This is a genomic window from Flavobacterium sp. 316 (assembly GCF_000967805.1).
Taxonomy (GTDB): domain Bacteria; phylum Bacteroidota; class Bacteroidia; order Flavobacteriales; family Flavobacteriaceae; genus Flavobacterium; species Flavobacterium sediminilitoris.
This window is the reverse complement of the sequence record NZ_JYGZ01000007.1, coordinates 19,875-77,545: the sequence shown is the minus strand read 5'-3', so window position 1 is coordinate 77,545 and position 57,671 is coordinate 19,875. Positions and strand designations below refer to the sequence as shown.

Here is a 57,671-nt window from a genome sequence, read left to right as displayed (position 1 = left end):
CTGCCTTAATCACATCAATGGTTGAAAATTCTAATATTGATGCATCAACTTTAGAACCTATAAGTATCACTATATATGGTTGTAATGATATAAATAATGTTCCTGTTCATACATCATTAAGTCCAAATACTGCTGATCCAACATGGATAGAGTTGGGTTATATCTCCTATAAACCCGAATCAATTTGGCAAGAGGTAACTATCAATTTCAACTCTACCATTGATATAAATACTATTATGATTGGATCTCCTGAATTACTACCTCCTGGGTATGTATATGCACCTAACTATATTCCTTATTTTATTTTTGACGATATATTACTTAATAAAACAAATGAATATGATGTAATTATAAATCAATCTGGTCATCTTTGTTCTAATGATTTATTATTAACAGCAAATATTACTACTCCAACAAATGGAAACGTAGTGTACCAATGGTATTACAATGGAGACCTTATCCTTAATGCTACCACCTCTACATATAATGTCTCATTTAGTTCAACAGGAACTGGATATTATCATGTAAGAGTTGCAGATGATACTAATTGCTATATAAGTCCAAAATCACGCGTTTCCAATCTTTTACCAATTCCTAAAGTTATATTTACCTCTCCTTTTTGTTTTACTACTACTGGGTCGATTTTAGTACTAGATAACGCAGATGAGTATAGTATAGATAACGGAACAACATGGAGTTCTAATCCTTTTTTTAATTTACTAACTCCTGGATACTACAATGTAAGAACAAAAGTTTATAATTGTATTTCACCAATAAAGCCTGTTTATATTAATCCGCATATAAACAACTTACCTAATCCTGATGTTATAATTAATCAACCAAACTCCTGCGTTGATTTAGGAAGTATTACTATTTCCACATCTTCCAACGAGTATAGTTTTGATAATGGAAATACATGGACTACGAATAATTATCTCCATAATATTAGTCCTGGAGATTATTATATACTTATAAAAGATGATTCAGGCTGTACTTCTTTACCCTTTCTAATAACATTAAATAGTTACACTGATAATCATAATCCTCCTACTGGAGACCGTCATCAATACTTTTGTAATACTCAAAATGCAACTCTTAATGATATTGTTTTACACGGTTCAAACATAACCTGGTATCCTACTATAACTAGTACATCGGTTCTTCCATCTTCAACATTATTAATGAACAATACGTCTTATTTTGCCACACAAACAGTAAATGGTTGTGTAAACCCCACTAGATTTGAAGTCTTAGTAGAACTAACAGATACTTTACCTGCAAATAGTTACTCAAAATCATTTTGTGATGACTTGAATACTGGAAGTAAAATTATTAATCTTTCAGCATACAATTCGTACTTAACGAATTCAATTGGAAATACTTTTCAATACTATCATTCCTTAAATGGAGCTGAAAATCAAATTATATCTGATAAGATTATGAATCCAACTAATTATAACCTAACTATTGGCAATCATACTATTTATGTTCGAATTGATTCACAATATAACTGCTATAATATAGTTAAATTAAATTTATCATTAATAAATAAGCCATTTTTAACTATAAATGACATAATACCTATTTGTGAAGGTGCATCAATTACTATTTCTGCTGGAAATGGATTTGATGACTACCTTTGGTCAACTAATGAAACTTCTCCATCAATTACGGTTTTTCAACCAGGAAACTATTCTGTAACGGTTTCCGAAAATCACAATAATATAACTTGTACTACAACTAAAAACTTCACTGTAGTTAATTCAAATATTGCTACAATTTCTCAGATTATTACTTCTGATTGGAATGATAATAATAACACTATAACGGTTTTATTAACTTCAAATAGCGAAGGAGATTATGATTATTCGTTAGATGGAATTAACTTTCAAAGTAGYAATACATTTAATGGATTGGATAATGGTGAATATACTGTTTATGTAAGAGACAAGAATGGTTGTGGAGAAGTTTCTGGAGAAGTATATTTATTGATGTATCCTAAGTTTTTTACTCCAAATGGTGATGATTATAATGATTTTTGGAAAATTAAATTTTCTGAAAATGAACCTAGTTTAACTATTAAAATTTTTGATCGTTATGGCAAATTCATAAAGCAGTTAGGCGCTAATTCACAAGGTTGGGATGGAAACTACTTAGAAAAACCATTACCTTCTTCCGACTATTGGTTTATAGTTACAAGAGAAAATGGAAAAGAGTTTAAAGGTCATTTTACTTTGAAGCGATAAAAAATGAATAAAAAAAGTCTAAAATAAATTTTAGACTTTTTACTTTTTATCAATATAAAAAGATTAGATACGTTTACATAAGCCAGAAGGTGCGCAATATGTTCCTGGAGGACAAGAGTAACTACCGTCTTGTTCTAATTTACATGCTAAACCTCCATTAATAGTTCTTTTTTCTTTTTTGTTCAACTTTTGAACTCCTGTTTTTTTTAAAATTAATTCTAACATAACTTTATTGTTTAATTGTTTGTAAAATAATGTACTGTTTTTTTAAATATATACTAGGAAAGTATATTCAATCTAAAAATCTAATTTTCAAAATTATAAGTTTCTTCATGGAAATGTACAATCACCTGTACTATCAGGATATAATCCTGGTATTGTCCCGTTCGGACAATAAGAGAAGCAATAATGATCAACTCGTTTAATTCCTACATAACAAAAGCATCTACAATTAGAATCTCCAATATTTCCACTTCCTTTAATGCTTTTTTGCTCATTTTTAGCTAGTTTTTGAATTCCTTCTAAACTTAAAATTTTGTTTAACATGATTTATTTGTTTAATTGTTCGTTTTATAATCAATAATTTTTTTATAATTATCAACTTCCTAAAGGTAAATAAAAACGTAAAAACTATCACTTAAAAAATGTTAAATCCATTCCAGATTTTCTGTATACTTTTCAGGAAAATAAGTTAAGTATTGAACTAGTCTAGGCTTTTTACCATAATTAGGAGTAGCACAATGTGGCAAAGCTTGATGCCAAATAATAAAATCTCCGGCTTTTCCGGTTATGGGAATAGGTACTAATGTTTTTAAAGCTACTTCTCTTGGATTATCTGTCGGTGAAAGGGATTGCATCCAATTTTCAATGTGATGATGAAAACCGGGCACACAATGAAAAGTTCCATCTTTCTCATCACAATCTGACAGGTATAATAATCCTTGTAAACGAAAAGGTATAGGTTGTTTTAAACTTACATCCCAATGCAAATTACTTCCTAAAAAGGTATAATTTTCTGTGATTGGTGGATTGAAACTGACTTTATCTATCGTTTTATAAATTTCATTTGTTCCATACAATTGTTCGTATGCTTTTTGAATTTTTAGAGAGGCACGGTTTTTTTCTAAGGTTGGATGATTAAAAAAGTTAACCATTAATCCTTTTTGTTCTGTATGGGTTTTATACCAAGTTGTAGCATCTTCTGGATCTTTTTCTAAAAATTGCCAAATTGCCTTTTGTGTTGCCAAACAATCCTCTTCAGCAATTGCATTTTTCACTACCACATATCCATTGGTTTCCCAAAAATCCAAATCTTCTTTTGTAAGAACATCTGCTATTGCATCGGTTTTAGTTTGTATTTTTTTTTCTTTCTGTTGGATCCAGTTTTTAAATTCTATAGGACTTGGCTTTTCTTCGTGAAGATAATGCAAGGTTTCTTCCATACTTATTCCCAATTGATACAAATGTGCTGTTTCTTGATCCCAAGTGGTTTTGATAGTTGCACTACTGTTTCTTATTCTGTTCCAAAAATTTTCAATTAAATCCATATTAAAAATGAGTCGTTAGTATCAAATGTAACTGAATTTTATTTTTCTACAAAGAAAGGATGCCTTTTAGCATCCTTTTTTCTTCTTGTTTTTCTTAGCTTTCTTTTCTTTACCTTTTTTCGGTTTTAAAAGTTCTAATTTCCCTTTAATCCTTGCTTTTGTTTCTTCCAAATAATAATTGTATTCATTATTAACAACTGCTAACTTCATTTCTTTTAAAAGCTGTTTGGCTTCTTTAAATTCTTTTTTAATTTCTAGAAGTTGGATTTTCTTCATCAAAATCTCTACTTTGTTGATTCCTTTAATTGTTAAAGCAAAGTCGATTAACTTTTCTGCTTCTTCAAAATCTTCATTGGCTAACAATGTTTGAATGTAATAAGGATACACTTCAATAGCATTGATGTTAATCCCTAACGCTTGTTGGAAATAATTTTTCGCTTCTTCATAATTGAACAATTGCTCGGCTTGTATTCTTGCATACAAACATAAGGCTGTGGTATTCTTATCATCATACGACAAAGCATAATCTAAGGATTCTATGGTTTCTTCCAAACAATATGGATAATTATCCATGGCTTGAAACAAGTATTTATCTATTGATTTCATATCTCTAGTGATTAGTGAATAGTAATTAGTCGCTATTCCTTAATTCATTTTTAAATTTTAAACGTTCTTTTTTGTAGCTTTTAACTACTTTTTGTTTTTTAAAATCAGAACCTTGAAACACTCTTATAGGATTGCCTCTTTCAATTTGCATTTGGTTGGTCCAAGTATTTTGCTCTTGGTTTTTAAACTGATTCAAATTGTTTGCTTCAATCTTTTGCTTTAAGCGTTCGGTTGCTAACTTCTTGTTTTGGTGTTGCGAACGGGAATCCATAGCAACGACTGCAATGCCTGTTGGAATATGAGTCGCTCTTATTGCTGAACTCACTTTATTCACATGTTGGCCACCAGCTCCTGAACTTCGCATAGCTTGGTATTGGACATCTTTTTCATGGAATTTAGTTTCACTTGATTGTTCTATTTCAAAAATTCCTATAAACCAATTTTTTCGTTGGTGAAATTTTCGAAACGTACTTTTTCCAATCCATTGAATCGTGCCTAACCAAGACGTTACAAACTCGTTTGCTTTTTTACCTTCTAATTGAATAATAGCGGTTTCTACTGTTCCGTTTTCGCTACCTGCTTCTCTTTGCAAAACGGTTGCTTTTACTTGTAACTCGTTTGCTTCTTCCAACACTTTTTTCAAAACCTGAGCCACAACCCAAGTGCATTCTGCTGGTCCCCTTCCTGAGGTTATTTGTATTATTTTTTCCATTTTTCAATACTTTTTAAGAGCTTCTCTCTATTTTTTGCAGACTTTACAAATTGAGGCAATCTTGAAACCAATGTTTTATTAAAACTTCCATCATTATTCCTTTCTCGTAAATCTGCTCTTATGTAACGCTCTAAATACTCAATGTGATCCCTATTATAAGCCCAAAAAATAGCGTTATCAAATTGTTTTTGATACCATAATTCACAGTTAAAGTAAGATTCCCTTTGTTTGCTCACATCAGCATTAAAACCATAAGTAATCTCCTCAATTTTTGGTTTGAAATCTTTATGTTCCATACAAATTGGACATTTTAAATTTATTTTCTCTGGTTTTTCATTCAAAATCTGAGATTCATACTTGATTTTATCTTCATTATTACAGCAAAAAGTATCCACTATTGCTTTAAACTTCTTCATTTGACCTTTTTGAGCAAAATAGCAGTGTTTGCATTCTAAAATTCGTGTATCTCTATACAAATATTTTGATTCGTATGTTCTTTTAACTCCTGCTTTTGCGCTACACTTAGGACATTTTACATCTATGATATCTTCAAAATTTCCTAACCATTTATTTTCATCTTGAAACCTTTCCATACTTTTTCTTTTTACAAAAAATCCAATAGTTTCCTAGCTAGCCCCGATTGTAGCAAGTAGCTCCCGATGCAATCGGGACTACTTCGTAAAGCGGGAAAATGGTTGGCTGAAAATGCCCAAGCCATTCGCTCCTAGAAAAACAATTTTCCTTTTTTATTATCGGTCCATTCGCACTATTTTAGGAGTGAATGTTCCTAAGACATCCACCAATTCGGTTTGCAAAGCCATTACTTTGTTGATGTCTTTGTAAGCCATAGGTGCTTCGTCGATGCCTCCTCCTATTAATGTTACTTCATTATCAACCAAGACTTTTTTAATCTGGCTTTGCGTGAAACTCGTTTTACACTTGGCTCTTGAAAACAAGCGTCCTGCTCCATGTGAAGCGGAATTGAGACTTTCTTCGTTACCTTTTCCCATCACGATAAATCCTGGTGCAGTCATAGAACCTGGAATGATTCCCAAAACCCCTTTTTGGGCTGGTGTCGCTCCTTTTCTATGCACGATACATTCTTTGCCATCCACTTGTTCTTTCCAAGCAAAATTGTGGTGATTTTCGATAGTAACCACTACTCTTTTGCCTAAAGCTTTGGCTATTCTTCGGTGAATGTCATCGTGACAAGCCTTTGCGTAATCTCCTGCTAAGTTCATTGCCAACCAATATTCTTGTCCGTCATGCGTGTTCAAATCGAGCCAAGCTAGATGTTGGACATTCTTAGGTAACGGACATTGTTTTGTTGCCAAATAGGTGTAATGTTTCGCAATATTAGCCCCTAAACCTCTGGAACCACTGTGTGATAACACTGCCAAATATTCTTTGGGCTCTAGTTTCCATTCTGGTAACGGGTTGTCTAATTTTACGATACCAAATTCTACAAAGTGATTGCCTCCTCCTGACGAACCTAATTGTTTATAGGCTTTGTCTTTTAGTCTTTTTAACAAAGGAATGTCATCAAATTCATTGCGATAAAAGACATCATGATCAGCTTTTGTTTTGTGCGTTTCAGTCATACCAAATTTGGTATTGTCTTTTAAAATCGCTTGCAACTGATGGTCTTTTCCTTTCAAAAAAGAAGCAGGTAAATCGAAAATCGATAAACTCATTCTACAACCTATATCTACTCCTACTCCGTAAGGAATCACTGCATTTTCAGTGGCTAAAACACCACCTATTGGCAATCCGTAACCTGAATGTGCGTCTGGCATTAAAGCTCCTTTGACTGCGACTGGTAATTTTAAAGAATCATACAATTGAAACTTGGCTTGCTCGTCGATTTCGTTTTCTCCAAATATTGAAAAGGGAGCTCTTGTGTTTCTCAACTGGTTGAATTTCACTTGCACTGGATTGACTAATCCTTCTGCTACTTTCCCCCAAGTGCCATGCATTTTGAAATTTTCTGGATGCAACAACACTTCTTTCGCTTCGTTTAATATGCTTTCCTTTTTTTCTCTTTTTCTGTATCTATTAATTTGCCCTAAGGCAATATTGATTGCATTGTTCTTTGGGAAACCCAATTTGATTAGGTCTTTCCCGGATAATTTATTTCCCATAATCTATTCTTTTTTCGTTTACATAATCTTCATACAATTCTTGTAGACTTTTATTTTTATTTGGGTCACTATATTTTGGTTTTTCATCTTCATCATAATATCCTTTATAATGACCTCTCCCACTCTTTAATCTATTTATTTTATTGCGTAAATGATAGTTAGTAATTCGATTGTCGATCCATTGTAATTCACTTTCCAAAACTTCATCGATTGCTTTTTTATGTGTGATGAAATTTGGTCGTACTCGCAAAACATATCTCCAAGATTCATTGAATTTGTAGTAGTGAAGAAACCTTTTAAATACTTCACTCCACTCTACAACGAATGTAAAATAGGTCTTCTCTTTTTCTGTAAGACCGAATTTTTTACAATTCCAATGAAGTGGACAAACACGATACAATTCTTGATGTTCTTCGACCATAATTTTCTTACCTTTCTTTCTCACTTTTCTTGAAAATGATTTTGCATTGGAATATTTGTATGTATTAATTTTCGTTAGCAAATTCTGAAAAAAATCAGCATTTGGTGATCGTAATACATCTTCTCGCAATACAAAATAACGCACCCAACCTTGTTGGTATGGATTTTCTAATGGAATTAATGGTAAATTTCTTTTGTCTACAAACAACTTACGTTCTCGAACATAAATAGCATGCAATTGCTTATCAAAATCTTTTTTTACTAACCTTCTCTTACGTCTTGCACTTTTAAAACGACTGGCAAAAGCATAATCGTTCTCAGTGAAATTTCCCATTTGAAAAAGTTCATGTTAGTAACATAGCGTAAAAACTATGAGCATCTTCATCCAAAAAGGATAAAGTAATAGTTCGTGTATCGGGAATTTCTGAAGGGTCTAGAATTAAAAAAGCCCGAATCTAATTAGCTTCGGGCTTTTTCATATATTCTTAACTGAATTTACTAGGAATGAAATAAGCCACGAAGAAAAGCCCAACCAGTATCAACTGATTTATTGCTTTGGAAGTATGATGTAAATAATGTCATTTTTTCTTCGTTTTTAAAATTGTTATTTTTTCTGAGCACAAATTTTTGTAATTATTTTTTACATTTCCAAATTTATTTTTGATTTTTTTAATCTATCCTAAATGCTGTATCCTTATAAAATTTTTTATAATGAAGAATTACTTCATTTGAAGTTCCATCCATTATTTTTAAAAAAGCATATTTTTCAACCAATGGTTTAAATTTTTCTCCATATTCAAATAGGCAATTAAAAAACAACCAATATAATTCATAATCAGACAACTGAGCCCTAACGATAGAAGTGTAATAATATTTCTTTTTAAAGTCATTCTCAACAGAATCTTGGTCAAAAGTTTGTTCATCAATCATTTTAATTAATCTATAAAGATTTCTAAAATAATGTCCAAAATCAGTATTTACTTTTTCATAAATAAAATTATATATTGAATTAAAATGGCTAACAAATTTTAAATTATTATGTTCTAACTCACTCTTTTCAAGATTTAATTCTTGAAAAAAATCATAAGATTCTTGTATATTTGCAATAGGTCTTTTAGTTACACCTTTAACAATTTGATTAAAGTCCTCTTGTATTAAAGTATGAAGATGAAGATAAGTTGTTTTAAAAACATCTCTAGAATCATAAATAGCTTTACCTTTTCTAAGTTTTTTATTAAATTTATCAAGAAAACGTTCATAATCACTTTTAGGATCGATAAAGTCATTAAAATCCAAATCTATAGAATCAACAATTTGATGATGTAATGACAGCATATTGAAAAAGGTATTTTCAAATCTTTGTAAATTTTGCGTTTTATTTTGTTCAATATATATTTTTCTGGTTTCTTCTAATTCTTCTTTTTGAGCTTTAAATTCTTCTGTTTGAAGACTCATAGCTTCAATCTGAGATTTTAAAGCATCTCTATTTATCTCTAAATCTTCTTTTTGTTTATTTAATGCTACATAAAACAAAATGAATCCAGCTAAAGCCCAAATACTTCCAACAACACCTCCAATAAAATCTCCAAATTGACCAATTTTAGCTGAGTCAACTTCATCATATCTCACATTATCCCATTCTTTCCAAAGGAAAAAAACTAAACCAATGGCTATTAATCCAAATCCAATGTAAACAAGTTTTAATGAGTTTTTCTCAGATAAATGTTTCTCCATTTGTCAATAATTTATTATAAAAAGTTAATTATTTTTTTAAAATTAAACATTAATGAATTGTTAAACAATAATTCCAAACTTCTTTTTTTTAGTATTTTTGAACAAACTAAATTTAACTATGCCAACCGACTGTATCAGCTATCAAAATTCAGGATATTTTTCTAACTTAATGATCGATTATTTAAATAAAAAAGAGGAACTGAAACAACTGTACAATCGTTTTCCAAAACTGGAGAATTTCAAAGCACAACTCACTGAAAAACAAGCTAATTTCCCTTTTGAAAATAGAAAAATTTTAGTTACTGCTTTAGAAAAACAATACGAGAATTTTCCAATTTCTGAAAGTACTTTAAACCATATTAAACTTTTAGACGATTCAAACACTTTTACAATAACAACAGGTCACCAATTAAATTTATTTACAGGTCCGTTGTACTTTTTGTATAAGATTATTTCTACTATTAATTTATGTAAAACATTACAAAAAAAATATCCAGAAAATAACTTTGTACCTATTTATTGGATGGCCACTGAGGATCATGATTTTGAAGAAATCAATTATTTTAACCTAGATGGAAAGAAAATCCAATGGAAAAAAGACAGTTTTGGACCTGTTGGACGGTTGTCAACGGAAGGTTTAGATGTTGTTTTTGAGGAATTTTCGAAAGCCATTGGGATTAGTGATCATGCCAATTATTTAAAAGAGTTGTTCCAAAAAGCCTATTTAGAACATTCGAATTTGACCAATGCTACTCGTTTTTTGGCAAACGAATTGTTTAAAAATGAAGGTTTAGTTATTATTGATGGTGATGATAAAAATTTAAAACAGCTTTTTATTCCTTATGTAAAGGAAGAATTGTTACATCAAACCTCAAGTGAAGAAGTTTTAAAGACCAATGACCATTTAGCCGATTATAAAATTCAGGTCAATCCTAGAGAAATTAACTTGTTTTATATTGAAGATGATATGAGAGAAAGAATCGTCTTTGAAAACAATCAATATAATGTTTTGAATACCAAAATGACTTTTTCGGAAACAGAAATTCTTGCTGAATTAGAAAATCATCCTGAAAAGTTTAGTCCGAATGTGATTTTGAGACCTTTGTATCAAGAAGTGGTTTTACCTAATTTGTGTTATATTGGTGGTGGTGGAGAATTGGCTTATTGGTTGGAATTACAATCTAATTTTGAAGCGAATAAAATTACTTTTCCAATGCTTTTATTGCGAAATTCGGTTCTATTAACTACTGAAAAACAAGCTCAAAAAGCAGATAAATTAGACTTAAGTTGGGCAGATTTATTTAGTACTCAAAATGATTTGTTGACCAATAAAACCAAAGCCTTATCTCAATTTACCATTGATTTTTCAGATCAAAAAGCCCATTTGCAACAACAATTTATTGGTTTAAAAGAAATGGCAAAGCAAACCGACAAATCCTTTATAGGAGCTGTAGAAGCACAAGAGAAAAAGCAACTAAAAGGTTTAGAAAATCTAGAAAAACGCTTACTAAAAGCAGAAAAAAGAGTGTTAGCAGAAAAACTAGAACGCATGACGGCTTTGCAAAATGAGTTGTTTCCTGGAAAAAGTTTACAAGAACGAAAAATTAATTTTGCTGTGTTTTATGCTGAATTTGGACCTGCTTTAATTGAGAAGCTTTTGGAAGCGTTGAAACCTTTGGAGCAGGAGTTTACTGTGGTGGTTTTGTGAGAATAAATTTCCTATATTAGTTTTTATTAAATAAACATATGAGTATAGAACATCACCCAAAGTTTGACGATTCAGGATTCTATAAAATAAATGATAATCATTTAATGGTATTTTTACATTCTGACGGATTTACCGAAAGACTGTTGGGTGTTGATATTTTCATAACTAAATTTTATGAAGTAGAAATTTATTTAAGATCTTTTAAAAAAGGAAACAATTATGGAGATTTTAGATATGAAAACCATACTGTTAAGCTTCCAAATGAAGTATTTAATTTTCTTAAAAAAATTAATCAACTTGAAAAGTTAGAGTTTGGATATAATAAAATTGATAAAAGTTTTATGGAAGATTGTCAAAGACAAGAGATTTTATTTAATCATAGCGGAAAAACAATTGGCTTTTTTATTAGTGGAGGAATGACTCTTAAAATAGACGATTTTGAAACTGATTTTGGTCAAAGCTTTTATGCTTTTTATAAATTCTTGGACAATTGGAAGGAAAAAATTTATATCGATTTTAATGAAAATCACACTTAATATCTAAAAAACACAAGTCCAAACCTATATCCTAAAATCTTTGCAAATTTTATTTATATATTTATAAATCCCTTAAAGAAGAAAACTAATTATACATAAAATAGCATTGGGAAGTCGTCAAAAAAAACATGAGAAAAAAAGAAAATAATATAAAATTTTATACACTTATTTTTAGTGTATTAGCTTTATTACTTCAAAGTTGTTTTTTAGATTGCTCATATCATGAAAAAATTGAGTTTGATAACATCAATAAAAGCATAAAAGTACTTTCAGATAATTATTGTATTATTTCCTTAAGATTAACCGAATACGAGCCTATGGAAGGATACATCAGAGAAATTAAAAACAATAATTTTAAAATTGATTTCGATTTAAATGAAACAGTGAAAAATGTTAATTTGTCAGTTCTCCTTAATTCTAAAGAAAATGATTCAATACTAACACTTTTAGATGAAAAATATATCGCATTCGATTTAGTTTTACATGTGATTGAACCAAAATCACATTCCGAAGAAATAAAGCATATCCATTTTGTAAGTGAACAAGTTGAAAAAGGAGAAAAAGTATTTGAAAGTGAGGGTTGTAAGTAAGAAAAAACTCTTGTAACAATCTTTTTCAGTTATTGCTAAACTTAATTAAATCTAAAATTCTCTCTAATAGTTTTAATATTCTAATCTAATTAAAATCTTTTAAGCAAAAATCTAATCCAATCATTTTGTATTTTTACTACATGAAACAGCAACTCCTACATCTAATAACCACAACCAAACTCCTAACTTTACACCAAACCTCATCTATCATCTTAATAGATGCTAGTAATGGTAAAAATGCGTATGACAATTATTTAGATAGTCATTTACAAGGGGCTTTGTTTGTCGATTTGAATACGCAATTGGCAGACATAAAAGAAGATGTGGCTGTTGGTGGCCGTCATCCTTTGCCTACTGTAGAACAATTTTCAAAAGTTCTTTCTGATTTAGGCATTATTCCTGAAAGTCATGTGGTGGTTTATGATGATAAAAATGGAGCGAATGCTTCGGCTCGTTTTTGGTGGATGATGAAAGCGGTTGGGCATGAAAAAGTACAAGTTTTAAATGGTGGAAAAAGTACTGCTGAAGCTGTTGGATTTCCATTAGCAAAAGGAATTGAAAAGGCAGAAAAAGTGGGACTTTATCCTGTTACGAATTGGCAATTATCACAAGTTAGTATGGATGAAGTTGAAAAAGCGACTACAAATCCAGATGCAATCATTATTGACGTTAGAGAAACAGCTCGTTATAAAGGTCATGTAGAACCTTTGGATTTAATTGCTGGTCATATTCCGAATGCTGTGAATGTGCCTTTTTCGAGTAATTTGGATGAAAACGGTTTGTTTTTATCTCCTTCCCTGTTAAAAGAAAAATACGAAACGGTTTTTCAAGATATTCCTGTCGAAAATCAGATTGTACATTGTGGTTCGGGTGTTACGGCTTGTCATACCCTTTTAGCGATTGCTAGTGCTGGATTAGACATTCCAAAATTGTATGTAGGTTCGTGGAGTGAATGGTCAAGAAATGGGAAGGAAATTGTGACTGAAGAATAGATTTATTTGTCTTTATTAACTAAAATTTCATAAAAAAACCTGATTCAAAACAATTTTAAATCAGGTTCTTTATATTAAATCTATTATTACATTTCTGTTTGTTCCTCTACAACAACCTCGTTGTCTATTTCCTCAATATCCAACGGATCTTCCATAACATCTACTTCAATTTTAGAGGCTTTAATGGTATTGAATTTTTCTAAAGCAGCTAAATCGCCTTCTTCTCCACTAAAATAAGGAAAAACATCTATTATAGGTGATTCTGAAATAGCAGGAATGGTGTAATCTCCCATAGTGTCTTTCATAGCATGAACGGTATTGTCATACGCTTCTTTTACATCATTGGCTTGTACTAATAAATACATACTTGTTTTTCGTTCTTTCCCACTTTCTTCATCATAGGCTACTAAAGAAACTTTTGATTTAAACCAACGATCTGCTTTTTCAAATGGATGAATTTCTGCGTAATTGGCAAATTTTATATTGGTAATCTTAAATTCTTCACTTACATAAGCTGCCATTTCTTCATTTATTCTTCTTTCTGCTTCTGTATAAGAAATCGCATCTATTAAATAGGGTTCAGTTGTAACTTTTTGTATTCCGTTTTCATCAATTTTTCTATATTTTACTTTACATTCATACCAAATTGCACTCATAACTTTTACTTTTTTTAAGGATGCCAAAGATAATTTTTAAAGAAAAATAATCTCCATTATTTCATAAATAGATATTCACAATTTTGATTATATTAACTTCAATTTTACGAAATATAATATTTTTTATTTTTTAACAAATTGACTATCTTTTTATTACTGTAGTTATTACAGTTTTTCTAATAAAGATATTTTAGGTAATATAGAATTTTTATTACTTTGATTAGTTGTTTCAAAGTAGAGAATAACAAATCAACTATTTAATCTATTAAATACGTGCAAATACGCATTTTTTTTTGTATTTAATTAAATCTTATATTTGAAAAAGACAATCAAAACTTCTTGATATTTATTTAAATCATGTATGTAAAATTGGTCTATTCATTTCACAACAAACAAACAAACAAATCAATTATGAAAACAAAATTCTTATTACCATTATCGTTGCTATGTTTAAACACATTCTTTTTTAAAGCAATAGATGTTTTTTATCCTTTTAAAAATGACACGAAATCATCTTCTTACAAAATTTCACAAAAAGAAGAACAGACTGGAACTCCTACTGTTGATTTTGTTTCTTTTAGTAATGGAATTGGAGAAACCGATTATTTTTGCACAAGCCATGTAGGAAATAGTTATGAAATTTATCCAAAACTTTCTAATACAAGTCATCAAATTAGACTTAGAAAATATCCTAGTTTGAATATTGTATATAGTTCTTCTACAAATTATTATGGCGATTCTGGAACATTAAATTATACACCATCACCAGGCTGGTATGTTTTAGAGGTTAAAAGAACTAATTCTTATGGCACTACTGATTGGGTTGGCTATGAAGTAGAATTCGTAGATTGTTCACAAAATAATGGTGGAGGAAATGAATATCGTGTTTATCCTAATCCTACTTCTGAAATACTGATTGTTGAAGAATCTAGTAAAAGTAAAACACAGAACAATAAAACTCATGGATTAAATAAAATTAATTCTTCTTCTACATACGAATTATATGATTTTAACTCAACTCTTGTAAGCAGAGGAAAAATAAATGATATTACTAATATTGACATCTCTAATTATAAAAAAGGAGAGTATATCTTAAAGATAAATTCGAAAGGAAAATCAAAAACGCATCATGTAATAATTGAATAAAGCAAATTATAAAACTTTCGAATTTAAATGATTTCAAAAAACATTAGTAATAAACATATTGTTGAAAATACAATAAGTAAATTAAATAATATATTTATGACAATGAGAAATAAAAGAGAATTGTCTCAAGAAGAACGTGATGAAATACTTAAAACATTAAAAGTACGCTTTGAAAAAAACATGAATCGTCATAAAGATTTGGAATGGACTAAAATTCAAACAAAATTAGAAGCCAATCCTGAAAAATTATGGTCTCTCTATGAAATGGAGCAAACTGGTGGAGAACCAGATGTTATTCGTTTTAACGAGAAAACTAATGAATACTTTTTTTATGATTGCTCAATAGAAACGCCTAAAAATCGTAGAAGTCTTTGTTACGATCGTGATGCTTTAGAAGCACGAAAAGAACACAAACCTAAAAACAATGTTATTGATGTTGCTACTTCTATGGGTATTGAACTTTTAACAGAACAACAATATAGAGAGTTACAAAACTTTGGAAATTTTGATACAAAAACATCTAGTTGGATCAAAACACCATCTGAAATTAGAGAACTCGGTGGTGTATTATTCGCTGATTTTCGCTACAATACCGTTTTTGTGTATCATAATGGAGCACAATCTTATTATGCTTCCAGAGCCTTTCGTGGTTGTTTAAAAGTTTAGTATATATTTTCCTTGAAGAAATCTACAAAAGCTACCCAATCAAGGTAGCTTTTTATTTAACCCTTGAAAATATTGTTTCATTATAAGCAATAAACTACTTTTGCACTTTGTAAATAACAAATCTTACATAGTAAATTTCAATGAATTACCTTTCAGTAGAAAATATATCAAAAGCTTACGGAGAACGCGTTTTATTTGACAACGTTTCTTTCGGAATCAATAAGGATCAAAAAATAGCTTTCATTGCTAAAAATGGTTCTGGAAAAACGACCATTATGAATATGATTAATGGTTTAGATGAGCCTGATACAGGTCAAATTGTACTTCGTAAAGGAATCAATATGGCTTTTTTATCACAAAACAATAATCTTCAAGATGAATTAACTATTGAGGAAAGTATTTTCGCATCTGATAATGATACTTTGAAAGTAATTGAAGCTTATGAAAAAGCATTAGAAAATCCAGAAGATGAAGAGGTTTATCAAAGAGCATTTGATGATATGGATCGTCATAACGCTTGGGATTTTGAAACGCAATACAAACAAATCCTATCTAAATTAAAATTAGAAGACTTAAAACTAAAAGTTAAAAACCTATCTGGTGGACAAAAGAAACGTTTATCATTAGCCATTATATTGATTAATCGTCCTGATTTATTAATTTTAGATGAGCCAACCAATCACTTGGATTTAGAAATGATTGAATGGTTAGAAGATTATTTTGCAAAGGAAAATATTACCCTTTTTATGGTTACGCACGATCGTTTTTTCTTAGAACGTGTTTGTAATGAAATTATCGAATTAGATAACAACAAATTATACCAATATAAAGGAAACTATTCTTACTATTTAGAAAAGAAAGAAGAAAGAATCGCTTCTGAAAATGCAAGTGTGGATAAAGCACAAAATCTATTCGTAAAAGAATTAGCATGGATGCGTCGTCAACCAAAAGCAAGAACTACAAAATCAAAATCGCGTCAGGATGATTTTTACAAAATCAAAGAAAAAGCAGAAAGCCGCAGAAAAGAAAATGTAGTAGAACTTGAAATTAACATGGAAAGAATGGGTAGCAAAATCATTGAAATGGTTAAGGTTACTAAAAAATTTCCTGAAAAAACAATCCTTGACGAATTTTCGTATTCTTTTCAACGTGGAGAACGTATTGGTATCATTGGTAAAAACGGAACAGGTAAATCAACTTACTTAAACATTCTCACACAAACGATCCAACCTGATTCTGGTAAAGTAATTGTAGGTGATACCATTAAAATAGGTTATTATACACAAAGCGGAATTAATCCAAAACCAGGTCAAAAAGTAATTGATATTATTAAAGAATATGGCGAGTATATTCCGCTTACAAAAGGCAAAATCATTTCTGCATCACAATTACTAGAACGTTTCTTATTTGATGCCAAAAAACAATATGATTTTGTTGAAAAACTAAGTGGTGGTGAATTAAAGCGTTTATATCTATGCACTGTTTTAATCCAAAATCCAAATTTTTTAATTCTCGATGAGCCTACAAACGATTTAGACATTGTAACATTAAATGTGCTTGAAAGTTTCTTATTAGACTTCCCTGGATGTTTATTAGTTGTAAGTCATGATCGTTATTTCATGGATAAAATTGTAGATCACTTATTCGTATTTAGAGGAGAAGGACAAGTTGAAGATTTCCCAGGAAACTATTCCGATTTTAGAAGTTATGAAGATTCTACTGAACCAAAAAGTTTAAATAACGTTAGTACAGAAAAAACAAATTGGAAAGAAAAAAATACTACTTCAACTGGATTATCTTTCAATGAACAAAAAGAATTCAATAAAATTGAACGCGAAATAAAAGATTTAGAATTCAATAAAAAAGAAATCGAGAAATTATTTTCAGATGGAAAAGTTGCCGATGCAGATATTGAGAAAAAAGCAAACGAACTTCAAAAAGTAATCCAAACTCTTGAAGAAAAAGAAGAGAGATGGTTTGAGCTATCTAGCAAAATAGAATAATTTTAAAGTAATTAATTAGAGGGTAATTAACGTCATCAAAAAACTAATTACCCTTTATTAATACTAATTACTAAAAAAATGTTACACATAATAAGATCATATCTAAAATTCCTTTGGAAAGCTAAGAATGAACATGGAATTCATTCTCCATTTGTCTATAATTTAGTTACTCAATGCTTTTATGATAAAACTAAATATCCAGAATATAAAAACCTAGAAGAGTATCGAAATTCCCTTTTAAAAAATCAAAACACAATAGAAGTAACCGATTTTGGAGCAGGTTCAAGAGTTTTTAAATCCAATACCAGACAAATAGGTAAAATTGCTAAAACAGCAGGAATAACTCAAAACAATGCTAAATTATTATTTCGTTTAGTTAAATATTTTAAGCCCAATTCAATTTTAGAAATAGGTACATCATTAGGTTTAGCTACTTCTGCTCTTTCATTAGGAAATAGAAATGCAACAACAATAACACTTGAAGGCTGTCCAAATACATTATCAACTGCCAAAAATCAATTTCAATTATTAAAATTCGATACTGTAAATATTAATTTTATAAACACCGAATTTTCAAATTATCTTAAAAATTACAGCTTAAACACTTCCTGTTGTGAACTTATTTATTTCGATGGAAATCATTCTAAAAAAGCAACATTAGACTATTTTGAACTTTTATTGCCAACTATAACAAACGATACTATTTGGATTTTTGATGATATTCACTGGTCAAAAGACATGGAAGAAGCTTGGAAAACAATAAAAAATCATTCAAAAGTTACTGTTACAATTGATACTTTTCAATGGGGAATTGTATTTTTTAGACAAGAACAAGAGAAAGAACACTTTATTATAAACACGAATAAAACACTAAGTTCATTTCTTTTTGAAAAAATAAAATTCTAATTGTAACAAAATCATCACTTTTTCTACTTATTAGAAGTTATGAATTCTTTTCTGAATTCCGAATTTTAAAATTCTAAATTTAAATGGCACAACCAATCATCGAAATAAAAGATATTAAAAGAGATTTTCCTCTTGGAGAAGAAATTATTCACGTTTTAAAAGGAATTGATTTAACTATTAACAAAGGAGAATATGTAGCATTAATGGGACCATCTGGTTCAGGAAAATCTACACTTATGAATCTTTTAGGATGTTTAGATACTCCCACATCTGGAAGTTATGTTTTAAATGGAAAATTAGTTTCTGAAATGCATGATGATGAATTAGCCGAAATTCGTAACAAAGAAATAGGATTTGTCTTTCAAACTTTTAATCTAATGCCAAGAACAACAGCATTAGACAATGTTGCATTACCAATGGTTTATGCTGGCTATTCAAAATCTGAAAGAAATGAAAGAGCTACAGAAGTACTCACACAAGTAGGATTAGCCGACAGAATGGATCACAAACCAAATCAACTTTCTGGTGGTCAAAGACAACGTGTAGCTGTTGGACGAGCATTAGTAAACAAACCAGCTATTATTCTTGCTGATGAACCTACAGGAAACTTAGACAGTAAAACATCAGTAGAAATCATGAATCTTTTCAATGACATTCATGCCAATGGAAACACTGTAATATTAGTAACTCACGAAGAAGACATTGCTGCTTATGCACATAGAATAATTCGTCTTAGAGACGGTATTATAGAAAGTGATATTACAAACAAATAACACTCTTTTCTATTAAAAAAAGTCTTATTAAAAACGAGTGTTTAGCACATTTCCGCCATTCTTATTCCTGCTTTATGTTGCAATCTTAATGCTAAAATTATTTTTAACATTAAGGATTTCCTCTTCAATCAGGGCTATTAAATAAATCATTTTTACTTTTATCAAGTTTAAGTTATCTTTGATAAAATTTACATAAAGTCATGATACTTCCACTTTCAATTATTATAATTTTATACATTATCTTAAAGGTTTTGCATAAAAAATATCCTAATAATATGAATCATAGAAAATCATTTCATTTAAAGTCAAATAAGAGAAATGATAATGAAAAAGAAACTATCTAAAATACTTAAAAGTATTATTTTAATAATAATAGTTCTTTCTGGATTACTTTACTTTTTTCAGGAAAAAATAATATTTCTACCTGAGAAACTAGATAAAAACTACGACTTTTCTTTTAAAAATGATTTCGAAGAATTAAATTTTAAAACAAATGATAATACAACTTTAAATGGTTTATTATTCAAAGCAAAAGAATCTAACGGTTTAGTATTTTATCTTCATGGAAATGCAGGTTCATTAAAAAATTGGGGGTACATTTCAGATCTATATACCAATTTTAATTATGATATATTCATTCTTGACTATCGCGGATTTGGAAAAAGTGAAGAAAAAATAAAAAATGAAGAACAATTATTCGAAGACAATCAATTAGTTTATAACAAATTAAAAGAAAAATATCCTGAAAAAGATATTATTGTAATTGGATATTCAATAGGCTCAGGATTAGCTGCAAAATTAGCTTCAGAAAACAATCCAAAACATTTAATTTTACAAGCCCCTTATTATAGTTTAACTGATTTAGTAAAAAGTAAATATTCATTCATTCCTACATTTCTTTTAAAATATAAAATAGAAACCGATAAATTTCTAAAAGATTGTAAAATGCCAATAACAATATTTCATGGAGATAATGACAATGTCATTTATTATGAATCATCTGTTAAATTAAAAAATCAATACAAAGACGAGATAAACTTTATCACTTTAAAAGGACAAAATCACAATGGAATCAATGAAAATTATGAATACGCATATCATTTAATGAATATTTTAAAATACAAACCCAAAGAAATTATAAATGAAAGTTTACACAAAAACAGGAGATAAAGGCACTACAGCTCTTTTTGGAGGAACACGAGTACCTAAACATCATATAAGAATAGAAAGTTATGGAACAGTTGATGAACTAAACTCGCATATCGGTTTAATTCGAGATCAAGACATAAACTCAGATTACAAATCTGTTTTAATTGAAATACAAGATCGATTATTTACACTCGGTGCTATTTTAGCAACTCCACCAGAAAAAGAAATTTTAAAAAATGGGCAGCAACGATTAAATATAAACCGAATTTCTGAAGAAGACATCCAATATTTAGAAAAAGAAATCGATAAAATGGATACAGAATTACCGCAAATGACTCATTTTGTTCTTCCAGGCGGTCACACTACTGTGTCATATTGTCATATTGCACGTTGTGTATGTCGCAGAGCAGAACGTTTATCTGTTCATCTTAATGAAATAGAACCGACAGATATACATGTTCTCACCTACTTAAACCGACTTTCTGACTACCTTTTTGTACTGGCACGAAAGTTGTCTCATGACTTAAAAGCAGATGAAGTTAAATGGATTCCAAGAAAGTAATCATCAACAGAATATAACAACCAGTTTCTGCTAACTGGAACTGTAAATTGAAAACTAAAAACACGTTCTTACAAATAATTAAAAATAAATCAAAAAAAACTTGCATATTTAAGTTAAAAAATTACTTTTGCATAAATTTAAATCGATAGAAAAATGTATTGGACATTAGAATTAGCATCCTACCTGAGTGATGCTCCATGGCCTGCTACCAAAGACGAACTTATCGACTACGCAATCAGAACTGGTGCACCACTAGAAGTAGTAGAAAATCTTCAATCAATTGAAGATGAAGGAGAAATTTACGAATCTATGGAAGAAATCTGGCCTGATTATCCAACAGATGACGACTATCTTTGGAATGAGGATGAATATTAAAAAATAAAATCAAAGCAACTAGAAAAAGTCTCATACTGAGGCTTTTTTTTGTAAATTTATACACGAATTTGAAAAAATAATAGACAATATTATGAGTATAATTAATTCTATACTGAAAGCTTTTGTAGGAGATAAATCTCAAAAAGACGTAAAAGCTATTCAACCACTTGTAACAAAAATAAAAACATTTGAATCGGCTCTTATGTCGCTTTCTCATGATGAATTGAGAGCTAAAACAGCCGAGTTCAAAGAAAAAATAAAAACTGCAAGATCTGAAAAAGATAATCAAATTGCAGAATTAAAACAAAACGCAGAACAAACTACAGATATTGATGCGCGTGAAGATATTTATTTAGAAATTGATGCACTTGAAAAAGAAGCTTACGAAATTTCTGAAAAAGTATTAAATGACATTCTTCCTGAAGCATTTGGCGTATTAAAAGAAACAGCACGTCGTTTTAAAGATAACACTTCAATAACAGTTAGCGCAACTGCAAAAGACAGAGAATTATCTGCAATAAAGCCATATATTACAATTGAAGGAGATAGCGCTAATTGGGCAAATTCATGGGATGCTGCTGGTAAAGCCATCACTTGGGATATGATTCACTATGATGTTCAGTTAATTGGTGGTGTAGTACTACATCAAGGTAAAATTGCCGAAATGCAAACAGGTGAAGGTAAAACTTTAGTAGCAACACTTCCATTATATTTAAATGCTCTTACTGGAAATGGAGTGCATTTAGTAACAGTAAATGATTATTTAGCGCGTCGTGATAGTACTTGGAAAGCACCTTTATTTGAATTTCATGGTTTAACTGTTGATTGTATCGACAATCATCAACCTAATACTGCTGCACGTAGAAAAGCATACAATGCTGATATTACTTATGGTACAAATAACGAATTTGGTTTCGATTATTTACGTGATAATATGGCACATTCACCTGAAGACTTAGTACAAAGAAAACATAACTTTGCTATTGTTGATGAGGTCGATTCTGTATTAATTGATGATGCCCGTACACCATTAATCATTTCTGGACCAGTTCCTCAAGGTGATCGTCATGAATTTAATGAATTAAAGCCAAAAGTTGATAATTTAGTTACTCTTCAACGTAAATTAGCAACAGATTGTTTAACAGAGGCAAAAAAATTAATTAAAGAAGGAAATACAAAAGAAGGTGGATTTTATTTACTTCGTTCTTACAGAGCTATTCCTAAAAACAAAGCATTAATTAAATTTTTATCAGAAGATGGAGTAAAACAATTACTTCAAAAAACTGAAAATCATTATATGCAAGATAATAATAGAGAAATGCCTAAAATTGATGAAGCATTATACTTTGTTATTGAAGAAAAAAACAATCAAGTTGAATTAACGGATAACGGAATACAATTTTTATCTAAAGATACTGATGAACATTTCTTCGTTCTTCCAGATATTGGAACAGAAATTGCTAGAATTGAAAAATTAAATTTAGCAAAAGAAGAAGAAGCTGAAAAAAGAGAAGAATTATATAAAGATTTCTCTGTAAAATCAGAACGTATTCATACTCTTACACAATTATTAAAAGCTTATACTTTATTCGAAAAAGATACAGAATATGTAATTATGGACAATAAAGTTATGATTGTAGATGAGCAAACAGGCCGTATTATGGACGGTCGTCGTTACTCAGATGGTTTACACCAAGCAATTGAAGCTAAAGAAAATGTAAAAATTGAAGCTGCAACTCAAACTTTTGCAACTGTTACATTACAGAATTATTTCCGTATGTATAGCAAATTAGCTGGTATGACGGGTACTGCGGTTACAGAAGCTGGCGAATTTTGGGAAATATACAAATTAGATGTAGTTGAAATACCAACAAATAGACCAATTGCACGAAAAGATAAAGAAGATCTAATTTATAGAACCGTTCGTGAAAAATTCAATGCTGTTATTGAAGATGTAGTTGTATTATCAAAAGCTGGTCGACCAGTATTAATTGGTACAACTTCGGTTGAAATTTCAGAATTATTGAGTCGAATGTTAAAAATCAGAAACATTCCTCACAATGTATTGAATGCAAAAATGCACAAAAGTGAAGCAGAAATAGTTGCTGAAGCGGGTAAACCAGGAGTTGTAACTATTGCTACAAACATGGCTGGTCGTGGAACAGATATTAAACTATCTGACGAAGTTAAAAAAGCAGGTGGTTTAGCTATTATAGGAACAGAGCGTCACGATTCTCGTCGTGTTGACCGTCAGTTACGTGGTCGTGCTGGTCGTCAAGGAGATGTAGGTAGTTCTCAGTTCTATGTTTCTCTTGAAGATAATTTAATGCGTTTATTTGGTTCTGAAAGAGTAGCTAAAGTAATGGATAGAATGGGATTAAAAGAAGGTGAAGTAATTCAACATTCTATGATGACTAAATCTATTGAAAGAGCACAAAAAAGAGTGGAAGAAAACAACTTTGGAGTACGTAAACGTTTATTAGAATATGATGACGTTATGAATGCGCAAAGAGAAGTTGTTTACAAACGTCGTCGTCATGCATTACATGGAGAGCGTTTGAAAGTGGATATTGCAAACATGATGTATGATACTTGCGAACTTATTGTTCAAAACAATAAATTAGCTGGTGATTTTAAAAACTATGAGTTCGAATTAATTCGTTATTTTTCAATTAGTGCTCCAATCTCTGCTGCTGACTTTTCAAAGCTTCAGGAAAGAGAAATTGTAACCCAAACTTATAAAGCGGTTTTACAACATTATACTGAAAAATCAGAAAGAAATACAAAAGAAGCTTTCCCTGTTATTAGAAATGTATATGAAAATAATAATGGTCAATATGAGCGTATTGTAGTTCCATTTACAGATGGTATTAAATCTTTAAACATTGTAACTGATTTAGAAAAAGCTTATAATTCTGAAGCAAAATCTTTATTAACTGATTTTGAAAAGAATGTATCATTAGCTATTATTGATGAAGCGTGGAAAAAACACCTTCGTAAAATGGATGAGCTAAAACAATCTGTTCAGTTAGCCGTTCATGAACAAAAAGACCCTTTACTAATCTATAAATTTGAAGCTTTTAATTTATTCAAAAAGACAATAGATGATGTAAACAAAGAAGTAATTTCTTTCTTGTTTAAAGCAGATTTACCTTCTCAAAATCCGAATGCTATTAGTGAAGCAAAAGAAGTTAGAAGAAAAGAAAACTATACTGAAAGTAAAGATGAAGTTCTAAATACTGACGAATTAGCCGCAAGAAACAGAGAAGCTGGTCAACAAGTACAAAATCGTCCGCAAGTTACAGAAACAATCGTTAGAGAAACTCCTAAAATTAATCGTAATGATACTGTTACCATTAAACATGTTATGAGTGGAAAGAGCGAAACTATGAAATTCAAAAAAGCAGAAAGTATGATTGCTTCTGGAGAATGGGTTCTCGTTAACGAATAAATTTAAAATATAATCCAAAATATATCCTCAATTGGTAAAACAGTTGAGGATTTTTTTATCTTTGATAAATTAAAAAAATAAACATGAAATCAAAATTTATCTTTCTAAGTATTTTATTTGTTTGCACCCTAAATAGTTTTGCACAAGATTTGCAAAGTCTAAAAACAGAAGCTTTAAAAGCTTATAAAGCCAGTGCAACTATGGATTATGATTTAATATTTGAAACTACATATCCAAAAGTTTTTGATATAATTCCTAAAGAATCAATGAAGGACATGTTTGGACAAATGATGGAAAACGAGCAATTTTCAATTAAACTTATTGAAGTTGATCCTAATTTTTCATTTGGAACAATTAAAAAAATTGGCAATCAAACATTTTGTCTTGTAGATCATGATAATGTTATGACAATGAAGTTTAAAACACCAATGGAAGATGCAGAAGGGATGATCGATATTTTTAAAAATTCAATGGATGCAAAAAATGTAATTTTTGAAAAAGAAGAAAATCAATTTAAAATTGAATTGCGTTCAACATTGATTGCTGTTGCTGATGAAAGCACTAAAAACAAATGGAAATTTTTAAATAAAGACAAAGAAAATCAATTATTTAATATGATTTTTGATGAAAAAATAAAAACAGAATTAGGACTATAAAATGGAAAACGAAATTATTTATTCCACTTTTTTTAATGCTGTCCAAGAAAGCATAGCTAATGGTACATTTGCTAAACTTACTTTAGCTAAGACTGTTGGTAAACCAGAATTACAGAACATATATGTGAGAATGCATGTTGAAGATAATATTTTAAAAACAGCTATTACTTTTAAAATTTACACTGGTGAAAAAGAAGAAATTGTAAAAATTTCTGAAGTAAAAGATATTGAAGCTGATTTAATGCCCCATATTAATAATCCTTTCTTATCAGCTTTATTATTTACAACAGAAGCTGATATTACCATGAAATTAAACAAAAAAAGAGTTGCTTCGATTATTGAACAACCTCCAACATTTAAAAATGCTGATCCGGTTTTATTGGAATTTTTAGGTTAGAGAATCTTCCAAACTCAAATAAAAAACGCTCCAAATAGTATTTTAGAGCGTTTTTTATATTTTAAAGAAAACACATTATTATTCTTCCATTTCAAGAAAAATAGGTTCTTTCATAATATTATCTGCCAATAATTCTATTCTTTCTGTTATTTGACTGCAAAAGAATATACGTTGTCCTTTTTGAATACTTTCCATTAAACGCAAGATAATAGATTCATATCTGTTTTTTAGCAAAACATCTATATCATCAAAAGCGGTTAACTGTAGAGTATTAACATTGAATCCTGCTGAAGAAAACATTTGATTTAACTTATTTGGAGTACCTACTAAAACATCAACTCCTAAAGAGATTAAATTTTTATCTTCATCTAAATCGGTTTTATCATGTGTTCCAAAAACTCTAAGCTTATTTCTCTTATTGTATAGTTCAAATAACTCTAAGACCTCTAATACTTTTGACTTATCATCAACAAGTATTAACGCTCTTGGAGATTCTTGAAAAGGTTGTTTCAACTTATGAATAATATTAATTACCATAGCAGTTGTTTTACCTGTATTTTTTCCTCCTTGAATTACAACATCTGCTCCACTTTTTATTGGTGAAAATGTTTCTAATTGCAATTCTGTTGCTTCCGTCAATCCGTTTTCAATTAAAGCAATCTTGAGGTCTTCGTTTATTTTTTTTAAATTCATTATTTTTTGTCATTGGTCACTAATAAAGCTAGATTCTCTATATTGATGTTCTAAAATTATTAATCACTTCATATTATTTACTCGCAAACATTTTCACGTCTTGTTCTGATATTTCTGATCCTCCAAGTATTATTAATCGCTCAACTACATTACGAAGTTCACGTATGTTTCCTGTCCAGTCATATTCTTGTAATAACTTTATGGCTTGAGAACTAAACTTTTTTGGAGCATTTCCTTGTTCATTTGCTATTTTAACTGAAAAATGTTCTAGCAATTCTGGAATATCTTCTCTTCTTTCGTTTAAGGCTGGAACTTTTATTAAAATTACTGCAAGTCTATGGTATAAATCTTCTCTAAATCGTCCTTCTTCTATTTCTTTACTTAGATCTTTGTTTGTTGCCGCAACTACTCTTACATCTACTTTAATATCTTTGTCTGCTCCTACTCTTTGTATTAAATTTTCTTGTAAAGCTCTAAGCACTTTAGCTTGTGCTGGTAAACTCATATCGCCAATTTCATCTAAAAAAATGGTTCCTTTGTTAGCAGCTTCAAATTTACCTGCTCTATCTTTTACTGCGGATGTAAAAGCTCCTTTTACATGCCCGAATAATTCGCTTTCAATTAATTCGCTAGGTATTGCCGCACAGTTCACTTCTATTAAAGGGAAAGAAGATCGATCACTTTTTTCATGTAATTGATGTGCTACTAATTCTTTACCTGTTCCATTTGCTCCTGTTATTAATACTCTTGCATCTGTAGGTGCAACTTTATCAATCATAATTCTTATATGATTAATAGAATCGCTATCACCTATCATTTGGTAATTTTTGCTTACTTTTTTCTTTAGAATTTTATTTTCAACAACGAGTTGTTTTCTATCTAAAGCATTTCGTACTGTATTTAATAACCTATTTAAATCAGGTGGTTTTGATATATAATCAAATGCCCCTAATCGCATGGTATTAACTGCGGTTTCTAAATCTCCATGACCTGATATCATGACTATTGGTATTTCTGGTTTTATTTTTTTTACTGCTTCTAAAACCTCAACACCATCCATTTTTGGCATTTTTATATCGCAAAGAATTAGGTCGTAATCATCATTTTTAACTTTTTCTACACCTTGTAATCCATCTTCTGCTTCTTCTACTTGATAGGTATCGTTTTCTTCTGAAAGAATTTTTGTTAAGACTCTTCTAATAGCTGCTTCGTCTTCAATTACTAATATCTTTGGCATTACTATGTTGTATTATAAAATTACTGGTTTAAAGTTAGCAAAAATACAATACAATTACTAACTAGCCCTGATTGAAGCGATATCTTTTTTGTTTTAAATTTAAAACAAAAAAATAAAGCGAAAAGCAGGAATATGAAATAATAAATAAGGTTTTAACTTTCGCTTTTATTTACTTATAATGTGAATATCGCGTTGTGGAAATGGAATAGCAATATTATTTTGTTTAAATGCTTCGTCTATTCTAAAACGAATATCGCTTTGTATCCTTGGACTTTTCATTCCATTATTTACATAGAAGTAAACAGAAAAATCTAATGATGAATCGCCAAAGTTTCCAAATAGTACTGATATTTCTTTTGTGTTTACTACTCCTTCTACTCCTTTGACGCAATCTTCTAATATTTTTTTAACTAATTTAATATCGGTTCCGTATGCAACTCCTACGTTTACTTGTTCTCTATTAATAGTTCCGTTTTGTGTCCAATTGAATAAGGTTTCTACCATGAATTTATGGTTTGGAATTACCATTACTCTATCGTTACGAGTAATCATTCGAGTGGTTCTTAGTCTTATTTCTTTAACTTCTCCTACTTTTCCATCTACTTCAATGATATCACCAACATGTAGTGATTGATCTAAAATGATTAATATTCCTGAAATTAAGTCTTGAAAAAATGTTTGCAATGCAAAACCAATACCTACAAATAATGCGGCTGAAGCTGTTAAAAACACACTCATGTTTACACCCGAAGAATGTAGTGTAAACATAAATACTAAAACATATACTACGTATTTAACAAACTGGAAAACACTAATGAATTTATTTTTATCTTCATTAGGTAATTTTCTGGTTATTAAAACTCTAACAAACCTAAGAACAATTCCAGTTAGTATTAATGCTGTAACTAAGACTACTATTGTAAGTACTGTTACATCTATTGTTTTTGTATCTATAAGTTTATAATTGAGTATGTATTTTATCGTTTCTAACATTTATCCCTTTTTTTTAACACCAATACCTGAATATACTTTAGCATCGTACTTTTTTAGTTCTTCTTGACTAAATAAAATACCCGATTCTCTAGTTAGATATTGGCTTCTTATATTAATTATTGCATCACAACAATTGTTAATTGCTAATATTCTTAACTCTTCTAAAAGATCTTTATCTTGTTTTTGATGTTCATTACTCTTTATTTCAAGTAGTCCAATTTTTTCATATTCGAAGTCTATTTTTTCACATTCAAAAAACATATCTACTTCTTTTATATTTTTATCACAATCTTTATTTTCTTCTACTCCTTTTAAAGATGTAAAATCTCTTTCATAAGACATTCCAACATAACAAGATTGAAAAAGAAACACTAAAAATACAATTATTACAATAAGAACTTTTTTCTTCATTACTATTCTTAATACTTAAGCCATTTAAATAATTCTTTCCACGTTGGTTTTTTCCCATACATTAAAATACCAACTCTATAAATTTTTGCGGCAAACCAAACTACAAAAACAAAAGTAGCAAATAAAATAATTATAGATAAAATTAATTGCCAATAATGCTCAGGTCCTAAAAATGGAACTCTCATTAACATAACAATAGGTGATGTAAATGGAATTATTGAAAATATTGTTGCAACTGTTCCATGTGGATCGTTTATAACGGTAAAAAAGCCTATATAAACCCCTAAAATTAATGGTAAAATAATAGGTAATAAGAATTGTTGCGAATCGGTTTCAGAGTCTACTGCTGCTCCAATTGCTGCATATAATGAGCTATATAAAAAGTATCCTCCTATGAAATATAGAATAAAACAAACTAACATTAATAATAATGGTAGGTTTAGAATTTCATTGAAATACATTTGAACTTTTGCCATTCCTACGCTTTGCTGAGCTGTTTCCATCATTTCTGGTGAAACTGATGCTGTAGAACTCATTTGTAAACCAAATACATTTTGAGCCACAAACATTAAGATTAAACCAACAACTAGCCAAATTGCAAATTGTAATATTCCTGCAAAGGAGTTTCCTATAATTTTACCCATCATTAGTTGGAATGGTTTAACTGAGGAAATGATAATTTCAATAATACGATTCGTTTTTTCTTCAATAACACTTCTCATTACAAAGTTTCCATAAACGATGATGAACATCATGATTAAATATCCCATTAATCCACCTATAAAAACTTTTATTTCGTTTAATCCTTTTAAGCTTTCTTCACCAGAAAATTTAGACAGTTTTAATGTAGAGTTCGCTTTAGCATTTTCTATTTTACTTTCATCTAGCCCTAATTTTTTAAAATTATTTGATGTTAAAACTGAATCAACTACTTTTTCTACATCTCCGATAAAGTCTAAACTTGCGCTACTTTCTGAGATATATTCTACTTTATCTTTTAGAATTTCTAATGAATCTACTTTTGGAATATATAATAAACCTTCATAACTATTTAAAGCAGTATCTTTTGCTGCTGCAAAAGACATAGATGATAAGTCTGTATAATGTGTGTTTTTATCGTTTTTAAAGTTATTTTTTAAATAGCCTGCTTCGTCATGAATTGCTATTTCTGTAGCTTTATCTTTATTCATTGTTGACAAATATCCTACTAGAACTGCAATTCCGACAAATAATAATGGACTTAAAAAGGTCATTACTATGAACGATTTATTACGAACCTTTGCTATAAATTCTCTTTTTATAATTAAAAATAATGTATTCATAATTTGATGTTAGAAATTTGATGTTAGGATATTATTCACTAACTGTTTGAATAAATATATCGTTTACACTTGGTATTTTTTCTACAAAATGGGTTACCTGACCAAAACTTGTTAGAATAGAAAGCAATTCATTTGATGAATAGTTTCCTAATTGTACTTCTAATTTTAAATCGTTATTTAATGATTTGAAATCGGTTTGACTAATTTTAAATTTTTGTGTTAATTGATACATTAAGCTTTCTACATTATCCGTCAAAATTCCTATTTGAAATGTGTTACTTCTATATTTCTGCTTTACATCGGTAAGCTTTCCTTCAATTAGTTTATTCGATTTATGAATTAATGCAATATAATTACACATTTCTTCAACGCTCTCCATTCTATGAGTTGAGAATATAACGGAAGTTCCTTGCTTATTTAATTCAATGATTTCGTCTTTTATAAGGTTTGCATTAACAGGATCAAAACCAGAGAAAGGTTCGTCTAATATTAATAATTTTGGCTTATGTAATACTGTTACAACAAATTGTATTTTTTGAGCCATTCCTTTTGATAATTCTTGAATTTTTTTATTCCACCAGTCTTGAATTTCTAGTTTTTCAAACCAATATTTTAATTGTTTTTTAGCTTCTTGATTTGACAAGCCTTTTAATTGTGCTAAATACAAACATTGTTCTCCTACTTTCATGCTTTTATATAATCCTCTTTCTTCTGGAAGATAACCTATATATTGTACATGTTCCGGTTTTAATTTTTCACCATCTAGTAAAACAATTCCAGAATCGGGCATTGTTATTTGATTGATAATTCTAATTAATGTTGTTTTTCCTGCTCCATTAGGACCTAATAATCCATAAATACTACCTGTTGGAATGGCTAAGGATACATTATTCAAAGCTGTGTAATCTCCATATTGTTTGATTACATTATTAACTTCAAGAATATTACTCATATTTTATTATTATTAAACAGCTGATGCTGAAATATTTAAAAGGATTATACAATGTATGATTGTTAAATATATTAATTCTTTATTTTCTGTATAAGGGAAATTATAGTTTGTTATAATATAATTTGTTTTCCAATTTCTCCATGTATACTTGGTTTCAATTTTACAAATTTGGTTCTCCAGGCCATCTAATATTATATAATTTGAATTCCAAAAACTTTCTTTTTTTAAAATTAGAGAATTTAAAATTTCATTTTCAATATAATTAATTTTAATTATCGAATTCCAGCCAAAGATAAACTCTAAAATTACTTTATCTTTTATTTTGGCTTTAAAATTTGACTTCCAAATGTTCATTTTTTCTATTGAACAATTAGTTTTATTTTCAATTGATATTTTTGGATTGTTGTGATTATACCATTTTTCATAGGATAATTGAGCAATAATTGAGCTATTGTGTATTAAATTATACTTTCTATAATTTTGAGAAATTATTTTATATTCATCCATACTATAGCATTTACCTAGTTAGTATAGAGATTTTAATTTTGTTACAAAAAACCCACCCCTTTTTTACGAAGGATGGGAAAAATTGCTATGAAAAAGAAAAATTCACTCCCATAAGGAAGTGAATCTCAAATGTATATATTTTTATTCAATTATGAAAACATATCTTTTACTTTTTCAAAAAAAGATTTTTCTGATTTTTCTGGTGAAGGAATAAAGTTTTCATCATTTATCATTTTTTCAAAAAAGCTTTTTTGTTCTTTATTTAATGTTTTAGGTGTCCAAACATTAACATGAACTAATAAGTCTCCATTTCCATATCCATTTAAACTTGGTATTCCCTTTCCTTTCAAACGTAAAATTTTACCTGATTGAATTCCTTCTTCAAGTTTAATTCTTACTTTTCCTCCTACTGCTTCTATTTCTTTAGAAACACCTAATGCTGCTTCTGGAAAACTTACATATAAATCATAATGAAGATTTTCACCTTCTCGTTTTAAAAATTCATGTTCTAATTCTTCAATGGCTACAATTAAATCTCCTGGAATACTATTACTTCCTGGTGCTTCATTTCCTTTATTTGATACTTTTAATTGCATTCCATCTACAACTCCAGCAGGAATTTTGATTGAAACAGTATCATCTTCCATTATCATTCCATATGCATCTGCTCCAGCAGGCTTATGATCTAAAATTTGTCCAGAACCTCCACAAGTATTACAGGTTGTTGCTGTTTGCATTCTACCTAAAATAGTATTGGTCACTCTCATTATTTGTCCACTACCATTACATGTAGAACATGTTCTATATGATACTCCTTTAGCTTGAATTTTTCTTTTTACTTTTATCTTCTTTTCAACTCCATTTACAATTTCTTCAAGTGTTAGCTTTACTTTTATGCGAAGGTTACTTCCTTTTACTCTTCTTTGTCCTCCTCCATTAAAACCACCGCCGAAACCAGAAAAACCACCTCCACCAAAAGCACTACCAAAAATATCTCCAAATTGACTAAAGATATCATCCATATTCATGTGACCGCCACCGCCAAATCCGCCTGCTCCATCAAATGCAGCATGACCATATTGATCGTAACGTGCTTTTTTGTCAGCATCACTTAGAACTTCATAAGCTTCAGCAGCTAATTTGAAATTTTCCTCTGCTTCTTTATCACCAGGATTTTTATCTGGATGATATTGAATTGCTTTTTTTCTATACGCTTTTTTAATTTCTTCAGCAGAAGCTCCTTTGCTAATACCTAATATTTCGTAAAAATCTTTTTTCATATATTAATTTTTGAACTAGTTCTAAATTTATCCTAAATAGATTTAGAACATTAGAACCGCTATTTTTAAGCTCTTAATTGCCAATAACAACTTTAGGGAAACGTATAATTTTATCTCCTAACTTATATCCTTTTTCAATTACATCTACAATTTTCCCTTTCAAATCTTCAGAAGGTGCTGGAATTTGTGTAATTGCTTCTGCAAAATCTGCATCAAAAGCATCTCCTGTTTTCACTTCAACTTCTTCAAGTCCTTTTGATACTAATGTTGATTTTAATTTCTCTTGAATTAGTTGTATTCCTTTTACTAATGCTTCATCTTCAGACTTTGAGATTTGACTCCAAGCTCTATCAAAATCATCTAAAACAGGCAACATTGCTTGAAGAACTTCTTGATTTGCGGTTTTAAATAAATCAATACGCTCTTTTGATGTTCTTTTTTTATAATTTTCGAACTCTGCAAATAAACGCAAGAATTTATCTTTTTCTTTTGCTAATTCGTCTTGAAGCTGCTCTTCAACCGATATCTCTGGTTGTTGATTTTCTGAAACATTTTCCTCTTGAATATTTTCTTTTTCTTCGATGCTTTCAGTACTTTCTTGATTCATATTTTGATAATTATTTTAAACGTTTTTATATTTCATATAATTATTGCAAATGTACTGCCAAATCATTAAAAATGTCAAATTGTCATAAAAAAAATACACCATCGCTGTTAGTTTATTTTTTTATTTAATCTTAATTTTAATTACATTTGATTCCTAATTATAAAAAATATATAAATTCAAACTACAATGAAGAAAAACATTTTAAGCTTAGCGTTAATTACTATTATTAGTTTAACTGGTTGTAAAAAAGAAACTACAACAGAAGAAACTGTAACTCCTGAACCTACTGTTGAAACTGTAGACGCTATTACATTTAACATAGATAATGCATCATCAAGCGTTGCATGGATAGGATCTAAGCCAACTGGAAAGCACAACGGTACAATTACTGTTAAAGAGGGTAATTTTGATGTAATTGATGGAAAAGTTTCAGGAGGTACATTTGTAATGGATATGAATTCAATTACGGTTACTGACTTAGAAGGTGATGATAAATTAAATTTAGAAACTCACTTAAAAGGAACTGGTGACAAAGAAGCAGAAGATCATTTTTTTAATACTGCAAAATTCCCAACAAGTACTTTTAAAATAAATTCTATTACTGAAACTGATGGTGTTTCTACAGTTAATGGTACTTTAACAATGAAAGACATTTCGAAAGAAGTTAGTTTTCCTGCAAAAATTTCAATCACTGATTCTGAAGTTTCATTAGTATCTGAGCCTTTTAAAATTAACAGAACACTTTGGGGAGTTAACTATGCTTCAAAATCAATTTTCGATGATTTAAAAGATAAATTTGTTGATGATGAGATTGAATTAACTGTAACTGCAAAAGCTACTAAATAATAGAAATCAACTATTAATTATACACAAAAGCCTCATTTTTTATGAGGCTTTTATTATTTTAATATATTTTGTAATGCTTTATCTAAAGAAGCATATTTGAACTGAAACCCTTTATTTAATATTTTTCTTGCACTTACATTTTGACTAGCAAATAAAATTTGATGCATTTCTCCTAAAACAAGTTTCATAACAAACTTTGGAACATTTGGTAAAAAACAAGGCATTTTTATAGTGTTTGCAATAGTTTTTATTAGCTCTTTATTAGATACAGGATAAGGAGAAACAGCATTATAAACACCTTCTAATTTATTTTTCATAATAAAGTAAAAAATCTGTGTCAAATCATTAATATGTATCCATGATTGATACTGATTTCCATTTCCAAACGCTGATCCCAATCCTAATTTTATAGGTCTTAACATTTCTTTTAATGCTCCTCCATTTTGCGCTAATACGAGTCCGATTCTTACTTTTGATACTTTTATTCCTAATCGTTCAAAAACTGAAACTTCGTTTTCCCATTTAGCAACTACTTCTCCTAAAAAAGAATTGTCTACTTGTTCATTATCTTCTTGATACACATTCGTCAAGCTACTTGGATAAATTCCTATAGCAGAAGCTGAAATAATATGTTGTACTTGATTTTGATTTTTTGATAATGCTTGAAACAATAGTCTAGTTGAAAGCACTCTACTATTTATAATTTCTTCTTTATAAGAAAGAGTCCATCTTTTTGAAACACTTGCTCCTGCTAAGTGAATTATCACTTCTACATCATCAAATGCATTAGTATTTATTTGTCCCGATTTAGGGTTCCAATAATATCCTTTATAATTAGATTGAGTAATTAATTTACTTTTTGATGTTGACAAGTAATGAACTGTAACACCATTTTGAAGTAATAATTTTACTAATTCATTACCTATTAAACCCGTTGCTCCAGTTATTAAAACTTTCATTATTTATATGTTTTAAACAAAAATACAAAGTCTATAGCCTTAATTGAAGTTAATTAACTAATGTTAACATGTCAAACACTAAGAACTCATACATACGTTTTTTCTATCCTCTAACTTTTATTGCCCATTCAAATTGCATTTCTGATACTTGTTCTCCTTTTTCATTACTACCAATTGATGTTAGCCATATTGTTTGTCCTTCTTTTGTTTCAATTGCTTTTTGAATAGTTTCCTTAATTAAATTTCCTTGATTACATTTAAATGTAATTCTTCCTGTTGCTTTTTTTGTAAATGTACTTTTATTATTAGCAACTAACATTGATATACTTTTTCCGCTTTCTTTTACTTGATACATTACAAGTGCTCCTGTTGTAAATTCTGCTGCCATAGCCTGCACTGCAAAATACATTGATTTAAATGGGTTTTGATTAAACCATCTGTGTTTAACTGTTACTAAACATTCTTCTTTTACTATTTTTTGTACTCTAACACCACTCCAAAAAGCAGATGGTAATTTGAAAAACATAAATGTATTTAGCTTTGATGGTGTAAATTTCATAGTTTTTATTTTTAGTTTCTGTAAAAATACAAAAAATTGTCAAGGCTAGAAGTAAATGAGAATAGCTTATTTATTAACACAATTTTTTACGAAAGTATATGAGAAAATTACAACAAAATAAAATAAATTCTTTATATTCACAGAAGAAAATAAGAATGTCTTTGAAAAAACAAAGAAATATTTCAATGAACCAATTCTCTTTAACTGGGCAAATAAAAAGCCTAAAAAGAAATGAATTGGTCGATTTCGAATCTTCACTCGAAAGAGATTATATACACATCCTAGAATTTGACGAAAATGTTCGTTATTATTACGAGCAACCCTTAAAAATTGAATTTGACGACAGATATTATGTACCAGACTTTTATGTAGAATATTGGTCTGGAGAAAAAGAAGTTATTGAAGTTAAATACAACATCGATTTAATTGAAAACGCTTCTAAATATGTTGCAAAATTCAAAGCTGCAGATGAATTTTGCAATACAAATGGATTGACTTTTAGAATTCTAACTGAAAATGATATTAGAAATGAATATCTATACAATGTAAAATTTCTCAATGCAGTTCAAATAATGCGAAATGGAATTGAATCAGAATACTTCAATGAATTCGAACTACTTGAAAGAAATTTGAAAAAATTAAAAAGAACAACTATAAATAATTTATTAGACATCTGCACTTCATGCGAATTAAAGAGAGCTGAATTAATACAATATTTGTGGCTAATGGTTATTCATAAAAAAATCAAGGTCGATTTGAATAAAAAATTAAATATGGAGGTTGAAATATGGATATAGTACATTTTTTAAAAGGAGAAAAAGTTATTTATGAAAACAAAGAAGTCATAATAACTAGAATGAATACTCTTGATACTGTTAGTATTGAAGAAATCAGTACAGGTATCTCTCACTTGGTTCATGTAAGTAATTTAAAACCAATATTTAATAAAAAAGAAAAACTAGATGATATAAATGTTCTTTCAGAAAAAAAATGGGAACTTGCTCAACAACGTTTCGAATTAATAAAACCAATTATAGACAATCCTGGAAATGTCGATTTAGTTAGAGAAATTTCTAAACAAAGTAAAAAGAGTGTTGCTACCTTATATAGATGGGTAAAATTATACAAAGATTATGGGACCATTTCTTCAATTTTGGGTAAACCAAAAACTGGAGGAAAAGGTAAAAGCAGATTGGATCCAGAACAAGATGAAATTATTAAAAAATATATCAAAAGTACTTTCTTAAATAGTTCAAGGACATCAATTAAAAAAACAATACGCTTAATAATTTCGGAATGCTATGATAAAAATATTCAGCCTCCACATTCTAACACCATAAGAAATAGAATTAAAAACCTTTCTGAAGAAGAGGTTATGAAAAAAAGAGTCGGAATAAAAGAAGCTGGATATAAATTCAATCCATTAAAAGGGAACTTTCCCGGTGCCGATTATCCTTTAAGTGTAGTTCAAATAGATCATACTAGAGTTGATATTATTTTAGTAGACGAATATTACCGAAAAGCTTACAAAAGGCCTTGGATCACAGTCGCAATAGATGTATTTAGTAGAATGGTTGTAGGATTTTATCTTTCCTTTGATACTCCTGGAGCTTTAGGAACGGGATTATGCATTGCACATAGCATTTTACCCAAAGAAATTTGGTTAGAAAAAATTGGAGTAAAAGCTGAATGGCCATGTTGGGGATTTATGAATACAATTCATGTTGATAATGCTAAAGAGTTTAGAGGAAACATGTTAAAAATGGCTTGCACGAATTATAACATTAACCTTGAATTTAGACCAGTTGCAACGCCTCATTTTGGTGGACATATAGAACGATTATTAGGTACATTTTCAAAAGAGATTCATAATCTACCCGGAACAACATTTTCTTCACCAGAATTACGTAAAAATTATGATTCTGAAGGGAGAGCTTCATTAACTCTCTCTGAATTTGAAAAATGGTTAACCTTATATATAACTAAAATTTATAATGTAAAGGAACACTCTGCCCTAGGAATGTCTCCTTTAAATAAATATAAAGAAGGTATTATTGGAACTAGAGAAAACCCAGGAATAGGAATAATTCCAAGAGTCTTTAACGAAAGAAAATTACGTTTAGACTTTATGCCTTTTGAAGAAAGAACTGTACAAGAATATGGTGTACTAATAGATCATATTGCTTATTATCATGATGTTTTAAGAAGGTTTATTCATTCTAAAACGGATAACTCTAAAAGTAAATTTATTTTTAGAAGAGATCCTCGTGATATCAGTATAATCTATTTTTACGATCCTGAGCTAAAAGAGTATTTTGATATTCCTTACAGAGACACTTCCCTTCCTCCAATCTCGATTTGGGAATTTAATGATGTTATCAGGACATTAAAAAAGAATAAGACACCCATTAATGAAAGAAACATTTTCAGTACCTACAAAGAAATGGACGAAATTGAGAAAAAAGCAATTCGAGAGACAAGAAAAAGAAAGCAAGAACTTAAGGGTCTTCCTATAAACAAACCTTTTGACAACAATTTCTCCAATCCATTTGAAGAAAGCCTTGAGACAGACATTAAACCATTTGAAGACATCGATGATGAAGCATTTATCTGAAAAAACTAGAAAATTTGTTGAAATTGCAACAGATGAACAAAGAATTAAACACATAAAAGAGTTTAGATGGATTGGATATAGTGACGCTATTAAAATTCTAAAGAAAATGGATGATCTTTTAGATTATCCAAAGTCTAGCAGAATGCCAAACTTATTACTCGTGGGTGATTCTAACAATGGTAAAACTGTACTCTTAAATCAATTCCACAAACGCCATCAAGCGTATGTTGAAGAAGACGAAAATGGTTTTTCAAAAGTAAAAAATCCAGTATTATATATTCAAGCACCACCAGAACCAGACGAAAAAAGATTTTACAATATCATCTTTGAAAAACTATATGCGCCTTACAAAACTTCAGAAAAAATTGAACAGAGACAATTACGTTTGATTCATTTACTAAAAGAAATGGAAACCAAAGTACTAGTAATTGATGAAATTCATCATGTTCTAGCCGGTACACTTGCTAAACAAAGGTTGTTTCTAAATGTACTGAAGTATTTATCGAATGAACTGCAAATCCCTTTAATTTGTGCTGGCACAAGAGATGCTTTTAATGCCATACAAACTGACGCACAATTATCTAATAGATTTGAACCAAAAGTTCTTCCTCGCTGGACTAATGATAAAGAATTAAAAAGGTTACTGATTAGTTTTGAAAACATTTTACCATTAAAGAAAGAATCTAACCTGATTGAAAATTCCATTACTAATAAGATTTTAGCCATGAGCGATGGTTTAATTGGAGAAATTTCTAAAATTATCGAATTGAGTGCAATACTGGCTATTGAATCCAAAGTTGAAATGATAACGACTAACATTTTAAACTCAATAGATTACACTAGTCCTGATAAAAGAAAGAAATTTATTTTATAGTAATACATTTCTATAAAAATATAACAATATATAAATATAATAAAGAATTCTTATATTCTTTATCTTTGCGAAGTCTTAAAAAATATTCTTTACTAAACAAGAAGAATTAATTTTAAAATAATAATGATAAATGATCTCAATCAAAAATAAAAAAATAGAAGGCATTATAGACGAAATTATTGATCAATACGCCTATGCTGATAATTCCAATAGACCATGGATTATAGGCTTTAGTGGTGGTAAAGATTCAACTGTTTTACTTACACTCGTATGGATTGCCTTACAAAGAATAAGACAAAACATCCCTTTTCCTTACCAATTAAAGAGACCAGTACATGTAGTTTGTAATGATACAATGGTGGAGAACCCTATTATCTCTAATTATGTAGATGATGTATTAGTTAAAATTGCACAAGAAGCTAGAAACCAAGACCTACCTATATTTATAAAAAAAACGACTCCTAAATTAGAAGAAACTTTTTGGATAAATGTAATTGGTAAAGGTTATCCTGTGCCCAATAACACATTTAGATGGTGTACTGATAAACTAAAAATACGTCCAACTTCTAATTTTTTATTAGAACAAATTGACGAAATGGGAGAAGCCATTGTTTTATTAGGTACTCGATATGATGAAAGTGCTACAAGAGAAAGATCAATACGAAAACATGAAGTTACAGGAAAACGACTTTCTAAACATCAAACATCCCCTAACACATACACATATGCTCCAATAAAAGAAATGCTATTGGAAGAAGTTTGGTATTTAATTAATACAGTTCCTTCTCCTTGGGGATTCGATAATTCAATATTGTTTCAAATTTATGCAGATGCTAGTGCTGATGATTATGAATGCCCAACTGTAGTTGTTAATAAAAATCACACTTCATGTGGGCAATCTCGATTTGGATGTTGGACATGCACTGTTGTTAAAAATGATAAATCAATGACAGCTCAAGTAAACAATGGGAAAAATTGGATGCAGCCATTATTAGATTTTAGAAACAGACTTATTGAAAACAGAAATAAACCTGAAAATAGAAAAGGTACAAGAAGAAATGGACAAATAGCTGTAAACGAAGAAGGTAATATTGGTAATTATGAAGAACACTACAGATATGAAATATTAAAAGATTTACTGGAAATACAAAAGCAAATTCAAATTGAGAGGCCACATATAACATTGATTAACAATCAAGAATTGATTGCCATTCAAGTAATTTGGAATAGAGATATGTATTTTGATAAAACTGTAGGGGAACTATATAAAAAGATTTATGATAAAGAGATTAATACTCAAAAGAATCAATCTCTCAATGATACTGAAAACCGTATCATAAAAGAAGTTTGTTCAGACACTCCAGAATATTTTAGTCTCATTAGTAACTTGATTGATCTACAACAAACCAAGACGCTTATGATTACTAAATATGGATTACATAATGATATTGAAAAAAGAATTGAAAAATTTGCAACAGAGAAAAAGTAATCCATGAAAATAAATAAAATTTCGTTTCAAAACTTTAGGATTTATAAAGGAGTAAATACAGTTTACTTTGATTCTGATTCATCTAAAAAAAACATTAGCATTATTGCTGGAAAAAATGGGTATGGGAAAACTACTTTCCTTACTGCGTTAATATGGGGATTTTATGGAAAGATGATGGGTGAAGTTGAAGACAAATATAGAAAAGACATTAAAAATGCAGGTGGTTATGATAGCTTTTTAAAAACTCTTATAAATAGAGATTTTCAATCTCAAATAGAAACTAATCAAAAAGAGGATTTCGATATCTCAGTAGAAATTGAATTGATTGATTTATCAATACAACCTTTCCCTTGTGAAACAGTATTAATTAAAAGGTCCTACAATTTTAAAAAACAAATAGAACAACTAACTGTTTTAATTGACGGTATTGAAAGTGAATTGAGTAATGTAGTTGGAAATGAAGTTTTCATTAACGACTTTATCTTACCAAGGGAAATAGCTAAATTCTTCTTCTTTGACGCAGAAAAAATAGTTTCATTAGCAGAAGCTAAATCTAAACAAGAGCTAAGAAATCTAAGCAAAGCTTACTCTGAAGTTTTAGGAATAAAAAAATATGAGGATCTGAAAAAGAACCTTGAGACATTACTCTCAAAATATAAAAGAGAAGGTGCTAGTATTGAACAAAAAAATAAGCTTTCAAAACTAATTCAAGAAGAGAAACAAATTAGCGAGTTAATTTCTTTAACAGTCGAGGAACAGCAAAACTTAGAAAAAGAGATTACAACTCAAAAATTAATTAGTGATAATTACCAAGAGAAGTTAATTAGAGAAGGAAATGGTATCACATTATCAGAATTACAAGAGTTAAAAGAAGAGAAAGAATACTACAAAACAGAATCTGTAGAGATAAAAAACAAATTAAAAAAATTACTTGATATCGCTCCTCTAGTTATTGCTGGAAAACAATTAGAAAATTTAAGAGCTCAGTTATTAAAAGAATCCGAAAGTCAATCATATGATCTAGGTAAATTTATTAATAGTCAAGAATTTGATTCTTTTTCAAAGCTCTTTATTTCCAATTTAAAAGCATTATCCATAAATGAAATTGAAGAGGATAAACTAACCAAAGTGATAAAAGAAACTTTTATTCAACAAAATAAAAAAGAGATATTAGTAAACAATCCCAACATACTTATAGATTTTGATGAAGAGCAATTACGTCATTTTGAAGCTATTTATAACAATATTAAAACTACGTTCTCTAGCCAATTTAACGAGATAATTAAACTCGAAAAAAACAATCGTTTATTATTATCACGTGTACAGCATAAAATAAAACAAGCCGAAGCAAGAACCAATAACCCTGTTGCACAAACAATAAGAAAAAACAAAGAGGATATTGATAAAAAAATCAATAAAATAATTCTTGAAAAAGAAAAATTAATTGAAAGAGTTGGTGGTTTAAAAACTCAACTTGCTAGTATTCATAAAGCCCTATCAACTATTGAAAAAGAGGTAGATCTTGATGAAACTGAAAGCAAAAAATATACTGTTATTGAAGAATTGCAGCAAAAAATTTCAAAAATTATTACTACTATCAAACAAGAAAAGAAATATTCTCTTCAAAAATCTTTTTTATTTGGTTTGAAAAAAATCATGCATAAAGAAAACTTCATTGAAGATGTTAAAATTTCTGTTTCTGATGACATTATGGATATAGAATTATTTGATAAGAATAATTTAACTATTGAAAAAGATTCACTCTCTAAAGGGGAACAACAATTATACGCTACAGCATTATTAAAAGCTTTAGTTGATGAATCTGGAATTAAGTTTCCTGTATTTATAGATAGTCCATTACAAAAATTCGACAAATACCACTCAAAAAGTATCATAACAGAATTCTATCCCAATATATCTGAACAAGTAGTATTATTTCCTCTATTAGAAAAAGAACTTTCAAAGGAAGAATATAACTATTTAAAACCAAATGTAAATAAGATTTACAGCATTGAAAATGATGGGCAAAACTCAACTTTTAAAGAACTTGAAGTTGAAAAACTGTTTGATAACTTAAAATCAAATTCTTATGTTTAATCAAATAAGTACAAGTAAAGACAATAAGGAAATTGTAACCTTATTAACTAGAAAACTTAATCTAGGTACTGAAAATATCATTGCAAGAATTGCATATTCTTATTCCTTATCTCAAAATAAAGTATTAGATTTAAACCAAATTAAAGATTCTCAGGGTAAAAGTTATTCTAAATCTGTATTATTTGGAGATTTTTTTGATATTTACATCGGTTTAATTTGTGTTAAATATAATTTATACAAAACAGACAAAGACCTACCTAGATACATAAAAATGCATATTGATGATGGTTTAGAGCTTTTAAATGAAGAAATTAACAACCAATCTAATTTGGATGGATTTGATTTTTTAAGCGAGAAGATTCAAAAAAATTTAGTTAATTTTTGACATATTAAATATGGATACAAATATTATAGAAGGTAATCCTACTAAAACTTTTTTTATAGAAATGATAACTCGAGACATTTCTATTAAAGATGCTATTCTAGATTTACTTGACAATTCTATAGATGGAGCAAATAGAATAAACCCTTCTGATTACTCAGGATTATTCATTGATATAACAATCAATAAAGATGAATTCATTGTAAAAGATAATTGTGGAGGATTTACACTAGAAACAGCTCAAAAATATGCTTTTCGATTCGGTAGACCCGACGATGCTCCAGCTAGTTTAGGTTCAGTTGGTCGATTTGGAATTGGAATGAAAAGAGCTTTATTTAAAATTGGACATGATTTTGAAGTTGAATCAAAAACTAAAGAAAATCATTTTCAAATTGATGTGGATGTAAACAAATGGAAATCAAAGAAAAAGAAAATAAAATTTCAAGATGATTCTGAAAAAGAAATTGAAGATTGGGATTTTAGATACGAAGAAATTAATAAAGATACATGTAACCTTGAAGAAGAAGGTACTTATATAAAAGTAGTAAATCTTCACACAGAAGTTTCTTCACTTTTTGATGATGAAGAATTTATAGGAGACTTAAAAGATGATATTGAACGATTATTAAATTTTAGTCTCGAAAAAAAAATTAAAATAACTTTAAATGGAATTAATCTTAACAAAAAAGATATAGTTATTTTTAATGAAAAATCTACTCCATATTATCATGAAGGCTCAAAAAACAATGTCAATTTTAAAGTTATTGCAGGCTTAGGAGAAGTAGGAACTCCATCTGTTTCAGGATGGTATATCTATTGTAATGACAGATTAGTATTAGAAGCAGATAAATCTGAAATTACTGGATGGGGAACATCTAATATATCAAAGTGGCATATAGATTTTGTTATGTTTAGAGGAATTGTCTTTTTAGATTCTGAAGAAACAATTAATTTACCTTTAACAACTACAAAAAAAGGTATTGATGCTACTTCTGATATTTATAAATCTGTTCTAGTTTTTATGAAAGAATCAATGAATAACATAATACCTTTTTTAAGAGAGGTAACAAAACTAGGAAATGAAGCAAACGAATTTAGAAAAATGCTTGGAGAGCAAGAAAATAAAGTTTCAGTTGTTGAAATAAAAAAATTTCCAGAGGTTTATGAATCCAGAAAATTCATTTCTCCAGTTATAGATTCAGATTTAATTGCACAAAAAAAAGATACAATAAGAATTGCTTTTGATGTAAAGAAAGAGATTGCTGACAAAGCAAAATTTCATTCTGATTCTAAATCATATAAAGAATTAGGTGAAATAATTTTTAATTATTATCTAAAAATGGAAGACCTTGCTGATGGATAGTCCAAAAAAAACAAATTACGAAACAAGGCCTGTTAAATTTACAGAAAGAAAAATGTTGCTTTCTTGTATATCTAAAATATGTAATTATTTTAAAGATGATTATCAATATATAGGACTAGGTGGATTATCATTTACTGATTTTAAAATTTTTCATAAAGAGTTACATATAGATGAAATGCATAGCATTGAAGGAGGAAGTTTTAGTATTGAAAAACTTAAATTTAATTCTCCTTATTCTTTTATAAAAATTCATAAAGAAATAACATCCGTAGCATTAACACAACTTGATTTAACTAAAAAAACATTTGTCTGGTTAGATTATGATGGTTGTTTAGATAATTATATGTTTGATGATTTATCTATCTTAATAAATAAATTACCTATTGGAAGTATATACTTAATGTCTTGTAATAGAGAATTAAAAAACAAGGATTCCGTGCAATATTCTGTTGATGAATTTTCTGAAAAATTTGGAAACTTAGTACCCATAGATATTAAGAATACAGATTTTAGCGGAACAGAAAATCATAAAACAATTCGAAGAATGTTTACTAACTTTATAAAGAAAATAATTAAAGATAGGAATCGAAATGATGAATCAATAGCGTTCACTCAATTGTTTAATATTTTGTATGAAGAAAATAGAGGTGCAAGAATGTATACTTTTGGTGGAATTATAACTTCATCTGATCAAAATATTGAAGATTTAAATCTTTCAAATTTTAATTTTATCTCTCAAAACGAAGATTCTTTTAAAATAGACATTCCTAACATAACATTTAAAGAATTTGATCTTATAAATCAGCACTTAGGAGATATTGATGATTTTGAAAAATTAAAAAAATTAAATATTGTCTCTGAAAATGATATTAAAAAATATCAATCATCTTATAAATATCTCCCCGTCTTCTTTGATGTTAGAATTTAATTAAAATGAAAAAAATATTAATCGTAAAAGGTGTAAGTAATACAGGTAAAACCACAATTATCAATGAAGTAATTGATTGGGTAATTGATAATTACACAAATACTAACACAATCACCTTAGAATGGAATGGAGTAGATAGATTTGGTTTGATTCAAGTTGGAAATTTTAGAATTGGATTTATTTCTGAAGGAGATACATACGACCATGTTAAAAAGAGATTAAATGAAATGCATAATTTGGATTGCGATGTTATAGTTTGTGCTTGTAGAACTCGATTATCTTCTTATTCAGCTGTATGGGAATTTATCAATTTATACAATGCAAGTAGACTAACCTATTTACATAGGTTTATAGATGTATCCTTACCTGCAAATATAACCCAAACGGCTCTAACAGTTGAAGAATTAGAAACTTGGTTAACTGGTTTAGAGAAAATATAATTTTATGCAAAGCTTTAGATATCTAAAGCTTTTTTTTGTAAATTAATGTCTATGATCTACATCTCAAAATTCAAAAAAGACATTTGGCCGCTTTATGTTCCTCCACTACCCGATGAACTTTTTTCGTCTTGGATCTATCGTTTGATAAGTAATCATAGAGTTAATTCAGATACTTTTGTTAAAAATTATTTACATCAAAAGCTTTTTGAAAGAAATAATGATATTGATGATTTTCCAAAAGAAGAAATTATTAAAACCATAAAAGAGCATACACCATGCAAAACAGAAGAATTGATTGAATTATTTTTATCCAGCTACAATTCTTCAATCATTGAAAATAATACTCCTGAAGAAATTTCTAAATCCATTCAATTCTTAAAAACTAAAAGTTTTAATAACAGAAGAAATAGCATAGTTTTTTGTCCTGGATGCTTATCTAAAAACACTCCCTATTTTAGAAAGAAATGGCGTCTTACCACATCTATTGTATGTGTAGAGTGTAATTCATATCTTTTGGATTATTGTCCTGGTTGCAATGCTCAAATATCTTATTGGAATAATAAGAAATCAGGAGAAATTACTTCACATATAAGTCATTCTATTGCTATTTGTAAATGTGGCTACGATTTATCTAACTTTTTTTCTCCTTTAAGTCCTACTCCAACAGAAATGGAATATCAAAAATATATTAATTCAACTATTGAAAACGGATTTAATTTACATACACAATACTCATTTACTTATCTGAATACATTGCTTTTTATAGCTTACATGCTTAAAAAGATGATTAAATCACCTCGGTTTAAAAAAAGATTTGATAAGATGTATCCTGAATTGGATATCACTATTGATGTGCCATTATATGATTGGAATGTGATACAAAAAAGACAATTACTGCCAATTGCCTATAATCTATTAGAGAACTTTCCAAAAAACATCAAAGAGATTTTTCCAAAAAAACATACCGTTAGAAAAGAATTTAAGCAGCTTCCTTATTGGTTTGAAAAAGAATTACTCTTCAGATAATTCCTTCTAAATCTTTAAGGATTTTTTTATGAATTTTATTTGCTAAATTTTTAGCCGTTTGATCAATACTATCATTTTCTCCTTCTCCCATGATTTGATGGGTATTATTTCTTAAAAAAACAATATCGTTTTCTTCTAAAAATTTAATTTTAGAGAAATTTTCAATACTCTTTAATGATTGCTTCCTAGAAAGAACCGACCAACTCCTTTTATACTTATCATTTATAATTTTAATAATCTCATTGATTACACTATATTCGATTATATCTTCTCTCCTATGATTTGCAAATAATGGAAAATAATTCCCAGATCCAGATTCAACTATATAATACTTTAAATCATTAAAAACCAACTCAAAAATTATCGTATTTGTCAGTAATTCATTTTCTCTTTTAGATAATCTATTTACTTGATATTTATACTCATTAATTAAATAAAGCTGAACTTTTTCAATAATTTCCGCCCATTCATTTTTTGTTAAATTATTAATTTTTCGATTTTTCTTGTCACCACTATAATCTGGAAAGTCAGGATGATCCTCAGGTCTTTTATCTATGAAAAAATACTCGTTTTCCTCTTCATTCTTTCGTATAACTAATGGATTTATTTTTGGAGAGAGATTAAAGGTATTCCTTAAAATTACTGGATTATTAACGATTTCATCATTGTTGTTTTGATCTAACGGCATTTCATCTTTAATATCGTCTCCATTCAAATTAGGGTCTTTTATTGGTCTAGAATTGTCATTATTATTTCCGTTTTCTGAATCTTTTACATTATTCTGATTAGCCAGAGAAGAATCAACATCAATAATATCTATTTCTCCCTTTGTCAAAAAGAAATCCTCTTCAGCAGTAATGTCTAAAATTTGATTTACTAAAACAATCTTTTTATCTGAATTAAAAGGAGTTATATATTGACCAACAACTTTAAAATTACACGTAAAGTCAAAAGGTATTTTAAACTTTATAAATCGTCTTTCAGGCAATTGATTATTTATCATTACTTTTTCAAAAAATGATCCTATTTTAGAAAACATTTTTTCTGCATAATCATCTTTTGTAAAATAGTATTTTGCAATAGCACTTATATCTTTTCTTGCAATGTTTTTACTCTTATAAAATAATTTCCCTTTTTTGGTCTCTTTATCAAATGATTTTTCTTTAATACAATCTTTTAATCTATTAGATATTAAAAAGTAAAGCAATAATGAAGAATAGCCGAAAAAGAATTTCAGAATGACATCTATAGGTATAACATATTTATACTTGTATTTATCTATTTGAAAATAATAAGCATTATCATAAATTGAGGTACCATTTTCATTAATACTTGGAAAAAGAGTATTGGAAAAAATAGTTTCTAAGTTTGATATTCTAAAATTATTATTATTTAAGCTTATACTTTCAAATTCATATAATCCATTTTTTGCTAGATTACCTTTATCATCATAAGCATTAGACATTTTAATAAACTTTCCTTTAGAATCGAACTGAGAGCACAAAGGAAATAGAATTGATTTAGAGAATGGTAACTCTAGTTTCTCTATCCTACTTTTATCAATACTGCTTAGATAATAATTATCTGTATTAAGTAGCACAAAATAAGCTTCTATAAAAAATTTAGATTTTTTCTTATTAAAATAGATTCTTCCATACCAAAACAAGGACCATATATTTTCTTCTCTATTCTCTTTAAAACCTTTAAAATCGAGCTTTCTCTTGTAATGCATTTTCATGTTTAATTGTCTGTCTTGGAGATATTTAATTAATTTTCAATCACTTGGGATAGTTAATACTCAATGAGATAACCTCTTAATCATATTGAACTTTTGATAATTTATCACGTATCTGATTTAATTTCATAATTCCATGTCCAATGGTTTCATGTCTCATGTAAACTTCATTTTCATCGTATTTAATTCCCATTGACATTCTCTCAAAATTCTGTAAATTTTCAAACTCTCTATTAAATTCTCCAATCTTAATATCAATAAAGCTTATAAAATTATCTACAAACTCTTTTTTATCTCTAAATTTTAATATTTCCTTCTCTCTTAGAAATAAAATTGCATAGTTCTCATTTTCTAATACGACATTCTTTATCTGTAAAAAATTATCAAAAACAATTGGACTGTCCTTTAATTGTGCTTTAAATTTTATGTTAAATAGAGAAGATAATTTCTCGTAAATTTCTTCGTGAGTTGGTTTTTCTTTCATTCCATTTGATATTTATTCACTAAAAAAAAATAGTCGTCTCCAATTACCTTATTAACATGATTAATTTACATTTAAACAGTGCTTCTCAAATATATTAATTTAAACGTTATGTATGTTAAATTCTCATTTACTTTTGTAAAATTCTCATAAACTATTGTAGATTCTCATCTTCTATTGTATTTGACAAAAATACTATGCACTCATACTATTTTTTAATATGTTAATTTTTTGTTAATTACTAGTACTATGCGTAACATAATACCTGTTTTTAGACTTATCTTTGTATAAGAAATTAATAGCTATAGTATAATTGCTTAAAAAAATCATCAATATAAATCAATCAAAAATAACTATGAGAACATCAAATGAAAAAAGTCTAGGTTCATTAATACACTTAAGTACATTGAGCCAATACATTATTCCTCTAGGAAATTACATCTTTCCTTTATTACTATGGACAACTAGAAAAGAAAAGTCTGATTTTATAGATCATAATGGAAAACAAGCCTTGAATTTTCAACTAAGTATTTTATTGTATTCTCTTATTGCAATAATTATTTCAATACCAACTTTTATATTTTGGTTAATTAATACAATAGAAAAGTTAGAAATGAACAATCAAGTAATAACTATGAGAGAAGTGATAACGACTCAAAATATTACAGGAATGGTACTATTAGGATTAATCGCCCTAATTTTAATTGCCTTTCTTAAGTTAAGTGAGTTCTTTTTAATTATATATGCTTCGGTTAAAAGCGCTAATGGAGAACAATATAATTATCCGTTAACAATAAAATTTATAAAATAGTTTCAATCATCAATCAATAAATCAATCATCTGAAATAATATTCAGATAAAATCAAAAAATGAACAGTTTAATTAAAAAATCAAAATGAATCATGAACATTGAAAACACAAAAGCTCAAATGAGAAAAGGTGTTTTAGAGTTCTGCATACTTTCTGTATTGAAAGAAAAAGATGCATATACTTCTGAAATTCTAGAGACTCTAAAAAATGCCAAATTATTAGTTGTTGAAGGTACAGTTTATCCTTTATTAACTAGATTAAAAAACGATGGTCTATTAAATTATCGTTGGGAAGAATCAACATCTGGTCCACCTAGAAAATACTATGGATTAACCGATGTAGGACAAGAATTTTTAAATGAATTAAATAGCACCTGGACAGAATTGTCTGACGCTGTAAATATAATAACACAACCTAGCCAAAACTAAAAGTCATGAACAAAACAATAAGTATAAATTTAGGAGGTTTCTTTTTCCATATAGACGAAGATGCTTATCAAAAATTAACACGCTATTTTGATGCTGTTAAACGTTCTCTTTCACCAGAAGGTAGAGATGAGATTATAAATGATATTGAAAGTAGAATTGCTGAACTTTTTCAAGAAAGACTTAAAAATGAAAGTCAAGTTATTAGCTTAAAAGAAATCGACGAAGTAATTACTATTATGGGGCAACCTGAAGATTATAAAATTGATGAAGAAACAACGTATTCAAGTTTTTCTCAATCAAATTCAAAATCTTCAAACTCAAAAAGTAGAAGATTATATAGAGATAAAGATAATGCTATTTTAGGAGGTGTTGCATCTGGTTTTGGTCACTATTTTAATATTGATCCATTATGGATTAGAATATTATTTATCATTTCTCCATTCATTAGTTTTGGAACTTCATTAGTAATTTACTTAATCCTTTGGATTTTAATACCAGAAGCTTTAACAACTTCTCAAAAATTAGAAATGAAAGGAGAACCTATTAATATTTCAAATATTGAAAAAAAAGTAAAAGAAGGAATTGATGATATTGCAAGTAAAATAAATAATTTAGATCATCAAAAAATATCAAATACTGCTAAAACAGGCGTGAGTCAAATTGGGAACACATTAAGCACTCTTTTTCTAAGTATTTTTAAAGTAATGGCAAAAATTATTGGTGTATTCATTGTTTTCTTTGCATCAATGACATTATTAAGTATAATCATAGGTGGTATTTTTATGATCTTTTCATCATCATTACCTGATACTTTTATATTTAATCATTTTCATACTCCATTTGATTTTGACATTCCTATGTGGATTCAAGGAATATTATTAATATTAAGCATAGGAATTCCAGTATTCTTTTTACTAATTCTTGGGTTAAAACTATTAGTAACAAATATGAAATCTATAGGAAACTATTTTAAATATTCGCTTTTAGCAATTTGGATTGTTTCTATCATTTGTGTATCATATTTAGGTGTCGTACAAGCTACTGCAATAGGTTTTGATGGGAAAACAGTAAAAAAAGAGCAAGTTTTTATGCAACCAACAGACACATTATTTGTTAGAATGCAATACAATAATTATTATGCTAAAAGCATTAATGAAAGAGAAAGAGGAAAATACACACATGATGAAAATAATAATGAAATCATTTATTCTACTAAAGTAAGAGTACATTTTCTTAAAACAGATGAGAACATTCCTTTTATTCAAATAGAAAAATCTGCAACAGGAAAATCTCATAACGATGCTAAGAACAGATCCGAAAAAATAAAGTATAATTTTGACATTCAATCAAATAGAATTAACTTAGACAATTATTTCACAACTAATTTTAAAAATAAATTTAGAGATCAAGAAGTTAATGTTTATATCTATTTACCAAAAGGAACTTATGTAAAACCAGATATGTACGTAAAAAACTATGACAGATCTGACAATGACTTTTTCGATCTTAAACATGATAGTAATTATGTTTATAAAGTTGAAGAATATGATGTAAAATGCCAAAATTGTCCAAATGATGATGACGATGATATTAACATCAATGACTCTATAAATGAAAATGTCTCTATAAGAATGAATGACAAAGAATTAAAAATCAAAGCCACTAACGATGAAGTAAACATTCAATTAAAATAAAAAATCAACTAAATAAAACAATCATGATAAAATTAATTATTCAAATTACAAAAGTTATCATCACGGTTATAACAGTATTATTACTTCAATCGTGTGTAAACGTAGAATGGAATAGTGAAACTATATCTGGAAATGGTAAGGTTGTAACTGTAAATAGAACTATAGCAGAAAAATTTAATTCTGTTTCTGTACAAACTGGTTTAAATGTCATTATTGAGCAAGCAAATACTGTAAACATTGAAGTACAAGCTGATGATAATTTACAAGATCATATTTTCACTACTGTAAAAGATGGTGTTTTAGAAGTATATTCAGATGTAAATATTAAAAATGCTGAAGCAAAAAACATTTATATCAAAACATCAAATTTAGAAGAAATTAGATCTAGTAGTGGAGCAAATGTAAAGAGTGATAATAAACTAGAATTTAAAAATTTAGAATTACATTCAAGCAGCGGAAGTACTATTTTAGTAGAAGTAGATTCAGATATATTATCTTGTGAAAGCAGCAGTGGAAGCTCTCTTGAAGTAAAAGGAAAAGCAAACATCCTTAATACAGAATCATCAAGTGGAAGCAACATTAATTTAGAAAATCTTATTGCTCAAAATGGAAAATCAAGTTCTTCTAGCGGAAGCTCAACAACTCTAAATGTTGTTAATCAATTAAAAGCAGATGCTTCAAGCGGAAGTAGTATTGAATTTATTTCCAAACCAAATTCATTAATTGTAGACAAAAGTTCAGGCGGAAGTGTAAGCCAAAAATAACCATTAAAAAACATCAGTATTCGCTGATGTTTTTTTTATATTTGCTCAGTCTATTAATCATTCTTAAATTAATTTTTGGAATGATTATTGAGTATTTTATAGAAATGAAATTATAGTTTATAAAAATGAAAAAAATCACATTGTTACTTTTAGTATTCTTAACTACTACCATTACTTTTTCTCAGAAAAAAGAAAAGATTAAAGGATCAAGAGTTATAACGCACACAATAAAAGAAGTAGAAAGCTTTGAAAATATTGAAGTAGAAGACAATGTAGAAATCTTTTTAGTAAAAGCTGATACTTCTTCTATAGAAATTGAAGCAGATGATAATTTACATGATGTTATAGACTTTTCAGTTGTTGCTAACACATTACGAATTACTACATTAAAAAATGTAAGTAGCTCAAAAAAATTCTCTATAAGAGTTAATTATGCTGCTGACTTAAAACAAATTACAGCAAAAAACGAAGCAAGAATTAACGCATTAAATGAATTACAATTAGAAAATGTAATTGTAAAAAATTATGATAATTCAGCTTCTTTTTTAAACGTAAACTCTACTACTTTTACCTTAATCTTGAATGATAAATCTGAAGCTGAAATCAACGTAAAAGCTGAAAACACTACTCTAGAATTAAGCAAAAATGCCGATTTAAAAGCTTTAATAGCTTCTCCAGAAGTAAAATTAGATATGTATGAAAAAGCAAAGGCAAAAATTGAAGGCGATGTTTCTAATTTAAAAATAAGACTTGATAATAATGCTTATTTAACTGCGAATAAATTTCCTGCAAAATCAATTGAATTAGCAATTGAAGGATATGCTAAATGTTTAATTAATGCTGTTAATGACATTTCAATTTCTGCTTCAGGAAAAACAACTATTGAACTATTAGGTGAGCCAAAAATTGACATGAAACAATTTACAAATAGTGCAACTCTTTATAAAAAAGAAAACTAATGCGTTCATACTTTCTCTTTATTCTTTTATTCCCAATTGTTCTTTTTAGTCAAGACACTAAAGTTTTTCCTGATGATTTTTTTGGAAAATACAAAGGAAAATTAAACATTCACAATCAAAATGGAAGTCAGGTAATTGATATGGAATTGCATTTATTACCTACAGATACTATTGCCAGATATAAATACACTATCATTTACAAATCTGACAAAGTAAATCAGGAAAGAAAATATACCCTTTTAGAAAAAGATAAAACAAAAGGACAATATATAATTGATGAGAATAATGGCATTTTACTAAATGCCTTTGTAACGGATAATACGTTGTACTCCATTTTTGAAGTTCAAGGTAGCTTATTAACGACTACTGAACATTTTGCCGATAATTATGTTGACTTTGAAATAATGTATTCTAATAAGAATAATATGGAAAAATCAGGAAAGAATACGGAAGAAATTCCTGAAGTTCTTTCCTATCCTGTTATAAATGTTCAAAAAGCTCGATTATATAAAGAATAATACAATAGTTCTGTTGGGTATTTAATTAAATTCATTTTCATTATTAGTTACGTTTCAATTTCTGTGTTTGTAAATTATTGAAATTAGAATAATATAATTTACAAACACAGAAATTTTAAACAATATAAAAATTAATCAAGTATTTCTATTTCATATACATTAGGCCACATTTTACCTGTTATATAAAATGTTTTTTCTTTTTCGTCATATGCTATACCGTTCATTTCCATTGAACCAGAAAATCTATTTTTTGCATCAAAATACAAACTATATAAATCTATAGATTTTATTACTCTTTCATCATTAACATCAATTTTTACTATCCTATTTTCAGTATAAATATTAGCATAAACACAACCATTAACATATTCTAATTCATTTAATCTATAAACAGGGTTTCCAAACTCTGTAACTTTAATGCTTTTAATAGGTTTTAATGTTTCTACATCCATAAATGTCAAAACATTAGTACCATCACTCATGATTAAAGTCTCATTATCAATATTAGTAAGTCCCCATCCTTCATCATTTTGAAATTTAAATGTATCTATTTTTTCAAATGTATCAGCATCATACACAAAGCCTGTTTTATTTAAATAAGTCAATTGAAAAATTTTGTTATTTGCTTTAGCTATACCTTCTCCAAAATAAATAGTTTTATCTAGCTCTGCTTTAACATCTATTTTTCCAGTTTCTAAATTCAAAATGCCAAAAACAGATTTTGTATTCGGTATACTTTCAGGAGAACCAGTACTTTCATATAATTTTCCTTCACTCAAAAACAATCCTTCTGTAAAAGAATTCATATCGTGTGGAAAAACATTTTTAATTTTAAATTGCGGTTGAGTTATTGATGATAACTGCTCTTCTTTCTTTGTTCCATTCTTACAAGAAATAAAAAAAACTAATTGAAATAATATAAGTAATCTAAGGTTCATAAATTATAAAAATTAAAAATGTTCGAATATAAAATATCCGAACATTTGTGTTTAACTATGGACAAATTATTCCCATAATTCTATTTTGATATTTAAAATGTTTTTTATTCCTTGAAGAAATAGAACAGTTCGTTTATGTTATATTGTTGCTCAATTAAATGATTATTAAAAATTTTAACTGGTGCATAATTAAATTCATTTTCTAAACACCATTGAAAATACATTTCCAATTGGTTATTTTCTTTAGTAAAAGCATCTGTTTTTTTCCATTTTGCTTTCCAATCATCAATATTTAATCTTTCAATATGCCAATCGTCTAATGCTTGTATAACATTTTCGCCATTGTTATATAAATTTAAAACGCTTCTTGCAATATCCAAATATGGGTTATCTACATTGTTTGTATTCAAATTGTAACAAATAGCTAGTTTTAATTTGTTTGGATATTTCATTAATAATTCTTTAGCGTCTTTATATGCTGTGTGACAATGTGGACAACTTGGACTTAAAAATAAAGAAATTACATTTGGAGCATTTTCATCACCAATAATCATTTTATCTAATGCATTAAAACTTTCAACATTATTGATTGTTTCCACTGTTTTTTGAAAAACATCTTCACTTCTTTTAAAACGTAATAATTTATTTAATTCTACTTCGTTTTTATTGAACTTCTCAATCCATTTTTTCAATAAAAACCATAATGGTACAATTAATAATAGTAGACCTACTGCATTTATTACTTGATGATAATCTAAAGAAAACATTCTATAATTAACTAAAAACAGAACAGCATTACTTAGCATTAAAACCGAAATTAAAAGACACAATAAACACCATTTTTTTAGACTAAATTTTTGCAAATAAATAGAATAAAAAAGTACTGGTAATGAAAGTACACTTGCTAAACCTATTAAATATTCCATTTCTAAACCAAATAATAAGCTTATAAATGAAAAACTAAAAAAGATTACAGGTAAATCTACAAATTCTATATATTTTGAGAAAGAGTATGATTTTGACTTTATAATAGAATCACATGAAAATTCTTCACTAATAGAACAAAATTTTGAATCTGTGTTGTTTTTATTATTGAAAAAAGTTTCTAAAATTTCTTTACTTATAAAAACTCCTATAGCTGCAATAAGTAAGAAAGTAGTATGTAAATGATTGTTTAGTTTAGTACTGATAGATAGTAGACACAAAAGAACTAATGCTATAGGTAGCATATAACTTGAACTCTTCCATTTACTCGAAATTTCTTCTTTTTCATTTTCTTCAACTAAAAGAACAATTCCTGACCAATATTTTTCTAAATCGGCTCTATTTAGGATTTTTACTTTTCCTTCCTCATCTTCAATTGTAAACTCATTTTCCCCTTTTGTTAAAAGGTATAAACTTGGATTATCTATCTTCAACTCTGCGATAAATGAATTTGTAAGTTCATCAAAGTGTTCAAAAGGAATACTTGCTGCTATATTTTCAATGTTTAAATAATTTAAACCATCAGTAATAGCAAGTAAACTTGGATAATTAGGATGTGATTGATAAAATTCTTCAAATTCTACTATTTTAGAGCTATAATTAGATTTTTGCAGGTATTTAATTACAAGTTTCAGCATACTTTGTTTGTTATTTGTATTTCCAAATGTAGAAAAACATCTTTATAAAAGAAATAAAACTTTGAGTTTTCCTTAAAAATTTTACAAATATTTTTTCAATTCTGTTATAATTTCCTGACTATCTGGACTTGGAGCATTATCATTTACTAATTTTCCGTTTTTATCGTAAAT

General features: G+C 28.5%; 58 protein-coding genes (1 of these 58 only partly in view). 33 read left to right on the top strand and 25 right to left on the bottom strand.

Annotated elements, in window-relative coordinates:
- On the top strand, nucleotides 1-2,246 hold the 3' portion of the coding sequence (locus tag SY27_RS18325) for a T9SS type B sorting domain-containing protein (RefSeq protein WP_052705375.1). The gene continues 439 nt to the left of window position 1, outside the view; 2,246 of the gene's 2,685 nt are visible here — the last part of the coding sequence; the start codon falls outside the window, past its left edge; the stop codon is at nucleotides 2,244-2,246.
- Nucleotides 2,247-2,309: 63 nt separating this feature from the next.
- Here SY27_RS18325 and SY27_RS18915 read toward each other — a convergent pair whose 3' ends face one another.
- The 9 genes from SY27_RS18915 to SY27_RS15465 form a co-directional block, all read right to left on the bottom strand.
- Nucleotides 2,310-2,471, bottom strand: coding sequence for a hypothetical protein (locus tag SY27_RS18915; protein ID WP_161794165.1), 162 nt, complete (start codon nucleotides 2,469-2,471; stop codon nucleotides 2,310-2,312).
- Nucleotides 2,472-2,576: 105 nt separating this feature from the next.
- The gene (locus SY27_RS15500) at nucleotides 2,577-2,792 is read right to left on the bottom strand and encodes a hypothetical protein (protein ID WP_045972021.1); all 216 of its coding nucleotides are present in this window, start codon (nucleotides 2,790-2,792) and stop codon (nucleotides 2,577-2,579) included.
- A 101-nt stretch (nucleotides 2,793-2,893) separates the two neighbouring features.
- Nucleotides 2,894-3,793, bottom strand: coding sequence for a phytanoyl-CoA dioxygenase family protein (locus tag SY27_RS15495; protein WP_045972019.1), 900 nt, complete (start codon nucleotides 3,791-3,793; stop codon nucleotides 2,894-2,896).
- 66 nt (nucleotides 3,794-3,859) lie between these two features.
- Nucleotides 3,860-4,399: a hypothetical protein gene (locus SY27_RS15490; protein WP_045972017.1), complete on the bottom strand. Its 540-nt coding sequence runs from the start codon at nucleotides 4,397-4,399 to the stop codon at nucleotides 3,860-3,862.
- 25 nt (nucleotides 4,400-4,424) lie between these two features.
- Nucleotides 4,425-5,111 carry a peptide chain release factor H gene (gene prfH, locus SY27_RS15485; RefSeq protein WP_045972015.1) on the bottom strand — a complete coding sequence of 229 codons (687 nt, stop codon included), beginning with the start codon at nucleotides 5,109-5,111 and terminating at the stop codon, nucleotides 4,425-4,427.
- Nucleotides 5,099-5,704 (bottom strand): hypothetical protein, encoded by a 606-nt coding sequence (locus SY27_RS15480; RefSeq protein WP_045972013.1) that lies wholly within the window; start codon nucleotides 5,702-5,704, stop codon nucleotides 5,099-5,101. Before SY27_RS15480 ends, prfH begins: the two co-directional genes overlap by 13 nt.
- 156 nt (nucleotides 5,705-5,860) lie before the next feature.
- Complete coding sequence (locus SY27_RS15475) at nucleotides 5,861-7,252, bottom strand: RtcB family protein (RefSeq protein ID WP_045972011.1); 1,392 nt, start codon at nucleotides 7,250-7,252, stop codon at nucleotides 5,861-5,863.
- Nucleotides 7,242-8,006, bottom strand: coding sequence for a hypothetical protein (locus tag SY27_RS15470; RefSeq protein ID WP_045972010.1), 765 nt, complete (start codon nucleotides 8,004-8,006; stop codon nucleotides 7,242-7,244). Before SY27_RS15470 ends, SY27_RS15475 begins: the two co-directional genes overlap by 11 nt.
- 335 nt (nucleotides 8,007-8,341) lie before the next feature.
- On the bottom strand, nucleotides 8,342-9,406 hold the full coding sequence (locus SY27_RS15465; protein ID WP_045972008.1) for a putative phage abortive infection protein: 1,065 nt from the start codon (nucleotides 9,404-9,406) through the stop codon (nucleotides 8,342-8,344).
- A gap of 118 nt (nucleotides 9,407-9,524) precedes the next feature.
- Here SY27_RS15465 and bshC point away from each other — a divergent pair, with 118 nt between their 5' ends.
- The 4 genes from bshC (at nucleotide 9,525) to SY27_RS15445 (ending at nucleotide 13,232) form a co-directional block, all read left to right on the top strand.
- A complete protein-coding gene (bshC, locus tag SY27_RS15460; protein WP_045972006.1) occupies nucleotides 9,525-11,114 on the top strand; it encodes a bacillithiol biosynthesis cysteine-adding enzyme BshC in 1,590 nt (529 codons plus the stop codon).
- A gap of 38 nt (nucleotides 11,115-11,152) precedes the next feature.
- Entirely contained in the window at nucleotides 11,153-11,650 is a 498-nt protein-coding gene (locus SY27_RS15455; protein ID WP_045972004.1) for a hypothetical protein, read from the top strand.
- A gap of 128 nt (nucleotides 11,651-11,778) precedes the next feature.
- A complete protein-coding gene (locus SY27_RS15450) occupies nucleotides 11,779-12,240 on the top strand; it encodes a hypothetical protein (protein WP_045972002.1) in 462 nt (153 codons plus the stop codon).
- Between the two features lie 140 nt (nucleotides 12,241-12,380).
- Entirely contained in the window at nucleotides 12,381-13,232 is an 852-nt protein-coding gene (locus SY27_RS15445; protein WP_045972001.1) for a sulfurtransferase, read from the top strand.
- An 86-nt stretch (nucleotides 13,233-13,318) separates the two neighbouring features.
- Here SY27_RS15445 and SY27_RS15440 read toward each other — a convergent pair whose 3' ends face one another.
- On the bottom strand, nucleotides 13,319-13,888 hold the full coding sequence (locus SY27_RS15440; protein WP_045972452.1) for a DUF4494 domain-containing protein: 570 nt from the start codon (nucleotides 13,886-13,888) through the stop codon (nucleotides 13,319-13,321).
- Nucleotides 13,889-14,299: 411 nt separating this feature from the next.
- On the opposite strand from SY27_RS15440, the gene SY27_RS15435 reads away from it, so the two are divergent.
- The 11 genes from SY27_RS15435 (at nucleotide 14,300) to SY27_RS15385 (ending at nucleotide 25,972) form a co-directional block, all read left to right on the top strand.
- Entirely contained in the window at nucleotides 14,300-15,034 is a 735-nt protein-coding gene (locus tag SY27_RS15435; protein WP_161794164.1) for a T9SS type A sorting domain-containing protein, read from the top strand.
- Between the two features lie 102 nt (nucleotides 15,035-15,136).
- Nucleotides 15,137-15,700: a DUF4256 domain-containing protein gene (locus SY27_RS15430; protein ID WP_152640783.1), complete on the top strand. Its 564-nt coding sequence runs from the start codon at nucleotides 15,137-15,139 to the stop codon at nucleotides 15,698-15,700.
- Nucleotides 15,701-15,840: 140 nt separating this feature from the next.
- The gene (locus tag SY27_RS15425; RefSeq protein ID WP_045971997.1) at nucleotides 15,841-17,703 is read left to right on the top strand and encodes an ABC-F family ATP-binding cassette domain-containing protein; all 1,863 of its coding nucleotides are present in this window, start codon (nucleotides 15,841-15,843) and stop codon (nucleotides 17,701-17,703) included.
- Between the two features lie 78 nt (nucleotides 17,704-17,781).
- Nucleotides 17,782-18,609, top strand: coding sequence for an O-methyltransferase (locus SY27_RS15420; protein ID WP_045971995.1), 828 nt, complete (start codon nucleotides 17,782-17,784; stop codon nucleotides 18,607-18,609).
- Between the two features lie 83 nt (nucleotides 18,610-18,692).
- On the top strand, nucleotides 18,693-19,382 hold the full coding sequence (locus tag SY27_RS15415) for an ABC transporter ATP-binding protein (RefSeq protein WP_045971993.1): 690 nt from the start codon (nucleotides 18,693-18,695) through the stop codon (nucleotides 19,380-19,382).
- Between the two features lie 324 nt (nucleotides 19,383-19,706).
- Entirely contained in the window at nucleotides 19,707-20,552 is an 846-nt protein-coding gene (locus SY27_RS15410; protein WP_045971991.1) for an alpha/beta hydrolase, read from the top strand.
- Nucleotides 20,524-21,093, top strand: a complete 570-nt coding sequence (locus SY27_RS15405) for a cob(I)yrinic acid a,c-diamide adenosyltransferase (RefSeq protein WP_045971989.1) — start codon at nucleotides 20,524-20,526, stop codon at nucleotides 21,091-21,093. Before SY27_RS15410 ends, SY27_RS15405 begins: the two co-directional genes overlap by 29 nt.
- 153 nt (nucleotides 21,094-21,246) lie before the next feature.
- Nucleotides 21,247-21,468 carry a DUF2795 domain-containing protein gene (locus tag SY27_RS15400; RefSeq protein WP_045971987.1) on the top strand — a complete coding sequence of 74 codons (222 nt, stop codon included), beginning with the start codon at nucleotides 21,247-21,249 and terminating at the stop codon, nucleotides 21,466-21,468.
- Between the two features lie 91 nt (nucleotides 21,469-21,559).
- Nucleotides 21,560-24,919, top strand: coding sequence for a preprotein translocase subunit SecA (gene secA, locus SY27_RS15395; RefSeq protein ID WP_045971985.1), 3,360 nt, complete (start codon nucleotides 21,560-21,562; stop codon nucleotides 24,917-24,919).
- An 83-nt stretch (nucleotides 24,920-25,002) separates the two neighbouring features.
- Complete coding sequence (locus tag SY27_RS15390; RefSeq protein WP_045971983.1) at nucleotides 25,003-25,575, top strand: hypothetical protein; 573 nt, start codon at nucleotides 25,003-25,005, stop codon at nucleotides 25,573-25,575.
- Nucleotide 25,576: 1 nt separating this feature from the next.
- Complete coding sequence (locus tag SY27_RS15385; RefSeq protein ID WP_045971981.1) at nucleotides 25,577-25,972, top strand: hypothetical protein; 396 nt, start codon at nucleotides 25,577-25,579, stop codon at nucleotides 25,970-25,972.
- A 78-nt stretch (nucleotides 25,973-26,050) separates the two neighbouring features.
- Here SY27_RS15385 and SY27_RS15380 read toward each other — a convergent pair whose 3' ends face one another.
- The 9 genes from SY27_RS15380 to SY27_RS15340 all read right to left on the bottom strand — a co-directional run bounded on the left by SY27_RS15380 (nucleotide 26,051) and on the right by SY27_RS15340 (nucleotide 33,974).
- Entirely contained in the window at nucleotides 26,051-26,665 is a 615-nt protein-coding gene (locus SY27_RS15380; RefSeq protein ID WP_045971979.1) for a DEAD/DEAH box helicase, read from the bottom strand.
- Between the two features lie 73 nt (nucleotides 26,666-26,738).
- A complete protein-coding gene (locus SY27_RS15375; RefSeq protein ID WP_045971976.1) occupies nucleotides 26,739-27,902 on the bottom strand; it encodes a sigma-54 dependent transcriptional regulator in 1,164 nt (387 codons plus the stop codon).
- Between the two features lie 165 nt (nucleotides 27,903-28,067).
- Nucleotides 28,068-28,895, bottom strand: coding sequence for a mechanosensitive ion channel family protein (locus tag SY27_RS15370; RefSeq protein WP_045971974.1), 828 nt, complete (start codon nucleotides 28,893-28,895; stop codon nucleotides 28,068-28,070).
- Nucleotides 28,896-29,306 carry a hypothetical protein gene (locus SY27_RS15365; RefSeq protein WP_045971972.1) on the bottom strand — a complete coding sequence of 137 codons (411 nt, stop codon included), beginning with the start codon at nucleotides 29,304-29,306 and terminating at the stop codon, nucleotides 28,896-28,898. It lies immediately after the preceding gene.
- An 8-nt stretch (nucleotides 29,307-29,314) separates the two neighbouring features.
- A complete protein-coding gene (locus SY27_RS15360; protein WP_045971970.1) occupies nucleotides 29,315-30,628 on the bottom strand; it encodes an ABC transporter permease in 1,314 nt (437 codons plus the stop codon).
- Between the two features lie 31 nt (nucleotides 30,629-30,659).
- The gene (locus SY27_RS15355) at nucleotides 30,660-31,580 is read right to left on the bottom strand and encodes an ABC transporter ATP-binding protein (protein WP_045971968.1); all 921 of its coding nucleotides are present in this window, start codon (nucleotides 31,578-31,580) and stop codon (nucleotides 30,660-30,662) included.
- Between the two features lie 12 nt (nucleotides 31,581-31,592).
- Nucleotides 31,593-32,087, bottom strand: coding sequence for a hypothetical protein (locus tag SY27_RS15350; protein WP_045971966.1), 495 nt, complete (start codon nucleotides 32,085-32,087; stop codon nucleotides 31,593-31,595).
- A gap of 149 nt (nucleotides 32,088-32,236) precedes the next feature.
- Complete coding sequence (dnaJ, locus tag SY27_RS15345) at nucleotides 32,237-33,367, bottom strand: molecular chaperone DnaJ (protein WP_045971964.1); 1,131 nt, start codon at nucleotides 33,365-33,367, stop codon at nucleotides 32,237-32,239.
- Nucleotides 33,368-33,440: 73 nt separating this feature from the next.
- On the bottom strand, nucleotides 33,441-33,974 hold the full coding sequence (locus SY27_RS15340; RefSeq protein ID WP_045971962.1) for a nucleotide exchange factor GrpE: 534 nt from the start codon (nucleotides 33,972-33,974) through the stop codon (nucleotides 33,441-33,443).
- A gap of 186 nt (nucleotides 33,975-34,160) precedes the next feature.
- Between SY27_RS15340 and SY27_RS15335 the strand changes: the two genes are divergently transcribed.
- Nucleotides 34,161-34,820: a YceI family protein gene (locus SY27_RS15335; protein WP_045971959.1), complete on the top strand. Its 660-nt coding sequence runs from the start codon at nucleotides 34,161-34,163 to the stop codon at nucleotides 34,818-34,820.
- 53 nt (nucleotides 34,821-34,873) lie between these two features.
- Here SY27_RS15335 and SY27_RS15330 read toward each other — a convergent pair whose 3' ends face one another.
- Together SY27_RS15330 and SY27_RS15325 are read right to left on the bottom strand one after the other, a co-directional pair.
- Nucleotides 34,874-35,779, bottom strand: a complete 906-nt coding sequence (locus SY27_RS15330) for a TIGR01777 family oxidoreductase (protein WP_045971956.1) — start codon at nucleotides 35,777-35,779, stop codon at nucleotides 34,874-34,876.
- A 103-nt stretch (nucleotides 35,780-35,882) separates the two neighbouring features.
- The gene (locus SY27_RS15325; RefSeq protein WP_045971954.1) at nucleotides 35,883-36,338 is read right to left on the bottom strand and encodes a DUF4442 domain-containing protein; all 456 of its coding nucleotides are present in this window, start codon (nucleotides 36,336-36,338) and stop codon (nucleotides 35,883-35,885) included.
- A 98-nt stretch (nucleotides 36,339-36,436) separates the two neighbouring features.
- Between SY27_RS15325 and SY27_RS15320 the strand changes: the two genes are divergently transcribed.
- The 10 genes from SY27_RS15320 (at nucleotide 36,437) to SY27_RS15275 (ending at nucleotide 47,551) form a co-directional block, all read left to right on the top strand.
- Nucleotides 36,437-37,135, top strand: coding sequence for a heteromeric transposase endonuclease subunit TnsA (locus SY27_RS15320; protein WP_045971952.1), 699 nt, complete (start codon nucleotides 36,437-36,439; stop codon nucleotides 37,133-37,135).
- Nucleotides 37,126-38,952 carry a Mu transposase C-terminal domain-containing protein gene (locus SY27_RS15315; protein ID WP_045971950.1) on the top strand — a complete coding sequence of 609 codons (1,827 nt, stop codon included), beginning with the start codon at nucleotides 37,126-37,128 and terminating at the stop codon, nucleotides 38,950-38,952. The genes SY27_RS15320 and SY27_RS15315 overlap by 10 nt, the downstream gene beginning before the upstream one ends.
- Entirely contained in the window at nucleotides 38,933-39,826 is an 894-nt protein-coding gene (locus SY27_RS15310) for a TniB family NTP-binding protein (RefSeq protein ID WP_200894160.1), read from the top strand. The genes SY27_RS15315 and SY27_RS15310 overlap by 20 nt, the downstream gene beginning before the upstream one ends.
- A 130-nt stretch (nucleotides 39,827-39,956) precedes the next feature.
- Nucleotides 39,957-41,315 carry a DNA phosphorothioation system sulfurtransferase DndC gene (dndC, locus tag SY27_RS15305; protein ID WP_200894159.1) on the top strand — a complete coding sequence of 453 codons (1,359 nt, stop codon included), beginning with the start codon at nucleotides 39,957-39,959 and terminating at the stop codon, nucleotides 41,313-41,315.
- 3 nt (nucleotides 41,316-41,318) lie between these two features.
- Nucleotides 41,319-43,412 carry an AAA family ATPase gene (locus SY27_RS15300; protein WP_045971946.1) on the top strand — a complete coding sequence of 698 codons (2,094 nt, stop codon included), beginning with the start codon at nucleotides 41,319-41,321 and terminating at the stop codon, nucleotides 43,410-43,412.
- Nucleotides 43,405-43,797: a DndE family protein gene (locus SY27_RS15295; protein ID WP_045971944.1), complete on the top strand. Its 393-nt coding sequence runs from the start codon at nucleotides 43,405-43,407 to the stop codon at nucleotides 43,795-43,797. The genes SY27_RS15300 and SY27_RS15295 overlap by 8 nt, the downstream gene beginning before the upstream one ends.
- A 10-nt stretch (nucleotides 43,798-43,807) precedes the next feature.
- Complete coding sequence (locus SY27_RS15290) at nucleotides 43,808-45,157, top strand: ATP-binding protein (protein WP_045971942.1); 1,350 nt, start codon at nucleotides 43,808-43,810, stop codon at nucleotides 45,155-45,157.
- On the top strand, nucleotides 45,150-46,085 hold the full coding sequence (locus SY27_RS15285) for an O-methyltransferase (RefSeq protein WP_045971940.1): 936 nt from the start codon (nucleotides 45,150-45,152) through the stop codon (nucleotides 46,083-46,085). The genes SY27_RS15290 and SY27_RS15285 overlap by 8 nt, the downstream gene beginning before the upstream one ends.
- A 5-nt stretch (nucleotides 46,086-46,090) precedes the next feature.
- Nucleotides 46,091-46,525 (top strand): hypothetical protein, encoded by a 435-nt coding sequence (locus tag SY27_RS15280; protein WP_045971937.1) that lies wholly within the window; start codon nucleotides 46,091-46,093, stop codon nucleotides 46,523-46,525.
- A 51-nt stretch (nucleotides 46,526-46,576) separates the two neighbouring features.
- Nucleotides 46,577-47,551, top strand: a complete 975-nt coding sequence (locus SY27_RS15275) for a TniQ family protein (protein WP_045971935.1) — start codon at nucleotides 46,577-46,579, stop codon at nucleotides 47,549-47,551.
- Here the strand turns inward: SY27_RS15275 and SY27_RS15270 are convergent.
- Together SY27_RS15270 and SY27_RS15265 are read right to left on the bottom strand one after the other, a co-directional pair.
- On the bottom strand, nucleotides 47,544-49,289 hold the full coding sequence (locus SY27_RS15270) for a hypothetical protein (RefSeq protein ID WP_045971932.1): 1,746 nt from the start codon (nucleotides 49,287-49,289) through the stop codon (nucleotides 47,544-47,546). The genes SY27_RS15275 and SY27_RS15270 overlap by 8 nt on opposite strands.
- Nucleotides 49,290-49,365: 76 nt before the next feature.
- Nucleotides 49,366-49,770 carry a hypothetical protein gene (locus tag SY27_RS15265; protein ID WP_045971929.1) on the bottom strand — a complete coding sequence of 135 codons (405 nt, stop codon included), beginning with the start codon at nucleotides 49,768-49,770 and terminating at the stop codon, nucleotides 49,366-49,368.
- Nucleotides 49,771-50,122: 352 nt separating this feature from the next.
- On the opposite strand from SY27_RS15265, the gene SY27_RS15260 reads away from it, so the two are divergent.
- From SY27_RS15260 to SY27_RS15235, 6 genes are all read left to right on the top strand, one after another.
- Nucleotides 50,123-50,578, top strand: a complete 456-nt coding sequence (locus SY27_RS15260; RefSeq protein ID WP_045972446.1) for a DUF4870 domain-containing protein — start codon at nucleotides 50,123-50,125, stop codon at nucleotides 50,576-50,578.
- Between the two features lie 91 nt (nucleotides 50,579-50,669).
- Nucleotides 50,670-51,005, top strand: a complete 336-nt coding sequence (locus SY27_RS15255; protein ID WP_045971927.1) for a PadR family transcriptional regulator — start codon at nucleotides 50,670-50,672, stop codon at nucleotides 51,003-51,005.
- Nucleotides 51,006-51,010: 5 nt separating this feature from the next.
- Complete coding sequence (locus tag SY27_RS15250) at nucleotides 51,011-52,699, top strand: PspC domain-containing protein (protein ID WP_045971926.1); 1,689 nt, start codon at nucleotides 51,011-51,013, stop codon at nucleotides 52,697-52,699.
- Between the two features lie 23 nt (nucleotides 52,700-52,722).
- Nucleotides 52,723-53,463, top strand: coding sequence for a head GIN domain-containing protein (locus SY27_RS15245; RefSeq protein WP_045971924.1), 741 nt, complete (start codon nucleotides 52,723-52,725; stop codon nucleotides 53,461-53,463).
- A gap of 125 nt (nucleotides 53,464-53,588) precedes the next feature.
- Nucleotides 53,589-54,422: a GIN domain-containing protein gene (locus tag SY27_RS15240; RefSeq protein WP_045971922.1), complete on the top strand. Its 834-nt coding sequence runs from the start codon at nucleotides 53,589-53,591 to the stop codon at nucleotides 54,420-54,422.
- Nucleotides 54,422-54,940 (top strand): hypothetical protein, encoded by a 519-nt coding sequence (locus SY27_RS15235; RefSeq protein WP_052705373.1) that lies wholly within the window; start codon nucleotides 54,422-54,424, stop codon nucleotides 54,938-54,940. Before SY27_RS15240 ends, SY27_RS15235 begins: the two co-directional genes overlap by 1 nt.
- A gap of 131 nt (nucleotides 54,941-55,071) precedes the next feature.
- Here the strand turns inward: SY27_RS15235 and SY27_RS15230 are convergent, their stop codons facing one another.
- Together SY27_RS15230 and SY27_RS15225 are read right to left on the bottom strand one after the other, a co-directional pair.
- A complete protein-coding gene (locus tag SY27_RS15230) occupies nucleotides 55,072-55,878 on the bottom strand; it encodes a glutaminyl-peptide cyclotransferase (protein WP_052705371.1) in 807 nt (268 codons plus the stop codon).
- Nucleotides 55,879-55,982: 104 nt separating this feature from the next.
- Complete coding sequence (locus SY27_RS15225; RefSeq protein WP_045971920.1) at nucleotides 55,983-57,500, bottom strand: vitamin K epoxide reductase family protein; 1,518 nt, start codon at nucleotides 57,498-57,500, stop codon at nucleotides 55,983-55,985.
- Nucleotides 57,501-57,671: the final 171 nt, after the last annotated feature.

What these genes read in the sequence shown, in the direction of transcription:
- SY27_RS15340 (WP_045971962.1), bottom strand. Translation starts at nt 33,974, where the DNA reads ATGAATCAAGAAAGTACTGAAAGCATCGAAGAAAAAGAAAATATTCAA.
- SY27_RS15390 (WP_045971983.1), top strand. Translation starts at nt 25,003, where the DNA reads ATGAAATCAAAATTTATCTTTCTAAGTATTTTATTTGTTTGCACCCTA.
- SY27_RS15455 (WP_045972004.1), top strand. Translation starts at nt 11,153, where the DNA reads ATGAGTATAGAACATCACCCAAAGTTTGACGATTCAGGATTCTATAAA.
- SY27_RS15315 (WP_045971950.1), top strand. Translation starts at nt 37,126, where the DNA reads ATGGATATAGTACATTTTTTAAAAGGAGAAAAAGTTATTTATGAAAAC.
- SY27_RS15285 (WP_045971940.1), top strand. Translation starts at nt 45,150, where the DNA reads ATGGATAGTCCAAAAAAAACAAATTACGAAACAAGGCCTGTTAAATTT.
- SY27_RS15365 (WP_045971972.1), bottom strand. Translation starts at nt 29,306, where the DNA reads ATGAAGAAAAAAGTTCTTATTGTAATAATTGTATTTTTAGTGTTTCTT.
- SY27_RS15355 (WP_045971968.1), bottom strand. Translation starts at nt 31,580, where the DNA reads ATGAGTAATATTCTTGAAGTTAATAATGTAATCAAACAATATGGAGAT.
- SY27_RS15490 (WP_045972017.1), bottom strand. Translation starts at nt 4,399, where the DNA reads ATGAAATCAATAGATAAATACTTGTTTCAAGCCATGGATAATTATCCA.
- SY27_RS15260 (WP_045972446.1), top strand. Translation starts at nt 50,123, where the DNA reads ATGAGAACATCAAATGAAAAAAGTCTAGGTTCATTAATACACTTAAGT.
- SY27_RS15480 (WP_045972013.1), bottom strand. Translation starts at nt 5,704, where the DNA reads ATGGAAAGGTTTCAAGATGAAAATAAATGGTTAGGAAATTTTGAAGAT.
- SY27_RS15500 (WP_045972021.1), bottom strand. Translation starts at nt 2,792, where the DNA reads ATGTTAAACAAAATTTTAAGTTTAGAAGGAATTCAAAAACTAGCTAAA.
- SY27_RS15280 (WP_045971937.1), top strand. Translation starts at nt 46,091, where the DNA reads ATGAAAAAAATATTAATCGTAAAAGGTGTAAGTAATACAGGTAAAACC.
- SY27_RS15275 (WP_045971935.1), top strand. Translation starts at nt 46,577, where the DNA reads ATGATCTACATCTCAAAATTCAAAAAAGACATTTGGCCGCTTTATGTT.
- SY27_RS15385 (WP_045971981.1), top strand. Translation starts at nt 25,577, where the DNA reads ATGGAAAACGAAATTATTTATTCCACTTTTTTTAATGCTGTCCAAGAA.
- SY27_RS15425 (WP_045971997.1), top strand. Translation starts at nt 15,841, where the DNA reads ATGAATTACCTTTCAGTAGAAAATATATCAAAAGCTTACGGAGAACGC.
- SY27_RS15320 (WP_045971952.1), top strand. Translation starts at nt 36,437, where the DNA reads ATGAGAAAATTACAACAAAATAAAATAAATTCTTTATATTCACAGAAG.
- SY27_RS15290 (WP_045971942.1), top strand. Translation starts at nt 43,808, where the DNA reads ATGGATACAAATATTATAGAAGGTAATCCTACTAAAACTTTTTTTATA.
- SY27_RS15235 (WP_052705373.1), top strand. Translation starts at nt 54,422, where the DNA reads ATGCGTTCATACTTTCTCTTTATTCTTTTATTCCCAATTGTTCTTTTT.
- SY27_RS15325 (WP_045971954.1), bottom strand. Translation starts at nt 36,338, where the DNA reads ATGAAATTTACACCATCAAAGCTAAATACATTTATGTTTTTCAAATTA.
- SY27_RS15255 (WP_045971927.1), top strand. Translation starts at nt 50,670, where the DNA reads ATGAACATTGAAAACACAAAAGCTCAAATGAGAAAAGGTGTTTTAGAG.
- dndC (WP_200894159.1), top strand. Translation starts at nt 39,957, where the DNA reads ATGATCTCAATCAAAAATAAAAAAATAGAAGGCATTATAGACGAAATT.
- SY27_RS18915 (WP_161794165.1), bottom strand. Translation starts at nt 2,471, where the DNA reads ATGTTAGAATTAATTTTAAAAAAAACAGGAGTTCAAAAGTTGAACAAA.
- SY27_RS15410 (WP_045971991.1), top strand. Translation starts at nt 19,707, where the DNA reads ATGAAAAAGAAACTATCTAAAATACTTAAAAGTATTATTTTAATAATA.
- SY27_RS15470 (WP_045972010.1), bottom strand. Translation starts at nt 8,006, where the DNA reads ATGGGAAATTTCACTGAGAACGATTATGCTTTTGCCAGTCGTTTTAAA.
- SY27_RS15230 (WP_052705371.1), bottom strand. Translation starts at nt 55,878, where the DNA reads ATGAACCTTAGATTACTTATATTATTTCAATTAGTTTTTTTTATTTCT.
- SY27_RS15250 (WP_045971926.1), top strand. Translation starts at nt 51,011, where the DNA reads ATGAACAAAACAATAAGTATAAATTTAGGAGGTTTCTTTTTCCATATA.
- SY27_RS15380 (WP_045971979.1), bottom strand. Translation starts at nt 26,665, where the DNA reads ATGAATTTAAAAAAAATAAACGAAGACCTCAAGATTGCTTTAATTGAA.
- SY27_RS15445 (WP_045972001.1), top strand. Translation starts at nt 12,381, where the DNA reads ATGAAACAGCAACTCCTACATCTAATAACCACAACCAAACTCCTAACT.
- SY27_RS15240 (WP_045971922.1), top strand. Translation starts at nt 53,589, where the DNA reads ATGAAAAAAATCACATTGTTACTTTTAGTATTCTTAACTACTACCATT.
- SY27_RS15450 (WP_045972002.1), top strand. Translation starts at nt 11,779, where the DNA reads ATGAGAAAAAAAGAAAATAATATAAAATTTTATACACTTATTTTTAGT.
- SY27_RS15270 (WP_045971932.1), bottom strand. Translation starts at nt 49,289, where the DNA reads ATGAAAATGCATTACAAGAGAAAGCTCGATTTTAAAGGTTTTAAAGAG.
- SY27_RS15295 (WP_045971944.1), top strand. Translation starts at nt 43,405, where the DNA reads ATGTTTAATCAAATAAGTACAAGTAAAGACAATAAGGAAATTGTAACC.
- SY27_RS15265 (WP_045971929.1), bottom strand. Translation starts at nt 49,770, where the DNA reads ATGAAAGAAAAACCAACTCACGAAGAAATTTACGAGAAATTATCTTCT.
- SY27_RS15245 (WP_045971924.1), top strand. Translation starts at nt 52,723, where the DNA reads ATGATAAAATTAATTATTCAAATTACAAAAGTTATCATCACGGTTATA.
- SY27_RS15430 (WP_152640783.1), top strand. Translation starts at nt 15,137, where the DNA reads ATGAGAAATAAAAGAGAATTGTCTCAAGAAGAACGTGATGAAATACTT.
- SY27_RS15435 (WP_161794164.1), top strand. Translation starts at nt 14,300, where the DNA reads ATGAAAACAAAATTCTTATTACCATTATCGTTGCTATGTTTAAACACA.
- SY27_RS15350 (WP_045971966.1), bottom strand. Translation starts at nt 32,087, where the DNA reads ATGGATGAATATAAAATAATTTCTCAAAATTATAGAAAGTATAATTTA.
- secA (WP_045971985.1), top strand. Translation starts at nt 21,560, where the DNA reads ATGAGTATAATTAATTCTATACTGAAAGCTTTTGTAGGAGATAAATCT.
- SY27_RS15400 (WP_045971987.1), top strand. Translation starts at nt 21,247, where the DNA reads ATGTATTGGACATTAGAATTAGCATCCTACCTGAGTGATGCTCCATGG.
- prfH (WP_045972015.1), bottom strand. Translation starts at nt 5,111, where the DNA reads ATGGAAAAAATAATACAAATAACCTCAGGAAGGGGACCAGCAGAATGC.
- bshC (WP_045972006.1), top strand. Translation starts at nt 9,525, where the DNA reads ATGCCAACCGACTGTATCAGCTATCAAAATTCAGGATATTTTTCTAAC.
- SY27_RS15310 (WP_200894160.1), top strand. Translation starts at nt 38,933, where the DNA reads ATGATGAAGCATTTATCTGAAAAAACTAGAAAATTTGTTGAAATTGCA.
- SY27_RS15495 (WP_045972019.1), bottom strand. Translation starts at nt 3,793, where the DNA reads ATGGATTTAATTGAAAATTTTTGGAACAGAATAAGAAACAGTAGTGCA.
- SY27_RS15225 (WP_045971920.1), bottom strand. Translation starts at nt 57,500, where the DNA reads ATGCTGAAACTTGTAATTAAATACCTGCAAAAATCTAATTATAGCTCT.
- SY27_RS15330 (WP_045971956.1), bottom strand. Translation starts at nt 35,779, where the DNA reads ATGAAAGTTTTAATAACTGGAGCAACGGGTTTAATAGGTAATGAATTA.
- SY27_RS15360 (WP_045971970.1), bottom strand. Translation starts at nt 30,628, where the DNA reads ATGAATACATTATTTTTAATTATAAAAAGAGAATTTATAGCAAAGGTT.
- SY27_RS15465 (WP_045972008.1), bottom strand. Translation starts at nt 9,406, where the DNA reads ATGGAGAAACATTTATCTGAGAAAAACTCATTAAAACTTGTTTACATT.
- SY27_RS15370 (WP_045971974.1), bottom strand. Translation starts at nt 28,895, where the DNA reads ATGTTAGAAACGATAAAATACATACTCAATTATAAACTTATAGATACA.
- SY27_RS15415 (WP_045971993.1), top strand. Translation starts at nt 18,693, where the DNA reads ATGGCACAACCAATCATCGAAATAAAAGATATTAAAAGAGATTTTCCT.
- SY27_RS15440 (WP_045972452.1), bottom strand. Translation starts at nt 13,888, where the DNA reads ATGAGTGCAATTTGGTATGAATGTAAAGTAAAATATAGAAAAATTGAT.
- SY27_RS15420 (WP_045971995.1), top strand. Translation starts at nt 17,782, where the DNA reads ATGTTACACATAATAAGATCATATCTAAAATTCCTTTGGAAAGCTAAG.
- SY27_RS15475 (WP_045972011.1), bottom strand. Translation starts at nt 7,252, where the DNA reads ATGGGAAATAAATTATCCGGGAAAGACCTAATCAAATTGGGTTTCCCA.
- SY27_RS15300 (WP_045971946.1), top strand. Translation starts at nt 41,319, where the DNA reads ATGAAAATAAATAAAATTTCGTTTCAAAACTTTAGGATTTATAAAGGA.
- SY27_RS15335 (WP_045971959.1), top strand. Translation starts at nt 34,161, where the DNA reads ATGAAGAAAAACATTTTAAGCTTAGCGTTAATTACTATTATTAGTTTA.
- dnaJ (WP_045971964.1), bottom strand. Translation starts at nt 33,367, where the DNA reads ATGAAAAAAGATTTTTACGAAATATTAGGTATTAGCAAAGGAGCTTCT.
- SY27_RS15405 (WP_045971989.1), top strand. Translation starts at nt 20,524, where the DNA reads ATGAAAGTTTACACAAAAACAGGAGATAAAGGCACTACAGCTCTTTTT.
- SY27_RS15375 (WP_045971976.1), bottom strand. Translation starts at nt 27,902, where the DNA reads ATGCCAAAGATATTAGTAATTGAAGACGAAGCAGCTATTAGAAGAGTC.